The sequence below is a fragment of the Clostridium puniceum genome (genome assembly GCF_002006345.1).
Lineage (GTDB): Bacteria > Bacillota > Clostridia > Clostridiales > Clostridiaceae > Clostridium > Clostridium puniceum.
Window position 1 is genome coordinate 1 of the sequence record NZ_LZZM01000195.1, and the last position, 41,535, is coordinate 41,535.

At 28.5% G+C, this 41,535-nt stretch carries 36 protein-coding genes, 1 pseudogene and 2 other annotated features; of the genes and pseudogenes, 12 read left to right on the plus strand and 25 right to left on the minus strand.

Annotated features, from left to right (window positions below; genetic code table 11):
• Positions 1-376: 376 nt before the first annotated feature.
• The 4 genes from metG to CLPUN_RS18530 all read right to left on the minus strand — a co-directional run bounded on the left by metG (position 377) and on the right by CLPUN_RS18530 (position 5,573).
• On the minus strand, positions 377-2,314 hold the full coding sequence (gene metG / locus CLPUN_RS18515; protein ID WP_077848719.1) for a methionine--tRNA ligase: 1,938 nt from the start codon (positions 2,312-2,314) through the stop codon (positions 377-379).
• A gap of 252 nt (positions 2,315-2,566) precedes the next feature.
• Positions 2,567-2,811 (minus strand) — a binding site (T-box leader).
• Between the two features lie 168 nt (positions 2,812-2,979).
• A complete protein-coding gene (locus CLPUN_RS18520; RefSeq protein ID WP_077848720.1) occupies positions 2,980-4,224 on the minus strand; it encodes an aminopeptidase P family protein in 1,245 nt (414 codons plus the stop codon).
• 194 nt (positions 4,225-4,418) lie between these two features.
• Positions 4,419-4,943, minus strand: a complete 525-nt coding sequence (locus CLPUN_RS18525; protein ID WP_077848721.1) for a spore maturation protein — start codon at positions 4,941-4,943, stop codon at positions 4,419-4,421.
• Positions 4,944-4,997: 54 nt separating this feature from the next.
• Positions 4,998-5,573, minus strand: coding sequence for a nucleoside recognition domain-containing protein (locus CLPUN_RS18530; RefSeq protein ID WP_077848722.1), 576 nt, complete (start codon positions 5,571-5,573; stop codon positions 4,998-5,000).
• A 243-nt stretch (positions 5,574-5,816) separates the two neighbouring features.
• On the opposite strand from CLPUN_RS18530, the gene CLPUN_RS18535 reads away from it, so the two are divergent.
• A complete protein-coding gene (locus CLPUN_RS18535; RefSeq protein WP_077848723.1) occupies positions 5,817-6,002 on the plus strand; it encodes a hypothetical protein in 186 nt (61 codons plus the stop codon).
• Positions 6,003-6,358: 356 nt separating this feature from the next.
• Here the strand turns inward: CLPUN_RS18535 and CLPUN_RS18540 are convergent, their stop codons facing one another.
• The 3 genes from CLPUN_RS18540 to CLPUN_RS18550 all read right to left on the minus strand — a co-directional run bounded on the left by CLPUN_RS18540 (position 6,359) and on the right by CLPUN_RS18550 (position 9,149).
• The gene (locus tag CLPUN_RS18540; protein WP_077848724.1) at positions 6,359-7,732 is read right to left on the minus strand and encodes an MATE family efflux transporter; all 1,374 of its coding nucleotides are present in this window, start codon (positions 7,730-7,732) and stop codon (positions 6,359-6,361) included.
• Complete coding sequence (locus tag CLPUN_RS18545) at positions 7,725-8,168, minus strand: MarR family winged helix-turn-helix transcriptional regulator (protein ID WP_077848725.1); 444 nt, start codon at positions 8,166-8,168, stop codon at positions 7,725-7,727. Before CLPUN_RS18545 ends, CLPUN_RS18540 begins: the two co-directional genes overlap by 8 nt.
• A 342-nt stretch (positions 8,169-8,510) precedes the next feature.
• Entirely contained in the window at positions 8,511-9,149 is a 639-nt protein-coding gene (locus tag CLPUN_RS18550; protein WP_077848726.1) for an NAD(P)-dependent oxidoreductase, read from the minus strand.
• A gap of 165 nt (positions 9,150-9,314) precedes the next feature.
• Here CLPUN_RS18550 and CLPUN_RS18555 point away from each other — a divergent pair, with 165 nt between their 5' ends.
• Complete coding sequence (locus CLPUN_RS18555; protein ID WP_077848727.1) at positions 9,315-9,761, plus strand: Rrf2 family transcriptional regulator; 447 nt, start codon at positions 9,315-9,317, stop codon at positions 9,759-9,761.
• 159 nt (positions 9,762-9,920) lie between these two features.
• On the opposite strand, the gene CLPUN_RS18560 is transcribed toward CLPUN_RS18555, so the two are convergent.
• Both CLPUN_RS18560 and ileS read right to left on the minus strand, forming a co-directional pair.
• A complete protein-coding gene (locus CLPUN_RS18560) occupies positions 9,921-10,919 on the minus strand; it encodes a LacI family DNA-binding transcriptional regulator (protein WP_077848728.1) in 999 nt (332 codons plus the stop codon).
• 245 nt (positions 10,920-11,164) lie between these two features.
• Complete coding sequence (ileS, locus tag CLPUN_RS18565; RefSeq protein ID WP_077848729.1) at positions 11,165-14,278, minus strand: isoleucine--tRNA ligase; 3,114 nt, start codon at positions 14,276-14,278, stop codon at positions 11,165-11,167.
• Between the two features lie 229 nt (positions 14,279-14,507).
• Positions 14,508-14,758 (minus strand) — a binding site (T-box leader).
• A 348-nt stretch (positions 14,759-15,106) separates the two neighbouring features.
• Here ileS and CLPUN_RS18570 point away from each other — a divergent pair.
• The 5 genes from CLPUN_RS18570 (at position 15,107) to CLPUN_RS18590 (ending at position 17,127) form a co-directional block, all read left to right on the plus strand.
• A complete protein-coding gene (locus tag CLPUN_RS18570) occupies positions 15,107-15,406 on the plus strand; it encodes a zinc-ribbon domain-containing protein (RefSeq protein ID WP_242954185.1) in 300 nt (99 codons plus the stop codon).
• Positions 15,396-15,773, plus strand: coding sequence for a DUF2085 domain-containing protein (locus tag CLPUN_RS18575; RefSeq protein ID WP_077848731.1), 378 nt, complete (start codon positions 15,396-15,398; stop codon positions 15,771-15,773). The genes CLPUN_RS18570 and CLPUN_RS18575 overlap by 11 nt, the downstream gene beginning before the upstream one ends.
• 64 nt (positions 15,774-15,837) lie before the next feature.
• A complete protein-coding gene (locus tag CLPUN_RS18580; RefSeq protein ID WP_077848732.1) occupies positions 15,838-16,146 on the plus strand; it encodes a zinc ribbon domain-containing protein in 309 nt (102 codons plus the stop codon).
• 306 nt (positions 16,147-16,452) lie between these two features.
• Positions 16,453-16,758: a zinc-ribbon domain-containing protein gene (locus tag CLPUN_RS18585; protein ID WP_077848733.1), complete on the plus strand. Its 306-nt coding sequence runs from the start codon at positions 16,453-16,455 to the stop codon at positions 16,756-16,758.
• Positions 16,759-17,127, plus strand: coding sequence for a DUF2085 domain-containing protein (locus tag CLPUN_RS18590; protein ID WP_077848734.1), 369 nt, complete (start codon positions 16,759-16,761; stop codon positions 17,125-17,127).
• Positions 17,128-17,256: 129 nt separating this feature from the next.
• Here CLPUN_RS18590 and CLPUN_RS18595 read toward each other — a convergent pair whose 3' ends face one another.
• Both CLPUN_RS18595 and CLPUN_RS18600 read right to left on the minus strand, forming a co-directional pair.
• Positions 17,257-18,672: a sensor histidine kinase gene (locus CLPUN_RS18595; protein WP_077848735.1), complete on the minus strand. Its 1,416-nt coding sequence runs from the start codon at positions 18,670-18,672 to the stop codon at positions 17,257-17,259.
• A gap of 3 nt (positions 18,673-18,675) precedes the next feature.
• Positions 18,676-19,359, minus strand: coding sequence for a response regulator transcription factor (locus CLPUN_RS18600; RefSeq protein WP_077848753.1), 684 nt, complete (start codon positions 19,357-19,359; stop codon positions 18,676-18,678).
• A 310-nt stretch (positions 19,360-19,669) separates the two neighbouring features.
• Here CLPUN_RS18600 and CLPUN_RS18605 point away from each other — a divergent pair, with 310 nt between their 5' ends.
• The gene (locus CLPUN_RS18605) at positions 19,670-19,882 is read left to right on the plus strand and encodes a (2Fe-2S)-binding protein (RefSeq protein ID WP_077848736.1); all 213 of its coding nucleotides are present in this window, start codon (positions 19,670-19,672) and stop codon (positions 19,880-19,882) included.
• A gap of 337 nt (positions 19,883-20,219) precedes the next feature.
• Here the strand turns inward: CLPUN_RS18605 and CLPUN_RS18610 are convergent, their stop codons facing one another.
• From CLPUN_RS18610 to mnmL, 5 genes are all read right to left on the minus strand, one after another.
• Positions 20,220-21,569: an ABC transporter substrate-binding protein gene (locus tag CLPUN_RS18610; RefSeq protein ID WP_077848737.1), complete on the minus strand. Its 1,350-nt coding sequence runs from the start codon at positions 21,567-21,569 to the stop codon at positions 20,220-20,222.
• Between the two features lie 45 nt (positions 21,570-21,614).
• Positions 21,615-22,436, minus strand: coding sequence for a carbohydrate ABC transporter permease (locus tag CLPUN_RS18615; protein ID WP_077848738.1), 822 nt, complete (start codon positions 22,434-22,436; stop codon positions 21,615-21,617).
• The gene (locus CLPUN_RS18620; protein WP_242954186.1) at positions 22,436-23,410 is read right to left on the minus strand and encodes a carbohydrate ABC transporter permease; all 975 of its coding nucleotides are present in this window, start codon (positions 23,408-23,410) and stop codon (positions 22,436-22,438) included. The genes CLPUN_RS18615 and CLPUN_RS18620 overlap by 1 nt, the downstream gene beginning before the upstream one ends.
• A gap of 380 nt (positions 23,411-23,790) precedes the next feature.
• A complete protein-coding gene (locus CLPUN_RS18625) occupies positions 23,791-24,507 on the minus strand; it encodes a 2-phosphosulfolactate phosphatase family protein (RefSeq protein WP_077848739.1) in 717 nt (238 codons plus the stop codon).
• Between the two features lie 151 nt (positions 24,508-24,658).
• On the minus strand, positions 24,659-25,588 hold the full coding sequence (gene mnmL, locus CLPUN_RS18630) for a tRNA modification radical SAM protein MnmL/YtqA (RefSeq protein ID WP_077848740.1): 930 nt from the start codon (positions 25,586-25,588) through the stop codon (positions 24,659-24,661).
• Positions 25,589-25,896: 308 nt separating this feature from the next.
• On the opposite strand from mnmL, the gene CLPUN_RS18635 reads away from it, so the two are divergent.
• The 3 genes from CLPUN_RS18635 to CLPUN_RS18645 all read left to right on the plus strand — a co-directional run bounded on the left by CLPUN_RS18635 (position 25,897) and on the right by CLPUN_RS18645 (position 28,943).
• Complete coding sequence (locus CLPUN_RS18635) at positions 25,897-26,958, plus strand: YkvI family membrane protein (protein ID WP_077848741.1); 1,062 nt, start codon at positions 25,897-25,899, stop codon at positions 26,956-26,958.
• A 265-nt stretch (positions 26,959-27,223) separates the two neighbouring features.
• Positions 27,224-27,655, plus strand: coding sequence for a MarR family winged helix-turn-helix transcriptional regulator (locus CLPUN_RS18640; protein WP_077848742.1), 432 nt, complete (start codon positions 27,224-27,226; stop codon positions 27,653-27,655).
• A 277-nt stretch (positions 27,656-27,932) separates the two neighbouring features.
• Positions 27,933-28,943 carry a radical SAM protein gene (locus CLPUN_RS18645; RefSeq protein ID WP_077848743.1) on the plus strand — a complete coding sequence of 337 codons (1,011 nt, stop codon included), beginning with the start codon at positions 27,933-27,935 and terminating at the stop codon, positions 28,941-28,943.
• Between the two features lie 330 nt (positions 28,944-29,273).
• On the opposite strand, the pseudogene CLPUN_RS18650 reads toward CLPUN_RS18645, so the two are convergent.
• The 5 genes and pseudogenes from CLPUN_RS18650 to murI all read right to left on the minus strand — a co-directional run.
• Positions 29,274-31,005 (minus strand): annotated as a pseudogene (locus CLPUN_RS18650) (S8 family peptidase); the annotation flags it as partial.
• Between the two features lie 149 nt (positions 31,006-31,154).
• Positions 31,155-31,823 (minus strand): helix-turn-helix domain-containing protein, encoded by a 669-nt coding sequence (locus CLPUN_RS18655; protein WP_077848744.1) that lies wholly within the window; start codon positions 31,821-31,823, stop codon positions 31,155-31,157.
• Position 31,824: 1 nt separating this feature from the next.
• Positions 31,825-32,196, minus strand: coding sequence for a DUF3783 domain-containing protein (locus tag CLPUN_RS18660; protein ID WP_077848745.1), 372 nt, complete (start codon positions 32,194-32,196; stop codon positions 31,825-31,827).
• Between the two features lie 113 nt (positions 32,197-32,309).
• A complete protein-coding gene (locus CLPUN_RS18665) occupies positions 32,310-32,834 on the minus strand; it encodes a peptidylprolyl isomerase (RefSeq protein ID WP_077848746.1) in 525 nt (174 codons plus the stop codon).
• Between the two features lie 99 nt (positions 32,835-32,933).
• On the minus strand, positions 32,934-33,713 hold the full coding sequence (murI, locus tag CLPUN_RS18670) for a glutamate racemase (RefSeq protein ID WP_077848747.1): 780 nt from the start codon (positions 33,711-33,713) through the stop codon (positions 32,934-32,936).
• Positions 33,714-34,199: 486 nt separating this feature from the next.
• Between murI and CLPUN_RS18675 the strand changes: the two genes are divergently transcribed.
• Positions 34,200-35,309 (plus strand): HD-GYP domain-containing protein, encoded by a 1,110-nt coding sequence (locus CLPUN_RS18675; RefSeq protein ID WP_077848748.1) that lies wholly within the window; start codon positions 34,200-34,202, stop codon positions 35,307-35,309.
• A gap of 189 nt (positions 35,310-35,498) precedes the next feature.
• Here the strand turns inward: CLPUN_RS18675 and CLPUN_RS18680 are convergent, their stop codons facing one another.
• The 4 genes from CLPUN_RS18680 to CLPUN_RS18695 form a co-directional block, all read right to left on the minus strand.
• The gene (locus tag CLPUN_RS18680) at positions 35,499-35,735 is read right to left on the minus strand and encodes a hypothetical protein (protein WP_077848749.1); all 237 of its coding nucleotides are present in this window, start codon (positions 35,733-35,735) and stop codon (positions 35,499-35,501) included.
• Between the two features lie 127 nt (positions 35,736-35,862).
• Positions 35,863-39,075, minus strand: a complete 3,213-nt coding sequence (gene carB, locus CLPUN_RS18685) for a carbamoyl-phosphate synthase large subunit (protein WP_077848750.1) — start codon at positions 39,073-39,075, stop codon at positions 35,863-35,865.
• A 13-nt stretch (positions 39,076-39,088) separates the two neighbouring features.
• Entirely contained in the window at positions 39,089-40,138 is a 1,050-nt protein-coding gene (gene carA, locus CLPUN_RS18690; RefSeq protein ID WP_077848751.1) for a glutamine-hydrolyzing carbamoyl-phosphate synthase small subunit, read from the minus strand.
• Between the two features lie 450 nt (positions 40,139-40,588).
• Positions 40,589-41,368, minus strand: a complete 780-nt coding sequence (locus CLPUN_RS18695) for an SDR family NAD(P)-dependent oxidoreductase (RefSeq protein WP_077848752.1) — start codon at positions 41,366-41,368, stop codon at positions 40,589-40,591.
• Between the last annotated feature and the right edge of the window lie 167 nt (positions 41,369-41,535).

The window sequence follows — 41,535 nt, forward strand, 5'->3', positions numbered from 1 at the left end:
TTTTTAAAACCTTGAAAGTGCTTTAAAACAACAGAATATCGTTTATACATTCGTACATTTTTAGTCTTTTTCATTGCTGATTCTAGTTCTAATATTGCATTTTGATTATCTTTTATAATAACCATTTAAATCACCTCACAAAATAAATCTAGATTTATTTTGTGCAAACTCATCGAATAATATAAAGCTGTTTTGCCAAGCTATGAATTTTATTAATTAGAACTTATATATTATATTATTTGACACGTAATTGACATAATTTTGTCGTAAAATTTAAATTGTAAAGTAGTTAAAGCATTATTATTTACCCCTTTTAACCATTATTATTTAATGGTTAAAGAACGTCTCACCCCCCTAAGTGAGACGTTCTATTTTTTTATCTTACTATACTTCCACTTTCAAGATCACCCGGATCTACTGCTTTTAATATACTATCATCATCAGCTGCAGCACATAAAATCATACCTTGTGATAATTCACCTCTAAGTTTTACAGGCTTTAAATTAGCAACTAATATAACATTTTTTCCTACTAATTCTTCTGGCTTATAGAAATTTGCAATTCCAGAAACCACTTGTCTTTCTTCTCCACCTAAATCTACTTTTAATTTTAACAATTTTTTAGCTCCCTTTATTGGTTCACAAGCTAAAACTTTAACTACTCTTAAATCAATCTTTTCAAAATCGTCTATTGTTATTTCTTCTTTTATTGAAGTAATTTCTCTCTTAGCTGTCTCTGATGCTGCCTTTAATGCTTCTAACTCTTGAAGTTTTTTATCAACATCTATTCTTGGGAATAAGTTTTCAGCCTTAATTACCTTAGTTCCTACTTTTGTTCCATCAAATGTTTTTAATGATTCCCATGAAACTTCTGCTGCATTGATTTGTTCATTAATCTTCTTAGCTGTATCTGGTAAGAAGGCTGAAATCATTACTGATGCAAATCTAAGGCTTTCAGCTAAATTATAAAGCACTGTTCCAAGTCTAGCTTTTTTGCTTTCATCTTTAGCTAATATCCATGGAGTTGTTTCATCTATATACTTATTAGCTCTTCCTATTAATTCAAAAACATATTCTAAAGCTTGTGGAATATTTAATTCATCTATTGCTTCTTCAATTTTTCCTGGTGCAGTTAATGCTAAGTTTATTAGTTCCTCATCAATAGCTTCCTTTTCAGTTTGTGCTGGCATTTCTCCACTAAAATATTTTTCAACCATTGCAACTGTTCTTGATAAAAGATTTCCTAAATCATTACATAAGTCTGAATTTATCTTCTTTATAAATATTTCATTATTAAATAATCCATCTGCTCCAAATGGGATTTCTTTTAATAGATAATATCTTACTGGATCTACTCCAAATTCATTTACAAGCACAACTGGATCTACTACATTACCTTTAGACTTTGACATCTTGCCACCATCAACAAGTAGCCATCCATGACCAAATACTTGCTGTGGAAGTGGTAAATCTAAAGCCATTAACATTATTGGCCAATAAATAGTATGGAATCTTAAAATATCTTTTCCTATTAAATGTACATCTGCTGGCCAGTATTTATCATATAGTTCCTTGTTATCTTGACCATATCCAAGAGCAGTTATGTAGTTTGATAATGCATCAATCCAAACATATACAACATGGCTTTCATCAAAAGTTACAGGAACTCCCCAATTAAAGCTTGTTCTTGAAACACAAAGATCTTGAAGACCTGGTCTTAAGAAGTTATTTAGCATTTCATTTTTTCTTGATTCTGGTTGAATGAATTCTGGATGATCTTCAATATATTTTATTAATCTATCAGCATATTTACTCATCTTGAAGAAATAAGCTTCTTCCTTTGATTTTTCAACTGGTCTGCCACAATCTGGACAGTTCCCATCTACTAATTGAGTGTCAGTCCAAAATGATTCACAAGGTGTACAGTACCAGCCTTCATAAGAGCTCTTGTATATATCTCCTTGATCATATAATTTCTTAAATATATCTTGAACAGTTTTAATATGATAATCATCAGTAGTTCTAATGAATTTATCATAACTTATATTCATCATGCTCCAAAGATCTTTAATACCAGCAACAACTTCATCTACATGCTCTTTTGGTGTAATTCCTTTCTCTTCAGCTACTCTTTGAATCTTTTGACCATGTTCATCTGTTCCTGTTAAGAACATTACATCGTAGCCTGTTAATCTCTTAAATCTAGCTAATGCATCAGCAGCTACCGTTGTATAGGTATTTCCTATATGTAGCTTTGTTGATGGATAATAAATTGGTGTAGTAATATAATATGTTTTTTTACAATCTGTACACATTACTTGTGTTCCTCCTTATTTTTAACAATGATAACTTTTTATTAAATTATTCATTGTGCTTTTACATCTGAAATTTAAATTTGATCTTTTATAAATTGGTGTACTTATTCTCCAAAAATTTAAAAATTCTTAGTTGTGCTTAATAAGTTTTTTATTGTGCTTCCCACTTTTTTCAAAGGTGCATATTCTGAAGAATATATTATAGTAGTTATTATGCATAAAAAAATCTCTATACAGGTATATTAAAACCTATATAGAGACGTATTATACGTGTTACCACTCTAATTCTTACTCACTTTACAACGAGTAACTCAGCAGGTGACCATCATCACCTTGCAATATAACGGTTGCCCCCGTATTCTCCTAACCAAATAAACCTTGGCTCAGAAAACATGCTCTAAGACCATCTTCATAAAATTCACAAACGCTAACTTTCAGCACATGTTAGCTCTCTTATAGAATGATTCTTTTATTACTCTTCTTTTCATTGCATTTTAATTTCTTTTAACATTATATATTGTATCTAATTTTTTTAATATAATCAATTGATTTTTTAAAATTGATTATTTATTCTAAATTTAACAATCTAAATTGTAAATAATTTCTCAAAATTCTAATCATTATTATTTAAATTTGGCTAATAAAAATTCTAAGTATCTTCTAGATTATTTCATAAATTCCTCAATGTCGCTAACATTCTTAATCATATCCTTAGTTAAAACTTCACACCCATCCTTGGTAACTAAAATATCATCTTCAATTCTTATGCCAATACTTTCTTCACCTATATATATTCCTGGTTCTACTGTAAACACCATTCCTTCAGCAAATGTGAAATTTCTTCCCTGTGGTTCTACATCGTGTGTATCTAATCCTAAACTATGACCTATGCTATGCCAATAATATTTTCTCACTTCATCCTTTTCTTTAATTATTCCTAATTTAATACATTCATCTGCTATTAAATCTGTTGCCCAAGTATTAAGTTCTTTATAATTAATTCCTGGTTTTATCTTTTCAATTACTGATTTGTTTACTCTAAGTACAGCTTCATAAACTTCCTTTTGTCTATCTGTAAACTTTCCATTCACAGGGAAGGTTCTTGTGATATCTGCGTTATATAAATTCCATTGTGCTCCTAAGTCAAAAAGAATTAAATCCCCATCTTTTAATTCACTATTATTTTCAGCATAATGAAGTATAGTTGCATTTTTGCCTGATGCTGCTATTGTTCTAAAAGCATAATCCTTGGCACCTCTAGTTTTACATTCAAAATCAAAATGTGCTTCTAGTCCATATTCCTTTATTCCAGCTTTTGAATTTTTCATTAAGGCTTTTACACCCTCAATTGTTATTTCTATTGCTTTTTTCATCTCTTCTATTTCTTCTGCTGATTTAATAATTCTAAGAGGTGCAATCTTATTTGAAAGATTCTTTACTATAACTTGTGGGTATTTATTTCTAATTTCTCTTCCAAAAATATTAGCTATAGAATCTACTTCATCAATAGCTTCTCTATCTAAATCTAAATATAAGGTTATGTTTTCTGCTCTATTAATCAATGTATGTATATGAGAATTAAAATCACTCATATATACAACATCTTCTATACCAGATATCTCTTTTCCTTCATTATCTCTTAAAGTCTTTCCATTCCACATTTCAGCTGCTAAATCTAAATCCTTTAAAAATAATTTTTCACTTGTAACGTCTTTAGATTTTGATAATAAAACTATATGTTCTTGTTCTTGAATTCCTGTTAAATAATAAAAATTTCTATTTGCAGTAAATTCATATAACTCATCGCCTGTTTTTTTAGGTGCCTTTCCTGCAAATAGTATTGCTACTGAATTATCTTCTATTGTCTCCATAAATCTACTTCTATTTCTTATATACACATCTTTATTCATAAAACTAGCCTCTTTCTTATTACAATATTTTCTTTAAATATAATACTCCAAAAATTCATACTTATAAAGGTTGATTAAAAATATAGAATATAAATAATACTTCTTCCGTAAACAAATTACAAATAACATTATATAATTAATTAAGAAAATTAAACAATACATATTCCTATCATTTAAATTTTATATTCTATACTTTAAATTATAAAAATATTTACCATAACAATAGCCATAATTATAGCTGTCATATCAGCAAAAACTGCTGCCCATAGAGTATGTCTTATTTTCTTTACCTTAATTGCACCAAAGTAAACGGTAATTGTATAAAATATAGTTTCTGTGCTCCCCATTACAACAGATGCTATAAGTCCAGTTCTTGTATCCGCTCCAACGCTCTTTATTATATCTGTGAATACACCAATTGCGCCACTCCCTGATAAAGGCTTTATTATTATTAAGGGTATAAGTTCTTGGGGTAATCCTATTAAGTTCCCAACTGGTGCTATTAAGTTATTTAATATATCCATTAATTTTGCTTCTTTAAATATCTGTACTGCAATTATCATAGCTAAAAGATAGGGAAATATTCTTAAGGTTACTTTTAATCCTTCCTTAGCACCTTCTATAAACCATTCATAAACCTTTCTCCCTTTAAACATTCCATAGGTTATAATAAGTAGAAATATTATGGGTATTATACTTTTACTTAAATAATTAAACATAATTTATTATTCCCCCTATAAAATTAATCATTATTTAATCCCTTATTATTTCTACTAAAAATATCGTTGTAATATCTTACAGCATATTACCCCAACAATAGCTGCTGTTGCTGTAGACATTACAGTTGGCAATATTATTATGCCCGGATTTATCGAATTACACGCAGCCCTTATAGAAATTATTGTAGATGGAACTAATTGAATACAAGTTGCATTTAAAACCAAAAAAAGTGCCATATCATTTGATGCAGTTTCTTTATCTTTATTAAGCTTATCCATTTCTTCCATAGCTTTAATACCAAAAGGTGTTGCGGCATTAGATAATCCCATCATATTAGCAGTTAGATTCATAACTATAGCTCCTAATGTCTTTTCATCCTTAGCTGCTTCTTTAAATATGCGTTTGAGAATAGGCTTTAATAGCTTAGATATTTTTTCTGTAAGTCCACTATTTTCTGCAACCTTCATAACACCACACCAAAAACACATTATCCCTGTAAGTTCTATAATAAAATTAACAGTGTTCCCAGATGAATTAATTATAGCTTTAGAAATAATTTCTCCATTTCCACTTATTAATCCAACTAAGATACCAAAAAAAATTAAGAAAAACCAAATATAATTAATCATCTTTATCTCCTATAGTATAATTATTCTTTACATTTATATTCCTTGCACTTATTTTTTAGTAGTGATAGGATATAATTACTAAATATAGTTATAGATTTTTATTTAATCTATAGTTAATAAATTTAAATATATATATGTTTTAATAAATAAACTACTTATACCTATTTACTGTATATGGCTTTAATGTAGCTAATTAATTAGAACTTATATGATACAAAATAATTATCGCGAGGAGAACTTTTCATGAATGATTTAAATTTAAAAATGGCTCAACAAGATGTTGAAGAAGCTTTAAAAACTGTAGAGGATATGGAAAAATTTATAAACCACAACGAACCTTCAAAGGAACAGTTAAAAGAAAAATTCATCAGTTTAACAGATAGAGTTCAAAAATTAGAAGATCTTTTAAAAAGTGAAGGAATCCTTTAAACTACATAAAACATAACTAATACTGATTTTTGCAAATGTACCTTAGTAAGATAGATTTTTTATATTATCTTATTAAGGTACGTTAAGAAAAGACTTGCAATATGGCTCACGCCGCAACCAGTAATACTATTTTTTAAATATCTACAATTAAACTTTGTTTATATTAATTAACAAAAATAGATAAATTATTCTTATCATTAATAAGAATATAACTTCTTGGCTAAACTTATTTATATATGATTCTATAAATTTATATAATACATGTTTCGTTTTAAAAGAATAAGGTTATCTCAAAATAATTTTGAAATAACCTTATTTTTATAAAGCTTTAATCTTCTTTTATTAAACATTAAAGTTTAATCCTCTAATATAATTCTTTTTTGTTCTTTAACTCTTACCGCTTCCTTTGACACCTTTAAAAATACAGTTATTGTGATTACTACTGATAAGAAATCAGATAATGCACCTGCAGCCCAGACTCCATCTAATCCCATGAACATTGGAATTATTATTAAGCATGGAACCAATATTATAACTTGCCTTAATAAACTTAAAAACATAGATATCTTAACTTTTCCAATAGATTGAAAATAATTAGTAACTATTATTTGACCTCCAACAAGTGGCATCATAATTAAAAATATTTTCATTCCATGTGAAGTTATTTCTATAAGTGATGGATCATTATTAAAAATTACAACTAATGCCTTTGAAAATCCTTGAATAACCACAAAACCTATTGTCACTATTATAGTTGCTGTAATTATTCCATATTTCACCGTTTGTTTAACTCTATCATGCTTTTCAGCTCCAAAGTTATAACCTATTATAGGCTGAAGACCTTGATTTAATCCAAAAATCGGCATCAAGAACACCATTGCCAAACTATTTATTATTGTCATTGCTCCTACTGCTAAATCCCCACCATATGTTTGTAAGGAATTATTACAAACTATTTGAACTGCACTTTGTGCTATTTGCATACTAAATGGACTTATTCCTATTGCAAAAATACTTAACACTACACTTTTATCAAGCTTTAAATTTTTTCTTCTAATTTTAAGGGTACTAGATCCCTTAGTAAAATAATATAAAATCCAAATACTGCTTATTATTTGTGCAACAACAGTTCCAAGTGCGCCACCTCTAACACCAAGATCTAACCCAAATATGAATATAGGATCTAAAATAATGTTTATAATAGCACTTATAAGCATAGATGCCATAGCTATTTTAGGACTTCCATCACTTCTAATTGAATGATTAAGACTGAAACTTATTAAATTAAATATACATCCTATAAATATTACTTGAATAAATTGTTCTCCATATCCTATAATATTTTCACTTGCTCCAAACATTTTTAAAAGTGGATTAGAAAATATAAGTCCAAATATGGTTAAAATAATACTTGTTATTATTATTAGTGTAAATGCATTTCCTAAATGCTTTTCTGCCCCTTCCTTATCATGTTGTCCAAGTTTTATTGATATTCTAGTAGCTGTACCAATTCCAATTAACATACCGAATGCCAGAATTACAAACATTAATGGCATAGTTATTCCAACACCAGCCATTGCAAGATTTCCTATTCCTTCTATGTGTCCAATAAATATTCTGTCTATTATATTGTATAAAGTATTAACTAGCATTCCTATAATAGCTGGAATAGAAAATTCTAATATTAACTTTCCAATTTTCATTTCACCTAATCTTTTTTGACTATTCATAAATGTCCTCCTTTGCAATTAATGAACTTTTTGATAATTTATTTAGCAAATTTGCCAACTGTTGAGATTCTTTCTCCGAAAGATATTTTCTAACTTCATTTTCCCACTCATCCATTATTGCATATACATCTTTTTTAATTTGTTCTGCTTTTTCTGTTACTTCTAATTTATAAGCACGCTTATCATTTTCCTTTTTTACTCGTTTTACATAACCTTGATCTTCTAGTTTTTTTATAGCTCTTGCAGTAGTTCCCTTATCTAATTTTACTTTCTGAGCTAATTCTTCTTGTGTTATTCCATCATGTTTATAAAGATTTATTAAAAATAAATATTGCCCCACTCCTATTCCAAATTTCTTAAACTTCTTCCCAAAATAGATACAGCTAGATCTATGAATTTCACCAATATACTTTCCTATTGCCTCGCAACTTTCCACATTACACCTCCTTTATTTATAAAACTACTACTCTTATTATATAAATCTTTACTCGTATTAGTTGCAATAACAACCATTTTATCACAAAATAGTTGCATCTGCAACTATTCTTATATTTAGTCCATTTTATAACTACATAACTAAAATTACATCTAAGCACCTCTATCAATTGCAACATTTACACACAAAAAATAGGAATGAAAGTTCTTTATAAAATTGAAAAACATACACTTAGAGAAAAAATTCCTCTTATATGCATGTTTTTCATTCATAAAAACTTATAATTATCCAAATAATATTTATATGATCCATTAATTTTTTAATTAATATTGTTTTAAATTATTAGTTCTCTCCAACAACTGAAACTTTTGCATTTTCATATTTTGGATTCTCAATTTCATCTAGCATTGCAATTGCATAATCTGCATAGCTTATATAGCTCTCACCTTTAGAATTTAATACTAAGATATCTTTTCTTGTTTTATAAGATCCTGTTCGCTTTCCATTTGGATCAAAAAATCCTGCTGGGCAAAGATAAGTCCATTGAATTCCAATAGTTTTTTCTAAATTCTCAAAGTTTTTTAACATTGCACTTGCGGTTGGCTTATAAGCTTCAGGAAAATCAGGTGTTTCTAAAAGCTTTACTGTTTTTGCTTCATCTACATATAAACTTGCTGCTCCTCCCACATAAAGTAATCTTGTATTTATGGCAACTTTAAATTCTTCAAATAAAGCTTTCCCAGCCTCTATGTGTAGGTTGCTTTTTTCTGGTGGCGCTCCAAATGCATTTACAACTACATCGAAAGCCTTAATATCATCTGCTTTTAATTCAAAGATATCTTTTTCTATTATTTTAACATTTTGATTTTCCACTTTTGTTGCATTCCTAACAATTGCTGTTACTTCATGTCCTCTTTCAACTGCTTCTTTTAATATAAGGCTTCCTGCCTTTCCATTTGCTCCAATGATCCCTATTTTCATTGTAATTCCTCCTAACTATTTTTACTTGTAACCACTTTTATTACTTGTAATAAGTATAGTTACAAATATATTGATTGTCAAGTAAAATTTTTATGTTATAATACATTTATAATTATTTAAAAAAATACATTAATGATAAACATGTTTAAAGGAAGGTGACCTAATATGTCCATTAGCAGCCGATTTTCCGTTGGAATTCATATTTTAACTCTTCTTGGCACCGATATAAGTGTAGTAAAATCATCAGAATTAATTGCTGGAAGTGTTAATACTAATCCAGTCGTGATAAGAAAAATTATGGGAATGCTAAAAGCTGCTGGATTGGTTAAAGTAAGACCTGGTATTGCAGGAGCTGAACTAACAAAAAATCTTTCAGAAATTACATTACTAGATGTTTATAAAGCAGTAAATGTTGTACAAGAAAAAGAATTGTTTAGTGTTCATGAAAATCCAAATCCAGCTTGTCTAGTTGGGCGCAATATTCAAAGCACAATAATTCCAGTCTTTTCAAAAGCTCAACAAGCATTAGAGAAAGAACTTGAAAATATAACACTAAAAGATATCATAACAGATATAAAAGAAAAAAATGAATTACAAAACAATAAATCTTAAACTTAATAAAAAATGCAGTCAATAATCTGCATTTTTTCTATACTCCAACTTGCTATTATATTATTTCATAGTTAAGAGAATTCTCTTAACTATTAGTGAAAAAAGAGTATCGCGAAATGATTAAAATTTAATCATTTCGCGATACTCCTTTTATTAAACTTATATTGTACTTTCTCTTTCAACTAATTCATGTTCTAAAACATAATGTGGTTCTTCTATTTCCTTTTTATTCAAAAGTTTAATAAGCATTCTCATTGCAACTGAACCCATGTCATAAGTTGGTTGAGAGATTGTTGTAATCTTAGGATAGAATATTGATGCAGCATAGTTATCATTAAATCCTATAACGCTTACATCTTTTGGAATTTTAATTTTATTATCTCTTAAAGCATTTATTGCACCCATTGCAATTTCATCAGATGCACATACTACACCTTTAAATTTCTTCTTTTCCTTTAAGAACTTTTGTATTCCTTCATATCCACTCTTAACCTTCATTGAACCAAAATAAATTAAATCTGGATTTATTTCTATTCCAGCTTCATTCATAGCATTTTCGTATCCAACATATCGGTCTCCCCAAGCATTCTTATTATCTTTCTCAGTTCCTATGAAAGCAATTTCTCTTATTCCTTTTTCAATTAATAATTTTGTGCTATCATAACAAGCTTTAACATTATCAATAGTTACACTTGGTAATGCTCCGTCTTTATCTTTTGTTTCAACTAATACGGTTTTTAAATCTAATTCATTGATTAGCTCTAAAATTTCTTCGTTTAGAGAACTACTCATATAGATTACACCATCAACCATTTTTTCTCTAAGTACTCTTAAATATTCTTTTTCTTTTTCAATATCAAGGTCTGAATTACATAATATTATATTGTAATCGTATATATTTGAAACATCTTCAGCGCCTCTCACGATTTCTGGATAAAATTGATTAGATATGTCTGGGAGTAAAATTCCTATTGTTTTTGTTTTTTGAGTTTTTAAACTTCTTGCGACTATGTTTGGTCTGTATCCAAGCTTCTTTATTGCATCTACAACTTTTTTCTTAGTGTCTTCATTTACTACATCAATATCATTTAAAACTCTAGAAACGGTTGCAATTGATACCCCAGCTTCTTTTGCAACATCCTTAATAGAAGTAGCCATCCTTATTCCTCCTTTGAATTTTTCTAGATAACTTCATTATACTAATATAATACCTCATAAATCAACAGAACTTACAATAATTTATTATTTTACTATAAGTTTTGTCAATAATTATAGTTTTTAATCTTAAATTTTTAAATTTATAAAATACCTTAGTTTATATTAGTATAACAAATTATATTTAGATTATAAAATAATATGACTAGGAACGTTAAGGGCATCCTTTAATTCCTAGTCATTAATTATCATCTTATAACTTCAACTGTCATATTTAATGTTTCACCATTTATAACTGTTTCTGAATAATCAGCTTCTCCATTATAAATAACTTCACAAGTTAAAGTTTCCTTCTTGATTGTTTCTTCAAACTTCTTAATAACATCTAATAACATATCATTATTTGCAACATAAAGTTTTATTTTATCTGCAACTTCAAAGCCCTTATCTTTTCTCATATTTTGAATCTTTGAAATAGTTTCTCTTACATGACCTTCTTCTTGAAGTTCTGGTGTGATAGTTGTATCTAGTACTACTCCTAATTCACCTTCTCCTGCAAATGCATATCCTTCTAATCCTTGCATTGTAACTAAAAGATTTTCATTTGTAAGAATTATTTCTGTTCCATTAACATTGATAGTTTCACTTCCACCATTTTGTATTTTTTGAGCTAATTCCATTTGATCTCTTTCTGAAATTGCATTTTTAATTTGTGGAATTAATTTACCGTACATCTTACCTATAACAGGAAGGTTTGGTTTTATTTCAAAGTTAACATATTTAGATAGATCAGCTCCGAGTTCAACCATCTTAATATTCAATTCTTCTTTTACAATATCTCCATAATATTCTGGAAGTGATTTTGTTGAAATAAGCATTTCTGAAAGCGGCTGTCTATTCTTAACATTAGCAGCATTTCTAGCACTTCTTCCAAGATTAACAAGTGTATAAGCCAAATCCATTTCTTCTTCTAAATTTTTGTTTATAGCTGCTTTATCAACTTCTGGCCATGTGCATAAGTGAATGCTTTCTGGAGCATTCTTATCAAGATTTATAACTAAATTCTGATAAATTTCTTCAGTCATAAATGGTACAAATGGTGATGCTATTTTAACTAAATTATTTAAGACTTTATATAATGTTACATAAGCACCAATCTTATCATCTGTTAATTCTTGTGACCAATATCTAGCTCTATTTCTTCTTACATACCAGTTTGATAATTCATCTGTGAAATCTTCAATAGCTAAAGCCGCTTGAGTAATTTTATAAGTATTTAACCCTTCATCAACTGTTTCAATTAATGTATTTAATTTAGATATAATCCACTTATCCATTACATTATCTGAAACAAAGCCTGCATAATCAGCTGGATTAAATTTATCTATTTCAGCATATAGAACATAGAATGAATATACATTCCATAATGTTCCCAAGAATTTTCTTTGAGTTTCTGCAACATCATCTATCGAGAATCTTGTTGGTAACCATGGAGCACTTGCAGTATAGAAATGCCATCTTGTAGCATCTGCTCCTTGATTGTTCAATACTTCAAATGGATCGACAACATTTCCTTTAGATTTAGACATCTTAAGTCCCTTTTTATCTAATACGTGGCCTAATACTATACAGTTTTCAAATGGATTTGTATCAAATAAGCATGTTGATAAAGCCATTAATGTATAGAACCATCCTCTTGTCTGATCCACAGCTTCTGATATAAATTGAGCTGGAAAATTCTTTTCAAATTTTTCTTTGTTTTCAAATGGATAGTGCCATTGTGCAAAAGGCATTGATCCTGAATCAAACCAACAGTCAATTACTTCATTAGTTCTAGTCATTTCCTTACCACATTCAGAACATTTTATCTTGATTCCATCAACATATGGTTTGTGTAATTCAATTCCCTTACAATCTGTAGTTGCTTTTTCTTCTAATTCGGCTCTGCTTCCGATACATTCTCTATGACCACATTCACATTGCCATATTGGAAGTGGTGTTCCCCAATATCTATCTCTCGAAATACCCCAATCAATGACATTTTCAAGGAACTTACCAAATCTTCCTGTTCTAGTGTTATCAGGATACCAGTTTACTTTATTATTATTTTCAAGTAATTTATCTCTCATTTGAGTCATTGCAACAAACCAGCTATCTTTGGGATAGTATAATAGTGGTGTATCACATCTCCAACAATGAGGGTATGAGTGAAGATGTTTGTGTTTATTAAATAATTTATTATTTTCTTCTAAGTAATCGCAGATGCTTTCATCACACTTCTTAACAAATTTCCCCGCCCATGGAGTTACCTCTGGAACGAAGTTACCACTTGCATCTACTAAATTTACAAATGTAATACCATTTTGCTTTGCAACAAAACTATCATCTTCGCCATAAGCTGGTGCAATATGTACTATCCCAGTACCATCTGAAAGTGTTACATAATCTCCATGAATTACTACAAATGCTTTTCCTTCAACCTTAGCAAAAGGTAACAATTGTTCATATTCAGTACCTAGTAATTCTTCACCTTTATATTCTCTGATTATTTCATGTTCTTTATCTCCAAGAACTGTTCCTATTAAGTCCTTAGCTAATACATAAACCTCATCACCAACTTTAACATCAGCATATGTGTAAGCTTTATTTATACATAATGCTAAGTTAGATGGTAATGTCCAAGGAGTTGTTGTCCAAGCAAGAATATACTTGTTTTCATCTGATTTAACTTTAAACTTAGCTGTTGCAGTTAAATCTTTAACATCCTTATATCCTTGAGCAACTTCATGAGATGATAAAGCAGTTCCGCATCTTGGACAATAAGGCATTACCTTATGACCTTTATATAGCAAACCTTTATCCCATAATTTCTTTAATGCCCACCATTCTGATTCTATATAATCATCATGATAAGTTACATATGGATCTTCCATGTCAACCCAATATCCTATTTGATGAGACATTTCTTCCCATAAACTCACATATGAAAACACACTGTCTTTACATTCTTTAATAAACTTTTCTACACCAAAATCTTCAATTTGTTCTTTTCCAGAAATACCAAGTTTCTTTTCGATTTCTAATTCAACTGGAAGACCATGAGTATCCCATCCAGCTTTTCTTATAACCTTATATCCCTTCATAACTTTGTATCTTGGGATTATATCCTTCATTACTCTTGTTAAAATATGACCAACGTGAGGTTTTCCATTTGCTGTTGGTGGTCCATCATAGAAAGTAAAACACTCCCCATCTTGATTTAAATCAAAATTCTTCTTTATAATGTCTTTTTCATTCCAAAGCTTTGCAATATCTTTTTCCATATTTACAGTGCCTTTTGACGAATCTACTTTATTATACATTTAATTTTCCCCTTTCATTTTCAGTTAAAAGTTAACAATTACCCATGAACAGTTAGGATAAAATTATGTTCCAATTTTTAATACAAGTTTTTCTCGTTAAATTATCTTTAATATCACTAGATAAATCGTTTGTTCATAGTTAATTTTATTATTTTTAATTTTATATTTTATCAGCCCTTGGACTGCAAAAATTCTCTAAATCTATTTTTATACAAAAAAAGACTCCATCCTACAGGACGAAGTTGAATTCGCAAACCACCTAAGGTTAACATTTAAATAAAAAATCAAATGCTATATTTCAAGTACATACATACTCTATCCTTTAACGCAGGCTCTTACGTGATGACTTATTTAGCAAAGCTTTGCCTTTCAGTATCCAACTCCTAGGTGATTTTCCCTCAAATTTAATATAGCTTTCCACCATACAGCTACTCTCTAAAATTAATTACCTAAGGTACTTTTCCTAATCATAGTCTTTTATTGTAATAATTATATATTAATGATTTTTAAAAGTCAATTAATAGTGAAATATTCGTCATATAATTTCTGATTAATTTATAATAATAATATCTAAATTCCTTACATCTTATTATATAATATTTTCTAATTTTTAAGTAATATATATCGAAATAATAAATCTACATCTAAAAACTTGTAATTATAATCATATTCAAATGATTTATATGTAGAAATATAATTGCAACATATATATTTAATTTTTTTAGTTGATGTATTACTTATTATACAATTAATATATATATTTACGTATAGCTAACTACAATGTTATACTATGGATATAATTCCAAAAAATAATTTAAGGAGTGAATAATGATGTTTTGTAAAAATTGTGGACAAGAAATAAACGATAATGCTGATATGTGCATACACTGTGGGAGTGCTACTGGAAAAAATGGTTCTTCTTTAAATTCTGTAGACAATCCTTCTCATATACCAGGTGTAGCTGGATGTTGTTTTCCTATAGTTGGTATAATATTATACTTTGTATGGAAAGATAAAAAACCATTAAGTGCTAAGTTAATAATCAAATGGACTTTAGCTGGTATTGCTCTTAATATAATTTTCACTATAATATACGTTCTTATAGCTGTTATGGCAAATGTTTATTAATTATAAGACAATTTTAAAATACATATTTTTTTGTCATAGGATGCCAGAACGATCATTCTTTTTTAGAGGACGCCAATTACCAATATGTGCTAGATGCACTGGAATTTTAATAGGTTATGTTATTGGAATATTGTATTTGATTTTTTATAATAAACTAGGTTATATATTCGAATTACTACTTATGGTACCTCTACTAATTGATGGAATCGGTCAATATCGTGGATATTTTGTAAGCACTAATATTAGGAGATTAATTACTGGAATCTTAGGGGGAATATCTCTTATATGTCTATTAAGAATTATAATTGCACTATGGCTAAAAAGTCTACAATGGGCACAAGATTATATACTTAGTCTATTGCGCTAATTATAATATTTAAATTAAAATATTATAATTTAATACTAAAATATTACAGGAGTGATACATAATAATGTTTTGTAAAAATTGTGGACAAGAAATAGATAATAATGCTGATGTGTGTATATATTGTGGTATTGCTACTGGTAAAAGTGAATCTCCTTTTAACAAAAAAGATGTTCCTTCTCACTTACCAGGCCTAGCTGGCTGCTGCTTCCCATTGGTTGGTATAATATTGTACTTCTTTTGGAAAGATGAAAAACCTAGGAGTGCTAGTTTAGTTATTAAATGGACTTTAGCTGGCATAGCCTTAAGTATTATTTTTTCTATTTTATATGTTTTATTCATAGTTTTATTGGGAGTTTTAGCATCTTATTATTAAGTACTTAACTTATTATAATTTTATATTAAGCTAAACAAAGGTGATTATTATGTTTTTCAACATTTTAATCATCTTTTTAATTTAACATATGTTGCAATAATAATTTTTAAATAAAACCATATTAGCATATAAAACTAATTTCACCATATAAACTTAATTACAACAGATATACAATAATTTAAATTTTAAAGTTGGTTCATACATTTACATATTTACTCATAACTTCTATTGATGATATAATATTTCCATTAATTATTAATAAAAAATCAGTTATTTGTTAATAAAAAATTTAAGGGGGATTTATTAATGTTTTGTAAAAATTGTGGACAAGAAATAGACGATAATGCTGATGTATGTATACACTGTGGGGTCGCTACTGGTAAAAGTAATTCTTCTGTAGGTGTAGACAATCCATCTCACTTAGCTGGAGTTGCATCATGCTGCTTCCCAATAGTAGGAATAATCTTATACTTTATGTGGAAAGATGAAAAACCTCAAAGTGCTAGCTTAATATGTAAATGGATGATAGGGGGAATTGTTGCTTGGATTGTATTCTACATATTAACATTTGCACTAGGTTTCCTTGGAAGTCTAGCATCTCTATCATATTAGATGTTTAATTACCAAAAGATTTTAAAATACATGTTCTTTTGTCACCAGTTACCAGAAAGATCTTTTTTCTTTAAAGGTCATCAATTTCCTATCTGTGCACGCTGTACTGGAATATTGATAGGTTATATTATTGGAATTATTTATATACTTACATTTAGATATTTACATATCTTCTTAGAGTTACTATTAATGGTTCCTCTTTTAATTGATGGAACAGGACAATATCTTGGATACTTTAAAAGTACAAATGTTAGACGGTTAATCACTGGAATTTTAGCTGGCATATCAACTATATGTTTGTTTAGATTAGCATGCGTTTTAGGTTTGCAATCTGGACGTTGGTTTTATAATAATATAATAACTAAATAGTTATTATTTATATAACCTTAAGTGTTTAAAAATTATTATATGTTGATGTGTAGTAATTTCTTATAATAATAAAGCTATCCTCATAAATAGAAACTAAAATCAATTTCTATTTATAGGATAGCTTATTCTTTATTTTATTATCTTAGGAATTATTAATATAAATTCAGAGCCCTCTCCATATTTAGAATTTACCTTTAACTTAATTCCAAAATTCTTTGAAATAGATTTTAATAAACTAAGTCCAATTCCAGTTCCGCTAATATTCTGCCCTCTTACTACTTCACTCCTATAAAATCTATCGAATATGCGTTTTTGTTCTTCTTCTTTAATTCCTATTCCATTATCCTTAACTGTTATTTTTACATGTTTATTTATATCCTCAACGCTTAAAGTTATTTCTCCATTTTCTCCGGTATACTTAAATGCATTTTCAATCAATATTACAACAGCTCTCTTTATCTTATCATAATCCCATTGAACAAGTATTTCTTCTTTAGGTTTATTTACATTAAATTTTTTTTCTTTAATTTCTGCTAAATCTATATAGAATTCACTCAAATCCTCAATAAAATTATTTAATTTTAAATTAGTTATATTGACTGCTAGATCTAAATCCTCTTTAGACAACAACAATAAGTCGGTATTTAGTTTTTCTAAACCTCTTACTTCTGTCATCATCTTTGAAATATGTTCAAAGTGATCATCTATAGTATCCCCCCAGGAATGAGCTAGCAATTCTAATTTTCCTTTTATTACAGCTAATGGCGTTCTCATTTCATGAGATGCATCTTGAACAAAATAAATCTGCTTTTCATAAGCTTCTCTAATTGGCTTTACTACTCTAGCTGCAAGATAAGTTGAAAGAATTGTAGCAATTATAATCAATATAATTAAACTTACTATAATTGAAGTTTTTAACCTATTTAAAGAATCTACTTCAGAATCAATATTTGCAAGCACTTGTATTTTATAATCTCCATTATGTATTATAATTCCTCTGAAACTATGCTCATCAAGTGTTAATGTAACTACCTCATTTTCTGCACTTTGTGGAAATACTGGTAAATCATCTTCTGTAAAATATAAAGTTTTACTCATAATTTCAAAAGTATCATTTTTATATATAATAACAATTAAGTTAGGGGGAATTCGCATGAACTTTCCATTTGGCTTTCCTTCAAAACCTTTAATTTGACCTTCCTTTTGATCTTCGAATTTATTAGACATCTCATTTTTTTGGTCCCCTTCCACCTTAGTTATTGCTTCCGGTTGACTGTTTGATGGTTGAGTTTCATTTTGAATTTGTGCCTTATTTTCATGAGCATTAAAATTACCTGAGTCAAAAATTCCCTTATAATCAAAATTAAAAGGTTGTTTAGTTATAAAATCCTTCTGTTCTAAAATCTGATGATCAACATTAACTAATACCTTAGAGGAATATAATGCATTAGTTATTATTGCGAATATAATCAAACATGAAAATACTACACTTGTACTTATGGCTATAATACTTTTCTTGGTCTCTAAAAATATATCCTTTTTCATATATTAATCCTCTATACTTTCATCCAATAAATATCCCATGCCTCTTTTAGTTATAAGATATTTACCAAATCCAAAAGCACTTAGCTGCTTTCTTAGTCTGCTTATATATACTTCGATTATTTCAGTTGCAGCGTCGCTATTATATCCACATACATTATCAAATATTTGTTCCTTAAATAATAATACCCCTTTATTTATAACCATATATTCAAGAAGTTTATATAATTTTTCATTTAATTCTACTTCACTTTCATCTATATAAACTCTTTTGGTTTTCATGTCTATCTGCATATTTTTGAATTCAAGGATATTAGGTTTCTTAACCTTTCCCATACTCTTTAAAATTGAATTAATACGAGCTTTTAATTCTTCCATAAAAAATGGCTTAGTTAAATAATCATTAGCACCTAAATTAAACGCTTTAAGTTTATCTCCAAGTTCTTCTTTTGCTGTTAATATAATAACGCCTGTATTCAAGCAATTCTTAGACGTATACTTTAAAACATCAATCCCGCCTATTCCTGGCAGCATAAGATCTAATATTACAACATCATAAGTGTAAACACCTAAGTATTCAACAGCATCTTCACCATTATATACAGCCTCAATTTCTACTTCACCATTAAAATATTCGACTATATTTTGACTTATTTCTATATTATCTTCAACAAGTAATACTTTTATCATTAATTTCACCCCTAATACAAAATTATAAAATCTTAAATAATTTTCTATAATTAAATTTATAATAATTTCTATAACTTTACTATAATTATATAATAGTTTTCTTAATGGTTGCTTAATTTTCTTTATATTAATTATCATTATTCTAATTTTTCATTTTAATATAAATATATTTTTAATAATTAATTTCAGCTATTATATATTAATATTCATTACTAAATAACAAAGTTTACTTATGAGAATACAAACTGTATAATTTAATTATGAAAGATACATTCTTTCATAATTAAATTATAAATTAGGAGATGTTTATATGGATAATAACTTAAATGAAGCTGTTTTAGATAAATTAACAAAGACTTGTACTTGTAAATTAATTACTCGTGCAAAAATTAAAGAGGTTATTAAAAATGGTGCTTTAACCTTAGAAGAAGTTCAAAAAGCAACTGGAGCTGGCAGTGGACCTTGTAAAGGGAAGAATTGTTCTCCACGAATAAATGATTTATTAGAAAAACTTAATAAATAATATTATGTTTTAAAAAATATTCTGCATTATAGTTAGTTATTGTCACTTAATTTTGTTGAAGACTTAAAGTTGCACTATATATATCATTTCTTTCCTTAAAAATGCTCCTTTCATAGTCACAGTTTTTTTATTTTAACTGTATCTATAAAAGGAGCATATAATTTAATTATATATCTACTGTTCTATTTTTTTAAGTTTATCTTGATATTTGGTGATTATTGGATCGCCGTCAATTGAAATACTTCATTAAAATGCTTTAATTGTATTTTCAGGATATTTCCCTAAGAAACCTCTATGTGCAATATTTAAACTTCTTTTAATAAGATTCTTAACCTATCTATTTATTAGTCTTATTATATTTCTCAATTGCAATATTTGTTGTTTTTGCAGCGTTTTCTAAAGCCTGTTCTTGAGTTTGTTTACCATTAAGCATATTTTCAATGTTTGTTTCAATTGCAGCTCTAGCTTCTGGAAATACTCCAAATAAAGCACCTGCTGACTTTGGAGTTGATGCGTGCAATTGATCTACAGCTGTTTGGAATTGAGGATATTTTGCTAAATTATCCTTAACCATTTGAGTATCATATGCTTTCTTAGTTACTGGGAAATATCCTGTATTTACATTCCAATATGCTTGTTGATCAGCAGAAACCAAGAACTTTATAAATTCCCAAGAAGCTTGTTGTTTTTTCTCATCTTTATTGTCCATTATCCAAAGAGATGCACCACCAATTGAAACTCCACCTTTATCTGAATTACTTACTGAAGGCATATACCCAGTTCCTACTTCAAACTTGCCATTAACCCCCTTTAATACTGAACTTAAAGATGATGTTGAATCTATATACACTGCAGAATTTTCCGCTATAAATGCATTTCTAGTATCAGCAGTCTTTCTTCCAAAGTTACCCACATCGCCTGATTCAACCAACTTTTTCCATTCATTTAAAAGAGTTAATCCACCACCATTTTTTTCATAATCTACAGCAGTTGCATTACCACTTCTTCCGTTTGCATTATTAGCATAATCCTTCTCTTGCTTAAGCATAAATTGTTCAAAAAACCATCCATATATAGCCATTGAATAACCATATTGAGTGACCTTTCCAGATGCATCTTTCTTTGTAAGTTTCTTTGCCATATCTTCAACTTCTGCAAGAGATTTAGGCGGTGTATTAGGATCTAAGCCTGCTTCTTTAAATGCATTCTTATTATATAAAAGTATAGGTGTAGATGAATTAAACGGCATAGAATATAACTTATTATCAACGGTATAATAAGCAAGAAGATTTTCTTCTAAACTTAAAATGTCATATTTTTCTTTATCAACGAAATTTTGTATCGGAACTATTGCCTTACTATCTATCATGTATTTAGTTCCTATATCATAACATTGCATAACATCTGGTCCTGAATTATTTGTTTGAGCACTTTTTAGTTTATTTAATGCATCATCATATTCGCCTTGATATTGAGCTGTTACTACTATATCCTTATGAGTATCATTAAAATCTTTTACAAGTTTATCTAAACTTGTTCCTAAATTATCACTCATTCCATGCCAGAAAGTTATTTTTGTTGGTTCATCATTAGTTTTTGATATACCTTCAACTTTACTGCTACACCCTGCAATTAACGATGTTATAACCATTGTTACCACTATAGCTGATATGATTCTTTTTTTCATAAATAAAGCCTCCTAAAATTAAATAAATTTTGAAATTAAACTTTACTATCCTTTTACAGCACCTGAAGTCATTCCTTGAACAAGTTGTTTTTGACCTAATATAAATATGAATATTGAAGGAATTAAAATTATAATAATTCCTGCTAATATCATTCCAAATGATTGAGCTTCTGAAGATTGAAGCATACTTATACCAATTTGAACAGTTCTCATTTCCTTTTTACTTGTTGTTAGTAGTGGCCACATATATTGATTCCAAGTTGATAAAAAAGTATATATACCTAAAGCTCCAACTATAGGTTTTGAAACAGGCATGAGAATTTTACAAAAAAATTGAAAACTTGTGCATCCATCAATGACTGATGCTTCTTTAAATTCTCTAGGAACTGTAAGAAAAAATTGTCTTATCATAAATATTCCCATGGCTGAAGTTAGAAATGGTATTATCATTCCTGCATATGAATCAAGCATATTCCAGGAACCTATAGTTAAATAATTTGAAATTATTACTCCTTCGCTGGGAATCATCATTGTAGCTATCATTGCCATAAATAAAATTTTTTTACCTTTAAACTCATAAAATACAAACGCATACGCACTAAGACTTGAGGTTAATATTTGTCCTATTGTAACTGCTGTTGCAACTATAAAACTGTTTATAAGAAAAGTGAATACTGGTATTGTATTTAATACTTGCTCATAATTTCCTAAATAAAATCCTTTAGGCAAAAGATTTATAGGTGTAGTAAACATTTCATCAGGTGTCATAAAGGAAACTGAAAGTGCATATAATATAGGTACAATTATTACTAAACCTACTACTATATTGGTTATAGTTAATATGACTTTATTTCTTCTACTTCTCATTAAGAATAATGCACTCCTTTCTTTTCAAATTTAAATTGAATTGATGCAATTACAAACATAATAACAAATAATATAATTGATTGAGCTGAAGCCATATCAAATCTTCCATTAAAGAAGGCATCTTTATAAATTGAATATACCAATAAATTTGTTGAAGTTCCTGGCCCGCCAGCAGTCATTATCTTTACCTGTCCAAAAGATTGAAATGAATTCATAATATCCATAAATACTACGAAAAATAATGTAGGTGAAATCATTGGTATTATAATTGTATGTAACTTTCTAAAATATCCAGCTCCATCAATAGAAGCACTTTCAAATAATTCTCTTGGAATGTTTTTCAAACCTGCATAAAGAAATATAAAATTTACCCCTATATTCATCCATGTAGTTACAAATGAAACTGAAAACAATGCCCAATTTGGATCTACTAACCATCCTATATTTGTTTTAAATATGTTATTAATTAAACCTATAGTTGGATGAAACATTATTGACCATATTATTGCTGCTGATGCTGATGATATTGCCATGGGAACTGAAAACATTATATTCGCTGCTTTTGCAAGTTTAACTTTATTATTTGCAAGCAAAGTTATGAAAAATCCTATTAGCAAAGATGGAAGTGTTGTATAAAAAACAAATTTCAAAGTAATTATTAAACTATTTACAAACTCTACTGAAGTCAATATATCAATGTAATTTTGAAATCCTACAAATTCTACAAACCTGCCTCTAGCATCAGTAAGTTCCATACTTAAATACATAGTTTTAAAAAACGGATAATACATAAATAAAGTAAATAAAATTATAGCTGGTAGCAAAAATAAATATGGCTCTAATTTTCCTTTAAGAGTTGCTGAACCTTTTTTATAAACTACGAACGATAAATTCTTTCCTAAAGAACTTACTTTTATTTCAGTTATTTCAACTGGCAAAGATTCTAAAACATTAACACTAGATTCTTTCATCATTTTTTACCTCTTTCTCATTACTTTATGACTTTCAATAACTCATTATATCTCTCTATTGTTAACACCAAATAAGGTAATAGTTAATTAAAATTAACCAACGTTAATAATTTTTAACAACAAATATAATATAAAAAAATAGGAGATTAAAAAAACTATAAATCATCCTCTCTCTTTTAAATCAAATTGTAGTTAACAAATTCTAACCACTTTGTTTTATTTTTAGAAGATGATTATTGATTTTCTCAAATCTCCACCACTAATTATTCAATTAATTTTAGTTACGTACTCCAAATGAAAATATATTTTTTCCCAACTCAAATATCTTTCTATATCAAAATTCCACAAATTACTTTTACTCACCATATAAATTCTATTCTAAATTATTTTAAAATTATCTTCCCATCATAATATTCAGGTACTACATCTATAATGCTTTTTCTAATACAATACTCAATATCCTTCTCTAATTCTAAAGATTTCATAACAGAATAATGTGTTGCCTCTTTCACATAACTTAAAATATCTTTATGTCCTTCATATACCATACTTGCTGTCTTTGCTATATCTGTAAGCTGTAAATCTTTATTAGACTTTAACATTTCATTAATTATATATCCACCGCAAATATAGTCATCCATTGAAAAATTGCCATTTGTTCCTGCATTAATAATAACCACATCATCATTTATTTCAATCAATCTTTTAGCTACTGTTTTTGCATTTATCATAGCAGCTATTAATATTTTTTTAGCTGTGGTTGATTTTGTAAGTGTTCTAGTTCCATTTGTTGTTGTCATTAATACAGTCTTATTTTCTACTCTTTCCTGTGTATATTCTAATGGAGAATTAGATAAATCAAAACCTTCTATTTTAACAGCCCTTCTCTCTCCACCTAATATATAACTCTCTCTATTAAGTTTCTTAGCATGTTCTAAAGTTTCTTCAATTGTTAAATATGGAATGACCTCTTTACATTTATTATTTAATGCTGTAATTATTACGGATGTTGCTCTGAACATATCAATCACAACTACCACTTTATTTTCAATTTTACTTTCACTTATATCATCTGCTGATATTATAATATCAACTTTCATTTGCCTCTCTCCCTTTATTAATAAAATTGAGCTTAAAGCTTTCTTTAAAGTAATTATTCAAAATAAATCATTATCTTAAAGAAATTCAACTCGTATACGTAAATCAACCAAATTATAAAAAATAAATATATAATATTTACTAAAAAAGTTGTTATATTTTAAAATCTTTTCCTTGCCATAAATCATTATCTTCTAAAGCCTTATCTATTGAATTTAAAACTTCCCATTTCTTCAAACTCCACATAGGTCCAATTAAAAGATCCCTTGGCGCATCCCCAGTTAATCTATGTACTACCATTTCCTTAGGAAGCATTGCTATGCCTTTTGTAATTAAATCTATATAATCTTCCTGTGATAAAAATTCAAGTTCACCTTTTTCAAACACCTTTACCATAGGTGTTTGTTTTATTAAATGTAGTAAATGAAACTTAACTCCCCTAGCCCCTGAGTGAGAAATATAATCTATGGTCTTTAACATATCTTCCTTAGTTTCACCTGGCAGTCCTAAAATATCATGTACTACCACATCAATATTTCTCTCTTTTAGATTTTTCATTGCCTTTTCAAAAACTTCTAATTTATAGCCCCTATTTATTTTATTAGCCGTTACATCATTACTTGTTTGAAGGCCAAGCTCTATCCAGAGATAAACCTTATTTTTTATCTCATTCAATAAATCTAATACTTCATCATCTAAACAATCTGGTCTTGTTGCTATTGCAATTGCTACAACCCCCTCTTGCTTTAAAGCTTCCTCATATTTACGTCTTAACTCATCAATAGGTGCATAGGTATTTGTATAAGCTTGAAAATAAGCAATATACTTTCCACTTTTCCACTTATGTGCCATCATTTCTTTTATATCATTAAACTGCTTTGTGATAGATAATTCTCTATCTCCCGCATAATCTCCTGATCCTCTTTCACTACAAAAAAGACAGCCTCCATTGCTTATTTTCCCATCCCTATTAGGGCATGAAAAACCCCCATCTAAAGATATTTTAAATACCTTTTCTCCAAATTTCTCTCTTAAAAAATAGTTTAAACTATGATATCTCTTTCCATTCCAAAAACTATTCATATGTCCTCCTATATATATAATTTCCACTATAAGTAAATGTATATATTATACTATTAATTATATTAAACTAAGGTCACACATTTTAATTCCAAATTAATTTTTCTTTCTTACATTGTACATTTAAAATTGTTAAAAGTACATTATGCTACATTAAATAAGATTGTATATAAATTAACTTATTAATTTGTTTTTTTAATTCACCCATTTAATTCTAAAATTTATATCTTTAAATATTATAAATTTAAAGAATAAATCAAAAGTAACCTTTATATATTATTAAAAGGAACATTCTTGGAGGAGGATAAATTTTGAAAAACGAATTAATCAAGGTTTTTCAAGTTGCCACAGTGTTTATTGGTACAATTGTTGGTGCTGGACTTGCCTCAGGAAAAGAGATTACAGAATTCTTCACTAAGTATGGAATAAATAGTTTTCTAGGCATTATAGCTTGTGGAACTTTCTATATTATAATGAGCTCTATAATCTCAAAAATAAGTATTGATTACAATCTTAATTCATATAGTGATGTTATAAATATAATAAGTCCTAACATATTAGGAAAATTTACTGGCTTTATAACTACTTTTTTTCTTATTTCCAGTTCCTCAATAATACTCGCTGGAAGTGGGGCTTTAATTCATCAGTTTTTTGGAATACCTAAAATACTAGGTTCATTAATAATGATTTCAATTGCAATATTCTTTCTGCTTCGTGGCACTGAAGGTCTAATTGAAGTAAATTCCTTTATTGTTCCAGGATTAATTGGAACACTTACTCTGATTACGGCTTTATATTTTTCATTTTGTAAAGATACTATTTCCTTTAGTAATATATCTAATTTTCAGTCACATAAATCTGGTCTTGCTATTTCAACAATATTATATGCAGGATATAATACACTTTCTGCTTCAGGAGTTTTAGTTCCACTTAGCACTCAAATGAAAAAAACTAAAACCATGATTATTGGAGTAGTAACTGGTGCTATTGGACTAACTATACTTTGCTTAATGATAAATTTGTTATTAACAGTTAATCAACCATATATATATAACTATGAAATTCCATTGCTTTTTGTAGCAAATAGGTTTGGTAATATTATTCAAGCGTTACTACTTGTAATAATATGGTTGGAAATGTTCTCCACTGAAGTTTCTGATGTATATTCAATAAGTAAGACCTTAGAACAATCCTTTAATATTAAATTCAAAAAAGCTATATTTATAGTTTTAGGTACTGCTCTTTTAATTTCTCAATTGGGATTTGGTAATCTTATAACAAAGTTATATCCTATGTTCGGATTGTTGAGTTTAATTTTTATATCTCAATGTATAATATTCTTTTGTAAACATAAGATATATGAAAAAAAATGACCTGGAACTAAATAGATTAAGCTTTTACACAAATATTAATCTATTTAGTACTTCTATAATCTGCATATTTTCTAAATTAACCATAAAAATCAAAAATACTTAACCTAATACTATTTAATTATATGAAGACCTCTATTTAATCTATTAGTAACTATAAGATTAAATGTAATTTCAGCAGTTACTAAAATAGAATAGTATTGACAAAGTATAGAATACGTTTTATTATACTTACAGTTCATATATGGAATAATTTAGAGGTGAAAACATGTCAAACGATTTATTACGCAATATCTATATGAAAATTAGACATATCAATGATGCTTCAGTTAATAAATTCGTTAACTCTACTTCAGGATATAATGCCACAGGAGTTCAATTTGGGGTTCTAAAGAATATACCACTTGAAGGCAGTATTACTATGTCTGAATTAAAAGATAAAGTAAGATGTGTTGCAAGCAACATGACAACAATAATTAGACGGATGGAAAAACAAGAGCTTGTAGTAACTTTTAAAAATTCTGCTGATAAACGACAAACATTGGTTTCTATAACGCAAAAAGGTATTGATGTTAGAAATACAATGGATATTGCGTATAAAAGTTTCTTATTTGGTATGTATGGAGTTTTGAATCATGAAGAACAAAATATATTAAATAATTTACTTACAAAAATAGAAGAAAACCTTAATGAAAAATAAGGTTTTCTTTTTATGCTCATGGTATTTTAGGTGTATTTATTACTTTAAAAGAAGAAGATACTTTGAAAGTTTCACCCAAACCAACTGTATAATAGGTTTGTAAGAAATATGATTCTTTTTTATAATATAAAGTACAAATTTCTTATATAAAAGAATTTTAATTCTTTTATATTGCATGTGTTATAATTTATTTGGATATATTACATATATAATTTATAGGATAACTTAAATACCTTAATATAGTGTATTTTATGCCATATATAAAGGAGTTAATTATATGGAATTTTCAATTAACAAAACAGAAAATAATATCTTAAATATGCTTAATGAATGTAAACTTTGCAACAGAAATTGTAAAGTCAACAGAAATGATAATCAAATAGGATTTTGTAACGCTTCAAATACAGTAAGAGTTGCCAGAGCTTCTTTACATCTTTGGGAAGAACCACCTATCTCTCAAGGCAATGGTTCTGGTACTGTGTTCTTTTCTCATTGCAATTTGAAATGTGTATTTTGCCAAAATCATGATATAAGTCAAGGAACCGAAGAAAATATTTCTTATGACTATAATTCAAAAAATCTAAAAGTTGAAAATTCAGCAAATAAGTCCTCCGTTACTGGTACTCAAGTATCCATTAAAAGACTTTCTGAAATCTTTTTAGAACTTCAAGAAAAAGGAGCAAATAATGTTAATTTAGTAACTCCAACACATTACGTTCCTCAAATAATAGAAGCACTAAAAATAGCAAAAAAAAATAAATTAAGAATACCTATTCTTTATAACACAAATGGCTATGATTCTATCAAAACCATTAAATCACTAAATGGATATATTGATGTTTATTTGCCGGATTTCAAATATTTTAATGATAAATATGCAATTGAGTATTCCAAGGTAAGTGACTATGCTTCTAATACTATAAAAGTAATTGATGAGATGCTAAGTCAAGTTGGACAGCCTAAATTTGATTCCAATGGTCATATGATTAAAGGAGTTATTGTAAGACACTTAATGCTTCCAGGACTTCTTTTTGATTCCAAAAAGGTAATTGATCTTATTTACAATAGATATAGTGATAATATTTATATAAGTTTAATGAATCAATATGTACCTATGTTTAAAGCTTGTGATTACCCTAAAATAGATAAACCACTTAATCCCAAACACTATGATAGTCTTATTAATTATGCAGTAGAACTTGGAATTACAAATGGCTTCATTCAAGATGAAGGTGCTAATACATCTGATTTTATTCCTAACTTTAATTTAGAAGGTGTGATTAGATAAACTATTTCTAACTTACTTGGAACAAACTATATGTTAAGTTTGTTCCAAGTAAATCGGAAATATATTCCTTTATTCCGAAATTTATTCATCCAACTGAAACTGGAGTCTCTATTCTAATTAAAATTTAATCATTTATGCCTCCCTTAAAAATAGATTTATTTTACACTAATATGAAATTTCAAAATTAATAATAAAATTTAGGTATTTTTCGCTTATTGTCTAAACCAGGTATAATTGGAGGTATAAATTCATTACCTGTCCTTATAGTTTGTGTCTCACAATTCTTTATAAGTTCTGTTGTTGTTCTAAAAAACATCTCTTCTTCATATTTTCTGGTAAAAATAGCATTTAAATCTGATTCAAGTAAAATTAAACTATTAAATACACATATTTCTCCATATCCCCATACTGGATTTGGATATGTTATATCACTTCGTCTCCTCCTTGCACCTCTTACTAAGTAATATTTTAATCTTTGTCCAAAAAGATAAGGATCTTTTCCTTGTATTATTCCCCACTCCATCATTAATGCACATATTCCAGCTACTTGTGGCGCTGCCATTGATGTACCTGTTTTATTATCATAACCACCATTAGGCGCTGGTCCAGCTATATCTTCTCCAGGTGCAACTAAATCAGGTCTTACAGCATTTTGCCACAGCTGTTCGCCCCTGCCACTAAAGGATGAAATATTATCCGTTCTATAGTTATAGCTTCCAACTGCAATTATATTATCTACTGTTGCAGGAATCCCTAAAGTGTTAAATTGATTAGGTTCTAAAAATCTTGTACCAGGATTAAGTCCCTCTAATACAGGAAGCCATATTGAATATTTTCCTTCGTATTCATTTAAAACATTTATTTCTAAAGTCCATACACCTTGAACAAGGTACTCAGCTCTAGCTGAAAGAATTATTTTTATTTCACTATTCAACTCAAATGGTTTTGCTCCAGATATATATATATCATATCTATCTCTTCCTACAGCACCTTGAATATATCCTTCCTGTATTACAACACTTCCACTACTTTGACCTGTTGGGCTTATTATATTAATTGATATATTAGGTAAAATTGATTTATATAAATTCATAACAATTGATTTTTCATCACTTGATATATTAAAGATTTCTCTTTGTGTTTTGTTTAATTCACCTCCAACATGATGACCTGCATCGCCTTCATTCCCAGCAGCAATTACAATAGAAACTCTTTCCAAATTAGCTATCGTTCTAATGTACTGCTCTAATAAACTGCTTCCATTATGGCCTCCATCATTTGTACTCAAACTAATATTAATAACTAAAGGCATATTAAGTTCTTTACTTCTGTCTAATAAAAACTTAATTCCCTGCATTATTTGAGAACTTAACACAGTTACTCCTCTCGCTGCCTTTACCATTGCTATAGAAGCATTAGGTGCTGCTCCCTTATACTGTTCATTTATATTTCCACCAGCTGCTGCAATTCCTGCTACATGAGTTCCATGTCCCGTATTATCAATTGATGGAATTATTGAATATGGATTATTAGACTTTATTGCATCATTTATCATTTGCTTATTATAAATATTACCTCCTGTACTTAAATCATAAATATACTCTATTCTTGTGTTCCCCGTATTATCCATAAATGCTGGATGCGTATAATCTATTCCTGAATCTACAAATCCAATTAGAACTCCTTGCCCTGAAACACCAAAATTAGGAGGTAATTCAAGTATACAAGAGGCCCTATTACTTTCTCTATCCTGTTCATATAAGTTTTTAGGTAATTCTATATATTGAATAGTGTTACTTAACGATAAATCCTGCAATTTGTTTATAGGTATCTCAACAATTGCAAAACTATACCCTAAATCTTGAAACTTTCCTCCTAATCCTTCAATAAATATCCTTGTTTGTTCTGGAGTATCTCTATATAAAATAACTAGTTGTACATTATTATTTCCCTCTACATTTAATTTATAGCCCAATTCATCTAATATTGCTTTGGGTACATTTGTTAACAAACCAATAGACGCATCTACTTTTGAAGTTACTTGCCTTTTAAAATTAGCTATAAGAACCAACTCCTAAATAACTATACACATATATACTATGCAATTAAATATCTATATGTAACAAAAATAGAGACTAATTGGACTAACCAATCAATCTCTATTCATATTGCATATTATTAAGATATAAAAATCATCTTAAATAATATTTACTATAATTTAATTTCAACTCTCTCTAATTTAGCAATTACATCTATTTCTTTTAACTCCATAGTTTCAGTAATTAAGCTTCCTGCATTACTAACTAAAAGCACCTTAGAATTTCCTAAAACTTTTACTTGTCTTATCTTTCTATTTCCTTTATAGTCAATTAAGAAAAAGCCATTATTATTTACTTCTTTTACACTATGTGAAAAAGCAATATCACCTTTTAGCATTCTAAAACCAGTCATTTCATCATCTTCTATTTCCAAATAAAATACCTTATCTTGTGGATAATCTTCTATTTTATTCGAATGAATTGGCATCTCTTTAGATCCTTTTTTCGTTGATAATGAATAATTATATATTGGAACACTTCTAAGTACCGATGAAAATGCATCTGTCCATACTTCTGAGCTTTCTACATTTCTCTTAGGGACTTCCTTTAATGTCTTTCTTTCTTCCATCAATTGCTCATCTGTAACAACCATACTTATATCATTCAAATCAGCTTTTAGTACTTTAGCTGCTTTATCTATAAATGATTCAGGGGCAACTTTTCTTCCAATTTCTACTTCATTTAAGTATTTTTCTGCTACTCCAAGCTTCTTCGCTAAAGCCTTAACTGTCATGCCACTTTTTTCTCTAGCCTGCTTTATATTTTCTCCTACACGACTCACTTTACTTTCTCCCCTTTTGTTGTGCTTCAAACCATTCTCTTTCTTCAACTAAATGTTCTAATAAATATTTAAAGGTCCATTTATAGTTTTGAGCTGTAGATACAGCTAATACTCCACCTTTAACAAAACCTCTAATATATCTAATAGTAACTTTTAATTGTTCATCTTTAAAGCCATTAAAAATAAGTGCCTTTTCATTTAATGGCAGCTCATAATATGAATCTTCATTGATCTTCTCACATATTATATCTTCAATCTTCATCAAGCCCATATTATTATTTATTTCTATTACCTTGATATTTTGACTTTCTACCTTTTCAATTTCATCTGGTTTTAATCCATATACTAATATACATTTATTATTTATAGCCATTTAAGACACCTCTTTTCCATTTACTTTATTATATATGACCTTTTATTAAATACTTATTTTTTATGATTTATAAGCAACTTATTTATATGGTCTGTTTAAAATTAAAATCTATTCTATTCTTCAATTATTTCTGGTTCTGTAATTTCCTCACCTTGAGTATCTACTGTAATACTTTTAATAACTTGATCTTCATAAGGTCTATCTGCTCTATCAGTCTTTTGAGCAACAATTTTATCTGCTACTTCCATTCCTTCAATAACTTTACCAAACGATGCATATTGTCCATCTAAATGTGGAGAATCTGCAACCATAATAAAGAATTGACTTCCTGCTGAATCTGGGTGCATAGATCTAGCCATTGATAATACACCTTTTGAATGTTTTAATGTATTTTTAAAACCATTATTTGTAAATTCTCCCTTTATAGAATAACCAGGTCCACCCATTCCACTACCTTCTGGACATCCTCCTTGAATCATAAATCCTGGAATAACTCTGTGGAATATTAATCCATCATAAAAACCTCTATTTATTAAATCTACAAAATTCTTTACTGTGTTTGGTGCTATTTCAGGATATAATTCAGCCTTAATAACCCCGCCATTTTCCATAGTCATTGTAATAATTGGATTCTTCATTTTTTAATTTCTCCTCTCGATATCAGTCTTAAATAATATTATTATCTAAAATATAAATTTAAATTCATTATTTATGTCTTCATAAACTTTAAATAATACCTATATTTTTATATTAATTAGATTATAACAGAAATCTATAATTTTATTATCATTTATAGAATTATAAATTTCTATATTTCCTTTTTCTTTTGAATCATTTATCAAATCTTTTTCTATTAACTTTCTTTCTAATTCATAAGAAGTACCAAGTCCACCATCAATAAGAGGTACATGATCTCCTATAACATTAGCTAGTGGCTTCTTTACAAAAGGATAATGAGTACATCCCAAAACAACTGATGCTATATCATCAGTTAAGTAATCTTTGAACTTTTCCCTTAAATATCCTTCTAATTTTTCTCCGTCTAATACTCCTTGCTCTATAAATTCTACAAGACCTGCACAAGGTAATGATTCTATACAAGATTCATCTTTATATTTCTCCATTAAGAGCTTAAATTTCTTCTCTCTTAACGTCATTGGTGTTGCCATTATTATTATTTTACCTTTTCTACTTAACTTAACAGCAGGCTTTAATGCTGGTTCTATACCAATTACAATTAATTTCTTATATTTGCTTCTAACTTCCTCAATTGCAGCACTAGTTGCAGTATTGCAAGCTACTACAATTGCTTTAACATTTTTATCTAATAAAAAATCTACTGCATTTAAAGTAAGATTTTTGACTTCCTTTAACTCCTTAGTTCCATAAGGAGCATTTTGAGAATCTCCAAAATATATAAAATTTTCATTGGGCATGATAGAAATGGCTTCTCTCATTACGCTCAAACCACCTACCCCTGAATCAAAAAATCCTATAGGACTATTTTTAATATTCAAAGTGTTCACACTCCATCTTTCCTAAAATTAGACATATGAAAGAACATAACAAATCCATGGTGCGATGAGATGTTCTTATGGCAGCATAGCTGCTCTTTTTTTATGTGTATATTTTTCTCCAGACTAGGAAGTATGTTTATCTTATAGTTAGGGCTACTAGCTGAACATGCTGATGAAGTCTGAAGGAAAATAGATTGTTATTTCTTTAAATATGCCTCAAATATATAAAACAAAAATAACACATATATCTTACCTAATAAATATTTTATTACTTTATTTCCAATAAATCTATACACAAATTATTTAAATCTAGTACAAAAAACTTATGGGCATAATTAATTGATAACTATTTAAGGTAATATATTATAAATTAGGTAAAATTCTTGCATCTTTAATTGAACACTTAACAATTTTTCGTCATTATAGTATAATTATGCATTACATTTATGATATAATAGTTATTATTAATATAGTGAGGTAATTACTATGCGATTAATTCCTATTGAATGTATTAGAGAAAACTCATTATTGGGTAAAAATATATATACTTCTGATGGTCGCTGCTTACTTAAGGCTGGTGTTGTCTTAACGGATGTTATGTTAAAAAGAATTAAAGAATTGCAAATTTTTTCTCTATACATAATTGATGAATATAGTTCTTATGAAATTGAAGACATTATAAAACCAGAGTTAAGACAAAAATCTATTTCTGTAATTAAAGAAACATTTTCTGACATACAACGAATATCATCCGTACATAATTTTGAAAAACGTAGTATTAATCAATATAGTAAACAAGAGAAAAAATATTTTAAATCAATTAACACAATAGCTGAAGAATTATTAGAGAGTGTTTTGTCTAACAAAAATGTATTACTCTCTTTAGTAGATATAAAAAGTATGGACAATTACACCTATTCTCATTGTGTTAATGTTGCTGTAATATCCATTGTCCTTGGTATTAGTCTAAACCTTCCCAAGAGAGATTTAACATATCTTTGCATTGGCGCATTAATTCATGATATTGGGAAATCATTTATTCCAACTGAAGTTCTTCAAAAACCTGACAATTTAACACTTGAAGAATTTGAAATAATAAAAAAGCACCCTAAACGAGGTTATGACTTTTTAGGAAACTTCTTTAACTTGAGTTCTCATATTAAATTAATAGTTTTACAACATCATGAGAGATTTGATGGATTAGGTTATCCTAATGGACTTTTAGGTGATGAGATTAGTTATCTAACTAAAATAGTAACCATTGCAGATGTTTATGATGCTCTAACTTCCGACAGACCATATAAGAGAGCTATGTGTCCAAGTGATGCCCTAGAATATTTAATGTCTAATTCTGGTACGCGATTTGATTATGATATGATTAATGTATTTTGTAAAATTGTTATACCTTTTCCTCAAGGAACAATTGTAAGCCTTAGTAATGGTGATGTAGGCATAGTAGAAGAGACTTTTCCAAACTTCCCATTAAGACCAATTGTTAAAATAGTTAAAAGTGACCGCAAAAGTAACATTGGTTCAAAAGTTAATTTAATAGATACTCTTTCAGTTGTTATTTCTAAAGTACAATATGAAATATAAAATAAGTTGCTAAATTTCCAGGTAACTTATTTTTATTTTTATCAATATGTAAGTTTAATTAATTTATTACATTAAATTTATGTAAAATAAGCATATAAAGTATACATATACATTGCAATAAAAAATCTACATTACAAACAATGAATCAACCAAGTACAAATTTTATGAAAGACTGTTTTTTAACATATACTAATTTATTCTCTTTCTTTTATTCACAAAAGGATTCAAATTTGCAAGTTCTTCTGCTTCTTCAAAACTTCTAGCTCTAAATACTAAAGTCCATCCATTCCTATCATATTTACCTGCACACATTATATATTTATCTTGTCGACCTACATAATTTCCTTGTCTATCTATTATCAAGCTTCTAATATTATCTACATTCTTACAGTTTACTTTTACAAAAAAATTGCCTACATCTTTCATAATATGATCCCCCTATCAAACATACGTTCATTGATTACATTATATAGAACACTTGTTTGCTTGTCAATAATATATGTGAATTTTGTAGAAAAAAATAGAAGGGACAAATCCCTTCTATTAAATAAACTTATTGAGCTGCTATATCAAATACTTCTAAATCTCTATTCTCATCAAGTTTTTCAATTTCTACATCAGCAATTGCTCTTAATGTGTCTAATGCAGTTATTACACCTACATTTCTTTCAACTGCAGCTCTTCTTATTAAGAAACCATCTCTATTTGAATCATTTCCCTTAGTTGGAGTATTTACAACTAAATCTACTTCTCTATTTTTAACTATATCTAAAATATTTGGTTCTTCTTCATCAATCTTTCTGATTTCTTCTACATCTATACCCGCTTCTCTCAATAATACACAAGTTCCTGTAGTTGCAACAAATTTATATCCAACTGCCGCAAGTTCTTTTGCTATAGGTAAAAATTCTGCTTTATCATGCTTATTTATTGTTGCTAATATTTTTCCTTTTTCCTTTGATGGATACATATTAGCTCCAACAAATCCTTTGTAAAGTGCTTCTTTAATATTTCTACCTACACCTAAAACTTCTCCTGTAGATCTCATTTCTGGTCCTAAGCATACTTCAACATTAGGCAATTTTTGAGTTGAAAATACTGGAACCTTAACTGATACTAATTTAGGTTCTTTATATACATCTATTCCATAACCTAAATCTGTTAATTTAGCTCCAAGCATTACTTGTGTAGCTAAATCTACTATCGGAACTCCACTTACTTTACTTATATAAGGTACTGTTCTTGATGCTCTTGGATTAACTTCAATTACATACAATTGTCCTTCAAATTCTATAAATTGAATATTTATCATTCCTTTTATTCCAATTGCTAAAGCTAACTTTTTAGTATAATCCAAAACATCAGTCTTTATCTTATCGGATATATTTTGACTCGGATACATAGTCACACTGTCACCAGAGTGAACTCCAGCTCTTTCTAAATGTTCCATAATACCTGGTATTAATATATTTTCTCCATCTGATATAGCATCTACTTCTATTTCTCTGCCCATTAAGTATTTATCTATAAGAATTGGATTTTTCTTATCTTTAGCAAAAGCATTTTCTAAGTAATATGTTAACTCTTCTTCATCATGAGTTATCTCCATACCTTGACCACCAATTACATATGAAGGTCTAACAAGAACCGGAAATTTTAATCTTCTAGCTTCTTCCAAGCCTTCTTCTACTGACCAAATTCCCTTTCCTTTTGGTCTTGATATTTCTAGTCTTTCTAATAATTCATCAAACTTTTCTCTATCTTCAGCCATATCTATTTGATCTGCAGTAGTTCCAAGTGTTACAATATTTTTTTCTTTTAAGAAATTAGCAAGCTTAATTGCTGTTTGCCCACCAAATTGAAGTATTACACCATCTGGCTTTTCTTTTTCAATTATATTTAAAACATCTTCTTCTGTTAGTGGTTCAAAGTATAGTTTATCAGACACATCAAAGTCTGTACTTACTGTTTCTGGGTTATTGTTAACTATAATAGTTTCAATTCCTAATTTCTTTAATGCTTTTACACAATGTACTGAAGCATAGTCAAACTCAATTCCTTGACCTATTCTTATTGGACCTGATCCTATAACTATAACTTTCTTATTATTTGATACTTCAACTTCATCATATTGTTCATAAGTTGAATAATAATAAGGTGATAATGCTTCGAATTCTCCACCACAAGTATCAACCATTTTGTATGAAGGCTTTACATTCCAGATATCTCTTAATCTATAAATATCATCAGGGCTAACCTTTAACATATCTGCGATAGCTTTATCTGAAAATCCTTTTTTCTTTAAGTTATGTAACCATTCTTTGTCTAAATCTTCAATCTTGCTAAGTTTTAATCTTTGTTCTTCTTCAACTATCCACTTAATTTTTTCTAAGAAGAACATATCAATACCTGTAATTTTGTTTATTCTATCTATCATATAGTCTCTTCTTATCATCTCAGATAGTGCGAATATTCTTTCATCATCTGGTTTCATTACTATATCTTTTAAATCTGTAATACTATATTCCTTGAATTTCTTATGATCTAAAGAATATTTTCCTATTTCTAAACTTCTAATACCTTTTAAAAATGCTTGCTCAAAGTTAGCTCCGATGGCCATAATTTCACCAGTAGCCATCATTTTAGTTCCTAATTGTCTATCTGCACCAAAGAATTTATCAAAAGGCCATTTTGGTATTTTGACTACAACATAGTCTAATGTAGGTTCAAAACATGCATAAGTCTTTTGAGTTACTGCATTTTTTATTTCATCTAATCCATATCCAAGCGCAATTTTAGCTGCAAGCTTTGCAATAGGATATCCTGTTGCTTTTGATGCTAAAGCTGAACTTCTTGAAACTCTAGGATTGATTTCTATAACTGCATATTCAAAAGAATTTGGATTTAATGAAAATTGTACGTTACATCCACCTTCAATTCCAACTGCATTTATTATATTTATTGATGCTGTCCTTAGCATTTGATATTCTTTATCTGAAAGAGTTTGCGATGGTGCAACCACTATGCTGTCACCAGTATGTATACCAACAGGATCTATATTTTCCATGTTACATACAGTAATACAGTTTCCATAAGAATCTCTCATTACTTCGTACTCTACTTCTTTCCATCCCTTAACACTCTTTTCAAGTAAAACTTGACCAATTGTACTTAATTGAAGTCCTAGTTTTAAGATAGTTTCAAGTTCTTCCTCATTATTAGCTATACCGCCACCTGAACCGCCTAGCGTGTATGCTGGTCTAACTATAACTGGATATCCGATTTTACTTGCAAAATCCATCCCAGCTTTTAAATCAGTTACTATTTCACTCTTTATAACTGGTTCTCCAATTTTATTCATCATATTTCTAAATAATTCTCTATCTTCACCTTCTTTAATAGATGCAATAGATGTTCCGATTACTTTTACATTATATTTTTCTAATATACCAGAATCATGTAATTCTACAGCAAGGTTAAGTCCTGTTTGCCCTCCCATTCCTGCAAGTAAACTATCTGGTCTTTCCTTAGCAATAACTTTTTCAACAAATTCTAAGGTTAATGGCTCTAAATAAACCTTATCTGCAACTTCTTTATCTGTCATTATTGTCGCAGGATTTGAATTTACAAGTACAACTTCTATCCCCTCTGATTTTAATGCTTCACAAGCTTGAGTTCCTGAGTAATCAAATTCTGCTGCTTGACCTATGACTATTGGGCCTGATCCTATAACTAAAACCTTTTTTATATCTTTATTTAATGGCATTTAACGTAACCTCCTATAGTGCATATTCTAAAAATTTATCAAATATATATTCACTGTCATTTGGACCTGCTGATGCTTCTGGATGGAATTGAACTGAATATATCGGCAAATTCTTATGTTTCATTCCTTCTACAGTTCCATCATTTATATTTACATGAGTAACTTCCATATCATCTGGTAATTTTTCAACCACATAACCATGGTTTTGAGAAGTTATATGAACAATATTAGCTTCTAGATCTTTAACTGGGTGATTACATCCTCTATGACCAAACTTTAACTTGTTAGTTTTACCACCTAATGCTAATCCTAATAATTGATGCCCTAAGCAAATACCTGTAATCGGCTTTTTGCCAACTAATTTCTTTATATTTTCTATAGCAAAATCCAAATCTTCTGGATCCCCAGGTCCATTAGATAAAAATACTAAGTCTGGATTTGCACTTAAAACTTCTTCCGCTGTTGCAGTTGCTGGGAATACTGTTAATTTACAATTTCTCTTTTTAAAGTTTCTTATTATATTAGTTTTTATACCAAAATCCATAACTGCTATATGCTTTCCAGTACCTTCAACTGTATAAGAAGTATCTGTTGTAACAGTCTTCACTGCTTGCTTAGTTGAAAAACCTGCTAATTTTTCTTTAACATATTCATCATCAACCTCTTCAAGTGCAATTATACCTCTCATTGTTCCACTATTTCTTAAAACCTTAGTTAATGCTCGTGTATCTATTCCTTCTAATCCAAGAACCTTTCCTTGCTTTAAAAAATCTTCAAGACCTAATTCACATCTGAAATTACTTGGTAAGCTGCATTTTTCTCTTACAATAAAACCTCTTACTTTAATTGAGTCTGATTCCATATCGTCAAGATTAATTCCATAGTTACCTATTAAAGGATAAGTCATAGTTACTATTTGTCCGTAATAAGATGGATCTGTAAGTACCTCTTGATAACCTGTCATACCAGTTGTGAATACAACTTCTCCAACGCTTTCTTTTAGGTAACCAAAAGCTTTACCTTCAAAAACCATGCCATTTTCTAATATAAGCTTTGCCTTCATATTCAAGCCTCCTACAAATATATTTTTGCTAAAACTACACCTTATGAATCTTTTTGTGTAAAACAAAAGGATAATAAAGAGACTTCAGTAAAACTGCTCTCTTCACTATCCTGTGATACCTTACAAAATATTGACTTCAAAAAATAAGCTATGAAATTTATCATTTTGCTTTCAAAATCATAGTTATGCTCCCTTTTTGGCCTCACAGGACCAAGTTAAAGTGTATCTTAACTTTTTTAATTTTTCTCTTTCTAATTATTCTAGTTGATAGAACATACTATGTCAAGATAAATTAAGGATAGTTTATTTAATTCTTTTTATTTTAATCTCATTGCATTCATATTATTCTAAATATTCATTCATATACCATATTATCATATAAACACGATAATATAAAGCATAAAAATTCATTTTTATGAATTTTTATTCACTACCTATTTTACCTACTTTTTAACTATTACTTTTTAATATTATCTTTCTACTCAATGAACGAGGAATTAATTTATTTGCTAAAACTAACATTTTATTCTTATATCCTGGAATTATTATTGCTTTTCCTCTAAAAAAGTCTACGTAAGCTTCTTCTGCAACCTTATTAGCATCCATTAAATATTTTTTGGCCTTCTCTGATTTTCTAATTCCTGCCTTTTGTTGAAATGATGTTTTTACTGGTCCTGGGCAAAGACAACTTACTCTTATTCCAAATTCTTTTACTTCATCATGAAGTGCTTCTGTTAATGATAATACATAAGCTTTACTAGAATAATACATTGCCATCTTTGGACCTCCAATAAAAGCAGCTGTTGATGCTACATTTAAAATCCCACCATTTTTTCTTTTAATCATTTTATTTAAAAAGTATTTAGTAAGATTAGTTAATGCAATAATATTTATATTTATTAATTTTTCTTCAAATCCATCCTCTGATTCATTAAACAGTCCAAAACTTCCAATGCCAGCATTATTTATTAAATTATCAACAATTAAATTTTTTTCTTCCACAGTTCTTATTATTTTTTCACAAGCTTTATCCATAGATAAATCTAATTGTATTGTTTCCACAGATATTTCATATTTTTTCTGAAATTCACTTTTAATTATTTCTAGCTTAGTTTGATTTCTAGCTATAATAATTAAATTATGTTTATGATCTGCAAAAAGTTTTGCTAATTCTAGTCCAATACCTTCTGTCCCACCAGTTATCATTGTATATATACTTGATTTCTTCATTTCTTCATTTCCAATCACTTTTCTTATTTATTTATCATTATTAGGTTGTTGAGTAAACAAAATTTGTAAAAAATAAATAAGCCATTCCTTTGTGGTATAATAATTTCGCTAAAAATCCAAATACATCACATAAGGAATGACTTAAATATGATTATATCACCAAAGGT

What these genes read in the sequence shown, in the direction of transcription:
- mnmL (WP_077848740.1), bottom strand. Translation starts at nt 25,588, where the DNA reads ATGAATAGTTTTTGGAATGGAAAGAGATATCATAGTTTAAACTATTTT.
- CLPUN_RS18580 (WP_077848732.1), top strand. Translation starts at nt 15,838, where the DNA reads ATGTTTTGTAAAAATTGTGGACAAGAAATAGATAATAATGCTGATGTG.
- CLPUN_RS18625 (WP_077848739.1), bottom strand. Translation starts at nt 24,507, where the DNA reads ATGAAAGTTGATATTATAATATCAGCAGATGATATAAGTGAAAGTAAA.
- CLPUN_RS18640 (WP_077848742.1), top strand. Translation starts at nt 27,224, where the DNA reads ATGTCAAACGATTTATTACGCAATATCTATATGAAAATTAGACATATC.
- carA (WP_077848751.1), bottom strand. Translation starts at nt 40,138, where the DNA reads ATGAAGGCAAAGCTTATATTAGAAAATGGCATGGTTTTTGAAGGTAAA.
- CLPUN_RS18535 (WP_077848723.1), top strand. Translation starts at nt 5,817, where the DNA reads ATGAATGATTTAAATTTAAAAATGGCTCAACAAGATGTTGAAGAAGCT.
- metG (WP_077848719.1), bottom strand. Translation starts at nt 2,314, where the DNA reads ATGTGTACAGATTGTAAAAAAACATATTATATTACTACACCAATTTAT.
- ileS (WP_077848729.1), bottom strand. Translation starts at nt 14,278, where the DNA reads ATGTATAATAAAGTAGATTCGTCAAAAGGCACTGTAAATATGGAAAAA.
- CLPUN_RS18610 (WP_077848737.1), bottom strand. Translation starts at nt 21,569, where the DNA reads ATGAAAAAAAGAATCATATCAGCTATAGTGGTAACAATGGTTATAACA.
- CLPUN_RS18575 (WP_077848731.1), top strand. Translation starts at nt 15,396, where the DNA reads ATGTTTATTAATTATAAGACAATTTTAAAATACATATTTTTTTGTCAT.
- CLPUN_RS18665 (WP_077848746.1), bottom strand. Translation starts at nt 32,834, where the DNA reads ATGAAGAATCCAATTATTACAATGACTATGGAAAATGGCGGGGTTATT.
- CLPUN_RS18680 (WP_077848749.1), bottom strand. Translation starts at nt 35,735, where the DNA reads ATGAAAGATGTAGGCAATTTTTTTGTAAAAGTAAACTGTAAGAATGTA.
- CLPUN_RS18590 (WP_077848734.1), top strand. Translation starts at nt 16,759, where the DNA reads ATGTTTAATTACCAAAAGATTTTAAAATACATGTTCTTTTGTCACCAG.
- CLPUN_RS18560 (WP_077848728.1), bottom strand. Translation starts at nt 10,919, where the DNA reads ATGGCTACTTCTATTAAGGATGTTGCAAAAGAAGCTGGGGTATCAATT.
- CLPUN_RS18620 (WP_242954186.1), bottom strand. Translation starts at nt 23,410, where the DNA reads ATGATGAAAGAATCTAGTGTTAATGTTTTAGAATCTTTGCCAGTTGAA.
- carB (WP_077848750.1), bottom strand. Translation starts at nt 39,075, where the DNA reads ATGCCATTAAATAAAGATATAAAAAAGGTTTTAGTTATAGGATCAGGC.
- CLPUN_RS18555 (WP_077848727.1), top strand. Translation starts at nt 9,315, where the DNA reads ATGTCCATTAGCAGCCGATTTTCCGTTGGAATTCATATTTTAACTCTT.
- CLPUN_RS18595 (WP_077848735.1), bottom strand. Translation starts at nt 18,672, where the DNA reads ATGAAAAAGGATATATTTTTAGAGACCAAGAAAAGTATTATAGCCATA.
- CLPUN_RS18605 (WP_077848736.1), top strand. Translation starts at nt 19,670, where the DNA reads ATGGATAATAACTTAAATGAAGCTGTTTTAGATAAATTAACAAAGACT.
- CLPUN_RS18645 (WP_077848743.1), top strand. Translation starts at nt 27,933, where the DNA reads ATGGAATTTTCAATTAACAAAACAGAAAATAATATCTTAAATATGCTT.
- CLPUN_RS18530 (WP_077848722.1), bottom strand. Translation starts at nt 5,573, where the DNA reads ATGATTAATTATATTTGGTTTTTCTTAATTTTTTTTGGTATCTTAGTT.
- CLPUN_RS18570 (WP_242954185.1), top strand. Translation starts at nt 15,107, where the DNA reads ATGATGTTTTGTAAAAATTGTGGACAAGAAATAAACGATAATGCTGAT.
- CLPUN_RS18660 (WP_077848745.1), bottom strand. Translation starts at nt 32,196, where the DNA reads ATGGCTATAAATAATAAATGTATATTAGTATATGGATTAAAACCAGAT.
- CLPUN_RS18585 (WP_077848733.1), top strand. Translation starts at nt 16,453, where the DNA reads ATGTTTTGTAAAAATTGTGGACAAGAAATAGACGATAATGCTGATGTA.
- CLPUN_RS18525 (WP_077848721.1), bottom strand. Translation starts at nt 4,943, where the DNA reads ATGTTTAATTATTTAAGTAAAAGTATAATACCCATAATATTTCTACTT.
- CLPUN_RS18540 (WP_077848724.1), bottom strand. Translation starts at nt 7,732, where the DNA reads ATGAATAGTCAAAAAAGATTAGGTGAAATGAAAATTGGAAAGTTAATA.
- CLPUN_RS18615 (WP_077848738.1), bottom strand. Translation starts at nt 22,436, where the DNA reads ATGAGAAGTAGAAGAAATAAAGTCATATTAACTATAACCAATATAGTA.
- CLPUN_RS18550 (WP_077848726.1), bottom strand. Translation starts at nt 9,149, where the DNA reads ATGAAAATAGGGATCATTGGAGCAAATGGAAAGGCAGGAAGCCTTATA.
- CLPUN_RS18600 (WP_077848753.1), bottom strand. Translation starts at nt 19,359, where the DNA reads ATGATAAAAGTATTACTTGTTGAAGATAATATAGAAATAAGTCAAAAT.
- CLPUN_RS18675 (WP_077848748.1), top strand. Translation starts at nt 34,200, where the DNA reads ATGCGATTAATTCCTATTGAATGTATTAGAGAAAACTCATTATTGGGT.
- CLPUN_RS18520 (WP_077848720.1), bottom strand. Translation starts at nt 4,224, where the DNA reads ATGAATAAAGATGTGTATATAAGAAATAGAAGTAGATTTATGGAGACA.
- CLPUN_RS18695 (WP_077848752.1), bottom strand. Translation starts at nt 41,368, where the DNA reads ATGAAGAAATCAAGTATATATACAATGATAACTGGTGGGACAGAAGGT.